A 53,488-nucleotide genomic window follows, 5' to 3' on the forward strand; every position below is an offset into this window, starting at 1 on the left:
GATCCCGCCACCAAAAGACCCCAGTCGGATGACTGGTGCCCTGAAAGCTCACTTTCGACTGTGGCATCGAACGACGGCCGCGAAGATGGGCAGAGGGCGTATCTTCCCGAACGATCCTGTCGTCGAGCGCGAGGAGTTGACGGCCTGATGAGCACCCCCGAGTGGCTCACCGACGACGAGCTGGACGAACTCGACGGACTCGCGACCGCCGCGACGCCAGGCCCGTGGTTCGTCCGCGCTCTCGACGACACCCACGCGATGAGCCTCGTTGCTGTGAGCACCGTGCCCGACACCGGCCTCGGCGAGCGGTGGCCGGATTTCGACCGCGGCGAGATCGTGGCCGCGGCGCGCGACGGCGTCCCGCGCCTCATCGCCGAGATCAAGCGCCTACGACGACAGCTGAAAACCGATCAAGAGGCGAACTGACCCACGCAAGGGATCCACAAAACGAAGTGAGGCCCCATCCATGATCGGATGGGGCCTCACCTGCTGTTAAGCTCCCCCAACTGGACTCGAACCAGTAACCCTGCGATTAACAGTCGCATGCTCTGCCAATTGAGCTATGGGGGAATGTTCTGTTGTGTCTTGCCTGCCAGGCTTGGTTCCTCCTGACAGTGGGTAACTCTACATGAGCCTCAAAAGGGGTTTTGCAGGCACCCCCCACATTGCGAGATCATGGGTCCTGACCAGGCACGATGCGAGAGGAGACGCCACATGAAGGGCATCTTGGTCGGTGCGGCCATCGGCTACGTGCTCGGCGCGAAGGCCGGACGGGAGCGTTACGACCAGATCGTGCGCCTCTGGCACCGCTTCATCGAGAACCCGACGGTACGCAAGACGGCCGCGCAGGCGAAGGACAAGGCGTTCGAAGCCGCAGTTCAGGCCAAGGACGTCGCCGTCGACGCTGCGGAGAAGGCCGCCGAGAAGGCGCCGTGGCGACACCAGGACGAGACCAACGGGAAGGTCACCACACCGCCTCGGCTGTGATCACCTTCACACCTGAGCGACCGCGAAGATCCTCCTGAACGGGAACCACGTGGTGCCGTCGGCTCGCTGCGGGTACGCCTCGCGCAGCCGCGGCGCCAGTTCCGCCCGGTACGCCTGCCAGTCCTCATCGGACAGTGCGGCGCGCACGGGACGCAAAGCCGTGCCAGTCACCCATTCGAGCACTGGATCGAGACCGGAGAGCCGCTGCACGTACGTCGTCTCCCAGACGTCCACAGTGGAGCAGTCACCGAGCAGGTCCGCATACCCCACGGGGTCCAGAACCGGTTTCTCCGCACGGAAAACGGGCGCCAACGCCTCCCCGCCCACCTCGCGGATCAGCCGGTGCGACGCATCCGCGTAGTTGCCGGGAACCTGGAACGCGAGCCAAGCGCCAGGCGACAGAACCGAAAGCCACTTAGACACGATCGTGGGATGTTCCGGAACCCACTGCAACACCGCGTTCGACACCACGACATCGGTGTCCGGCAACGGTTTCCACGTCGTCACGTCGTCCACCCGAGCGTCGACACCGGCCTCACGCGCCGCCGCGACCATCTCCGGCGAAGAGTCGAACGCCTCGACCACGGCGGACGGCCAACGCGACGACAGCGACACCGTCAGATTGCCGGGCCCACAGCCCACATCGACGACACGGCGCGGCGACGAAGCCTGTACGCGCCCAACGAGTTCATAGAACGGCCTCGCCCGGTGATCGGCGAAGGCCAGGTACTGCGCCGGATCCCACATACGACTAACAGTACACGCGTACTGCTAGCCCGCAAGCTTGGCGACGAACGGCCCCACGGCCTCGCGCACCGACGCCAGGTCCACCCCAGCATCGCCCCGCGCCTGCCACACCACGCCGTCCCGGCCGGGGATCTTGCGCTGCAGAATCCACACACCCGGCGATTCGACGCGCTCCCGCAGCCGGATCGACCCCTCGACGCGCTGGCTGATCGCGCGCAGCACCCGATCCGGCCGATCCACCGCGAACCGCAGCGCGGGCAGGTCCTCCAGCAGCACCACAGGTCCCTCGGACGACGCCTCGACGGCCTCCACGACCCGCAGCGAGCCCTCCCACTTCACCTTGCTGACCAGGTGCCACCCGATCCGCCGCGGCTCGCCCTCGCTCGGCACCCACAGGCCGAGCGACGTCACCACGAGGTGCCCGCCGGACGTCACCGGCGCGTGCGCGATCACGGTCTCGTCCTTCTCCAGCGCGCCCGTGAACCCGTCGGGCGCACCGTCGCCGAACAACCGCCTGAACAGGCCCACTACAGCACTCCAGCGCTCTGCTGCAGGAGCGCCTTGCGGTACTCCTCCAGCGCCACCAGGTCGCCCCACAGCGCCCTGTACTCGTCGGCGTCCTTGATCGGCGAGAGCCGCCGCAGGCGCGACTTCACGTCGTCGACCTGCTTGCCGACCTGCACCTCCTGCAGCCGCGCGATCACCATCGACACGTAGCGGAACTCGTCGTTCTGCTTGACCGCCAACGGTTCCACGGCGAGTTCGGTCAGCACCGACCGCACCGACGCGTGCGCGCACGTCTGCGAGATCGCGTCCAGGTACGCCGAGCCCGCGAGCCCGCACGACGCGCCGCCCGCGTCCCGGATCGCCCGGTGCAGCGCCACGTACGCGGGTTCGGTGAAGGCCTCGTCCGGCAGCGAGTCGTAGAGCGGGCCGGCGTACTCCGGCAGCCGCAGTGCGATCTTGAGCACCTCGCGTTCGAACACCAGCTTCGGGTCGCGCGGGTTCGGCCGGGCGGGCCCGTCCACCTCCACGCCCAACGCGATCTGGTTCGGATCGACGCGCTGAGCGGCGGCGACGGGCGCCTTGCCACCGGCGGTCTGCCGCACCCGGCGCACCACCATCGCCTCGTCGTCCCAGCCCACCCACCAGGCGAGCCGCGTCGCGTAACCGTCGCGCTTGGCGCGGTCCTTGATCTGCGCGACGAACGGCACCATCTTCTTCAACGCCTCGACGCGCCCGTCCACGGAGTCGAGGTCGTACGCCTTGAGCTGCGCCTTGATCGCGAACTCGATCAGCGGGATGCGCCGCGCCACCAGGTCGCGCACCGCCACGTCGCCCTTGTTCTGCCGCAACTCGCACGGGTCCATGCCGTCCGGCGCGACCGCGATGTAGGTCTGCGCGGAGAAGTGCTGCTCCCCGTCGAACGCCTTCAGCGCGGCCTTCTGGCCCGCCTCGTCGCCGTCGAAGGTGAAGATGACCTCGCCGTTCACGTCGTCGTCGATCAGCAGCCTGCGCAGCACGTTCATGTGGTCGGTGCCGAACGCCGTGCCGCACGACGCGACCGCCGTCGGCACGCCCGCGAGGTGCATCGCCATGACGTCGGTGTAGCCCTCGACGATCACGGCCTGCTTGCGCTTCGCGATCTCCCGCTTGGCCTGGTCGAGCCCGAACAACACCTGCGACTTCTTGTAGATCATCGACTCGCTGGTGTTGAGGTACTTCGCCTGGATCGGGTCGTCGTCGAAGATCCGCCGGGCACCGAACCCGACGACGTCGCCGCTGATCTCCTTGATCGGCCACAGCAGCCGCCGGTGGAACCGGTCGATCGGCCCCTGCTTGCCTTCCTTGACCAGCTGCGACTTGATCAGCTCCGACAGCTCGAAACCACGCCCGAGCAGGTACTTCGTCAGCTTGTCCCAGCCGCCGGGCGCGAAGCCGCAGCCGAACTGGCGTGCCGCGGCCTCGTCGAACCCGCGCTCGGCCAGGAACTCCCGCGCGGGCTGGGCCTCCGGCGTCTTGAGCTGCTCGGCGTAGAACTCCTGAGCCGCCTTGTGAGCTTCGATGAGCCTGCTGCGGGTGCCCCGGTCGCGCTGGATCGTCGCGCCGCCGCCCTCGTAGACGAGCTGGATGCCCGCGCGGTCCGCGAGCCGCTCGACGGCCTCGACGAACGAGAGGTGCTCGACCTTCATCACGAAGGCGATCACGTCACCGCCCTCGCCGCAGCCGAAGCAGTGGTACGTGCCGTGCGACGGGCGCACGTTGAAGGACGGCGACTTCTCGTCGTGGAACGGGCACAGCCCCTTGAGTGCGCCGCCGCCCGCCCGTTTCAGCGAAACGTGGTCACCCACGACCTCGTCGATGCGGCTGCGCTCACGCACCAACGCGATGTCGCTCTCCCTGATGCGTCCTGCCACGTCCCCGAGTCTAATCCCCTGGCAAACTGCCGACCGTGACCACCGCTGACGTCTTCGGACTCCACCGGACCCACCTGATCGGCGTCGCGTACCGGCTGACCGGCAGCATCGCCGACGCCGAGGACGCCGTGCAGGAGGCCTGGCCGCGGTTCGCGAAGGCCGAGGGCGTCAAGGACGCGCGGGGCTGGCTCACGACCGTCGTCAGCCGCATCTGCCTCGACCGGCTGCGCTCCGCCGCGGTGCGCCGCGAGACGTACGTGGGCTCGTGGCTGCCCGAGCCGTTGCTCACGACCGGCGAGCAGGACGACCCGCTGGCGAGCGTCGTGCGCTCCGACGGCGTGCGGATGGCGGCGCTCGTGGTGCTCGACCGGCTCACCCCGGACCAGCGGGTGGCGTTCGTGCTGCACGACGCGTTCTCGTTGCCGTTCAACGAGATCTCCGAGGTGCTGGGCGTCTCGGAGGCGTCCGCGCGCCAGCACGCGTCCCGGGCCCGCAAGGCCGTCGCGGACGCCGACCCGCCTCCCCGCGCGGCGCTGGCCGAGCAGCAGGAGGTGCTGGAGAAGTTCATGCGGGCCATGGCGAGCGGGAACATCGACGCCGTGCTGGAACTGCTGCACCCGGACGCGGTGATGATCGGCGACGGCGGCGGCAAGGTGCGCACGGCGGTCAACACCGTCACGGGCGCGGAGAAGGTCGCCCGCTTCTTCCTCGGCCTCATGCAGAAGTACGGCTTCCCGGAGGAGCACCGGCCGATGTTCGTCAACGGCGAACTCGGCTTCGTGATGCCGGCGTACGGCGAGGTGACCGCGCGCGTGACGACGTTCACGGTGCACGAGGGCAAGGTCGCGGCCGTCTACGACATCGCGAACCCGGACAAGCTCACCCACGTGGCGTTCTGAGCCGGAGCTTTTGGTCTGGACCGTAACTGGAGCCGGGAACGGCGTGCTGGCTAACGTCACACGCCGTCGGTCCAGCCCAAGCCCCCTGCCGCGGGTTGCAACCACCCGGAGTCCGTCATGCCCGAACAAGACATCCCCTCGCGCCGGTCGTTCCTCGCGACCACCGGCGCCGCCGCCGTGGTCGCCCTGACCGCCGCCGGCTCCACCACCGCCCGCAGTGCCCCGCTGCCGCTCACCCCGACCTGCGTCGATGACGACGACACCCCGTCGAACATCGAGGGTCCCTACTTCAAGCGGAACTCACCGCAGCGCACGAACCTGCGCACGCCCGGCGTCACCGGGATCGTGCTGAGCATCACCGGCTTCGTCTACACGATGAAGTGCCAGCCGATTCCCGGAGCACTGCTGGACTTCTGGCAGTCGGACGACCGGGGCGTCTACGACAACACCACGTTCAAGATGCGCGGCCACCAGTTCACCAACGCCTCCGGCGCGTACGTGCTGGAGACGATCGTGCCGAAGGACTACCCCGGCCGCACCCCGCACATCCACGTCAAGGCGCAGCCCCGCGGCGGCCGGATCCTGACCACACAACTGTTCTTCCCGGACAACCTCAGGGCGTACGGGATGAACATGCCCTACCTGAACCGGCGCGACGCCTACCTCGACCGCGAGTGCGAGGTCGAACTCGGCCCGCTCGTCGGCAACCGCTACACCGCGAAGTTCGACTTCGTCCTGGAAGCCTGAGCCACCAGGAAGAAGCTCACCACCGCATTCGCAGCAACTTCCCGACGTCGCGCAGCTTCGGCACCGCGCTGACGACCTTCATCTGGATCCTGCCGGACCTGGGCAACGCGTCCAGGTGCGGCAGGTCCACGCTGCGCCAGGAGTCCACTGTGGTCAGTCCCGCGCGCAACGCCTCGATCTCGCGCGGATCGTCGACGCCCCAGTGCAACGTCGCGCCCGCGTTCTTCACGGCGGGCACGAGCTTCTGCAGCTTGATCCCCCACGACCCGTAGACGTCGAACAGCAGCTCACCACTCGCGAACTTGGTCGTGATGCGGCTGATCAGCCCGTGTCCCTCCGCCTGCGTGAGGTACATCGCCAGGCCCTCGAACACCGCGACCACCGGCCGGTCGGCGGGCACCTCGGCGAGCCACGCGTCCTCCGTGACCGACGACGCCACCAGCCGGTAGTCGCCCTGCGGTTCGGGCAAGAGCTTGCGCCGCAACGCAACCACGTCCGGCATGTCCACGTCGACCCACCGCACGGTGTCCGGCCGTTCGAGGCGATGCGCGCGCGTGTCCAGGCCACAGGCCAGATGCAGCACCGTGCACGACGGGGTGCGCGCGAGGAACTCACGCGTCCAGTCGTCGAGCACCCGGCCGCGGATGGCGACCCCGACCGCGGACGTCGTGTTCATCCCGGTCCTGCTGAAGTCGTAGTCGATGCGGTCGACGGCGCGCTTGGCCTCGTCGTCGTGCAGCACGGACGCCGGCCGCACGCTGTCGAGGGCCCGCCCGTAGAGCGTGGCGAGCATGGTCTCCTGCGCACCCGTCAGGGTGATCTTCTCCACTCCCCTAGTTTGTCGGGACGCGGCACGCGTCACCACTGGTGAATCCCTGATCTTTGATGTCGAACGCGCTGTTGAACCGAGCGCGCTGGTTCTCCAGCGCGATCTGGTAGGTCAACGCGATGAGCTGCTTGCGGCCCATGAGCTTCTCCAGCTCGGCGACCTGCGCGTCCGTGACCGCGACCGGGGTGTCGGTCATGGCGTCGGCGTAGGCGAGCGCCTTGCGTTCGAGGTCGGTGAACAACGACGAGGTGGCGTACTCGTCGATGTGCTTCAACCGTTCGACGTCGAGACCGCCGTGCTTCATCAGCATGGCGCCGAAGTCGACGCACCACGAACAGCCGAGCTTCACCGCCGTCCGGTAGACGACCAGCTCGAACAACGGCCCGTGCACGGCCTTCTTGACCGCGAGCTCGTGCCGTCCGCTCGCCATCAGCAGTTTCGGGTGGTGCGCCATCACGGTGACGGGCTCCGGCACGGCCCCGAACTCGCGCCGCGCGAACCAGTACACGGCCTTGAGCAGCAGGCCCGCGTCCTTCTTGGCAACTCCCTTGATCCTCGTCATGCAGGGTGGACGGGGCAGCCCGGCAGAACGTGACACCTTTGGGTGACTGGGGCCCGAGCCGCTCTACTCATAGGGTCCCTGCATGAGCAACGACTTCGTGCTGGACATCGACCACGAGTCGGCCGGCCTGCTGGCGGGAACGCTGCTGGCAGGCGACTCGTGTGCGGTTCCGGTGCGGCACCAGAACGTCAAACTGCTGCTGTGCGCGCTGCCCGGCGAGGACGGCATGCGCCTCTTCCTGCGCCGCAACACACCCTAACGGTCGTACCGGGCGACGTACTCCATGAGCACGTCGCGCGACCGTTCGTTGTCGAGCGCGACGGCGTGCATGCGCTGGAAGATGGCCACGGCCCGTTCGACGGTCGCGGCGTCGCTGGCGAGCGTCCAGTTCGCGAGGTAGACCAGCGGCGGCTCGTGCTCGTACTGGATGAGCGCGTAGTCGAGCCCCACCGCCGCCGCCCCGCCCGCGCTGGCCGGCACGATCCTGATCGACGGCGCGTGGAACAGCAGGTGCAGGACCTGGTCCTCCATCAGCCGGTCGCCCCCGACGACGGTGTTCAGCGCGTACTCGTGGATGAAGAACACGCACTGCGGCAGCACGCCGTCGCGTTGCAGCTCCGGCGACGGGGTGAAGCCCAGCGCCCCCGCCAGCGCCCTCGCGTAGCACTCGGTCCGGAGCAGGACCGGAATGGTGACGCCGCTGAAGCAGGTGATCTGCGTGGCTCCCGCCGCGGCGAGCACGACGAGCTGTTCGCCGGCACCGTGCTGGGTCATGCCACGAACCGTAAGGCCATGATCATGATCTCGCCGCGCGAAACGCTCGCCCATCAGGGCGAACGGGGTCCGCCGATGGTTACGGAGAGGCGATCTGGGCGAGGAAGTAGATCTCGCCGGACCGCGCGTGCCGCACCGCCAGCAGGAACGGCCGGTCGACCGTCACCACCACCGGGTCCGTCGGGATCTCGAACGACACCGTGCGGAACGTGATGGCCGTGGCCGCCGCGCCTTCGAGGCCCTCCTCGTCCAGCCGCAGCACGGCCTCGTGCACCACGTCGTCGACGAACATCCGCTCGTCCGGCGAGAGGCCGGAGAAGTCGGCGTCGCGCTGGAACATGCGCTCGACCCCGAGCCTCCGCAACGAGTTCTTGAGGTTGAAGCGCGCGCGAACGTCCACTTTGGGCAGTGCGAGTTCCAGGCGAGTGAGGGTGCGGGCGTCCAGTGCGGACGGCGGCAGCGGCTGCTCCAGCGAGGTGTCCGGCAGCAGGACCACGGTCTCGACGCCGGAGTCGGCGGGCAGCACGATCGTCTGCCAGCCGTCCTGGTGCTGGTAGCGGAACTTCTCGGTGACCGTCATCGTCGGCACGTCCACGTCACCGCCGGGCGCGTGGAACGGCTTCGGCGCGGTCTCCCCGCCCGCGAACGGGTTCAGCCAGCCGACCTTGAGGTACAGGGCGTTCACGATGATCGCGGCGGCGTCCGGGGGCGGCGGGTCCGTCAGCAGTTCGGGGATGAGCCCGCGGGTGGTCTCGGCGACGTCGGTGTTGACGAGTTTGCGGACGGTCGCGGGGTCGGAGAACGCCGTGCGGCGCACCGAGGAGGCCAGCGAGAAGTCCGGGTTGATCGTCAGGTCGTCGTCGGCCCACAGCGTGTTCGCGACGGCCAGTTCGGGCACGTCGCGCGCGGCGGCCGGGTCGAAACCGCCGAGCATCCCGTCGAGTTCGGCTCTGGTCTCGCCGCGGGCGGCCTCGCGGGCCAGGGCCAGCGCCGAGGCCACGGAGAACGGCGACCAGCACGCGTTCGCGGTGTGGTCCGGGACGGCGACGCGGTGCAGGGCGAGGGCGAAGTCGTGGGCTGCCACGCCCCCGAACCTACGCCGATGCGCGGTGCCAGGCCACGGCTTGCGCGTCGGTGAGCAGCGCGACCTGGTCGACGACGACGCGAAGCCGTGCCTCGTAGGAGGAAGCGGCCGCGAACACCGGGCGGAACGCCGGGTCGAGCAGCGTCGGGCGTTCCATCAGGCGGGTGACGAGGTCGGCGATCAGGTCGCGCTGCTTGGCCTGCATGGCGAGGCGGGCGGGGTCGCTCATGACGTACCGGACGGCCATCGCCTTGAGCAGCGCCACCTCCGCGGCGACCTGGCTCGGGACCTCCAGCGACGCGGTGTACCTCGTCAGCGTGCCGCCGCCGTGCACGGCGCGGGTCGCGGTGACGGCGGCGGAGGCGAAGCGGCCGACCAGTTCGCTGGTGAGGTTCTTCAACGCCACCTGCGCGCCGAGCGAGCCGTCGTACTCGTGGTCGGTCCAGTAGCCGATCACCGGCAGTTTCAGCAGGTCCTCGGCGGTGGCCTCCAGCGTCGTCACGGACTCGTCGGAGAACGTCTTCGCGGCCAGCGAGGCGATGGCGGCGCGTTCGTCCGGACGGGCCAGCGCGCCGAGGCTGATGCGGTGGGCCAGCACGCCGTCCTCGACGTCGTGCACCGAGTACGCCACGTCGTCGGCCCAGTCCATCACCTGCGCCTCGATGCACTGCGCACGGTCCGGTGCACCCGCACGCATCCACTCGAACACCTCGACGTCGTCGTCGTACACGCCGAACTTCACCATGCCCGGCGTGCGCGTCCACGGGTACTTGGTCGATGCGTCGAGCACCGCGCGTGTGAGGTTCAGGCCGTGCGCGGTCTTGGGTTCGAGGCGGGCGAGGATGCGGAACGTCTGCGCGTTGCCCTCGAAACCGCCACACGGGCCCGCGAGTTCGTTGAGCGCCCTCTCGCCGTTGTGTCCGAACGGCGGGTGCCCGATGTCGTGCGCGAGCCCGGCCGTGTCGACGATGTCCGGGTCGCAGCCCAGTTCCTCGCCGATGCCGCGGCCGATCTGCGCGACCTCCAGCGAGTGCGTGAGACGCGTGCGCGGCACACCGGTGACCTCGGAACCCTCACCGGGGCCGACGACCTGCGTCTTGCCCGCGAGCCTGCGCAACGCGGCGGAGTGCAGCACGCGGGCCCGGTCACGGGAGAACGGCGTGCGCGCCTCGGTGCGGGAACCCGGCAGCGCGGCGCTCTTGGGTTCTTCGGGGAGCAGGCGCTCCGCGTCGTGGCCGGTGTATCCCATCACCCGATTTTAGGGAGGTTCAGCTCCTCGAACACGCCGGCGTGCGCCTTCATCAGGCGGTAGTAGAGCAGGGCTCCGGTCTCGCGCTTGATGTAGAACCACTGCGTCTCGCGGGTCTGCACGTTCGGACCGCTGCGCGTCGGCGACGTCCAGGCCGTCAGCCCGGCGTCCTCGGCCATGGTGCGGGCGCGCAGCGAGTGCCACGGGTCGCTGACGATCACCGCGGTCTTCAGGTCGCGTTCCTTCGCGACGGACGCGACGGCCCGCAACGACCCGAGCGTGTCCGCGCCCTCGCCGACCTGGAGCACCTTGTCCTCCGGCACCCCGCGCTTGACCAGCCACAGCTTGCCGACCTGGCCCTCGGTGAAGTTGTCACCGGGCTGACGGCCGCCGGTCGTCGCGATGTAGCCGACGACGCCCTCCTGGTAGAGGCCGAGCGCGTGTTCGAGGCGGGCCGCGAGCACGTCGGACGGGACGCCGTTGTACTGCGCGGCACCGAGCACGATCGCCATGTCGGCCTTCGTCCAGTCGTCCACGCGCGCGACCTGCCACACGCGGAACGCGGTGCCGCCGCCGACGAGCACGGCGACGGCCAGCGCCCCGAAGACGAGGCGCAACACGATCCGGCGAATTCTGGCGAGTGGCTTGAGAGGCGTGGTCCGCACACCATGCATGGTTCCAGACCCAGCGGGTGCGGCGTTGACGCCCCTGCGAGGATCATCGTCATGCCTGCTGAGCAGCCCACCATCCTCGCCACGTCGGGAGGTCTGCGCTCCGGGCGCAGGACCTACTTCGAGTTCAACAAGCTGATCCACCTCGCGCTGGACCTCGCCGGCGTGGACGGCCGCGCGCCCCGGTTGTGCTACGTCGGGACAGCCGGCGGCGACCAGCGGGCCATGAACGCGAACATGGCCGAGGCCGGCAGGGTCGCTGGCGTCGAGGTGTCGCCGCTGAACCTCTTCACGATGCCGCCGACCGACGACCTGGAGGACTACGTCCTGTCCCACGACGTCGTCTGGGTCGGCGGAGGCTCGGTCGCGAACCTCCTCGCCGTCTGGGACGTGCACGGCCTCGGCGCCGTCTTCCGCAAGGCGTGGGCGACCGGCGTCGTGCTCGGCGGGGTGTCGGCGGGGTCGATCTGCTGGCACTCCGGCGGCGCGACCGACTCGTTCGGCCCCGACCTCCGGATCGTCACCAACGGTCTGGGCTTCCTCCCCTACGGCAACGGCGTGCACTACGACTCCGAGGAGCAGCGCCGCCCGAAGATCCACGAGGCGGTGGCGGCCGGAACGCTGCCGACGACCTACTGCACCGACGACGGCGCGGGCCTGCTCTACCGCGGCACCGAACTCGCCGAAGCGGTGACGGAACGTCCGGGCGCCGGCGCATACGTGGTGGTCAGGGAGGATTCTTCAGCAACCGCACAGGAGGAAAAGCTCGACACCAGGGCGCTCTGACGCGGACCTTGGAGATGTGCGCTGGGCTCTGATCGTCCTCCTCGTCACGGCGGTGTTCGCCATCCCGGACGCCTCGCCGTGCCTCGCGCACGGCAAGCCGTCAGCTGATATATCGCGCGGTCCCGATGTATTGGATACGGGCGACGGCGCTGATATATCGGATACGGGATCCAATACATCAGATATCGGCCCGTCGGCAATATCCGATATATCAGCGGCTGATATATCGGATATTGCCGCAGCGGGCGGCGCGTCCGACGTCGGCCTCGCGGTGTTAGACCTTCAAACGAACGTGACGGTGTCCTCCCAAGGCGACAAGCCGTTCTACTCGGCGTCGCTGTCGAAGCTGATCCTCGCCGTCGACGCGCTGCAGCGGCCGTTGTCCGACGACGACGTCGCCCTCATCGACCGCGCGCTCAGCCTGAGCGACGACAACGCCATGGACGTGCTGTGGACGAGGTTCGACGGCATGGGCGCCATCGGCCGCGTCGCCACCGCAGCGGGACTTACAGGTACTCACGCTCCTGACGACCCCTCGCAGTGGGGAGAGGTCGTCATCACCGCGAACGACATGGTGCGGCTTTACCACTACATCCTGAACTCGCCGCAGGTGAATTCAGCACAGCGCGACGTGATCGTCGGCGCCCTGTCGAAGGCGCCCGCGACCGCCGCCGACGGCTTCGACCAGGCGTTCGGCCTGCTCGGCGTCACCGGCGTCTACGCCAAGCAGGGCTGGATGTACTACCTGCCCGCCGACGTCTACCTGCACAGCGCGGGCGTGCTCGACGGCCGCTACGCCGTCGCCGTCCTGACGACGAACCCGACCGGGTCGTGGACGACGGCCAGGGACTCGATCAACGCCGTCAGCACGGCCGTCCTCGCGAAGCTGGGTGTCAAGGGCTGAGCCGGTGCCGGCGTTCCTGGTCCGCGCGCCACGGCCGGTCCCAATCACCGCTGAACTCCCGCACCACGAGGATCGCGACCACGAGCAGCACGACGGCGCCGAACGTGATCGCCCCGAACAACACCCCGACCTCACCGGCCGTGGACGCGAACGCGTACACCGCGACCCCACCGGCTGACGGCACGACGAGGTAGTTGCCGACGTTGCGGCGCCGCGCGTCGTAGACGTTCTTCACGCCCGCAAGCCGCACTCCGAGCAACACGGGCGTGAGCGTCACAAGAAGCCCGACGACCAGCAGGACCCACCGATACGCGGGAGCCGCGAACGCCACCGCCACCGCGGCGAGCGCCAGCGCCGTCCCCACCACGACGAGTACGGTCGACAGCACCCTGACCCGCGCCACCGGCGCACCTTCACCGCTGTCGGGCACGAGCGGCCCGTGCTCGGCGACGACGATCTTGTGCACCGCAAGCGATCGACGCAGCACGAGCACCAGCGCCCCGGCCACCGGCACCGCGAGCGCCAGCACCGCCCCCACCGCGAAGGTGCCCGGCTTCCCGACGGGTTCGATGCCGAACCCGAACCAGTAGAAGGGGAAGAACGCCGCCAGCGCGACCCCTTCCAACACCACGAACACGTGCCTCGAGCGAGCAGCCGACTCCGCGTCGGTCAGCCGCAGCGCCACAACCCCACCGGCCGCCGCGCACAGACACACCAACCCGCCGCTCACCGCCGACGCCAGCAGCACCCGCGGGTTCGCCACGTCGATCACCACCGCGCACGCCGCCACCCAGACGACGAGCGCCACCCCCGTGGCGGCCTGCACGCCGCCACGCCCCCTGACCTGTTCCCCCGCCATATCCAGAACACGCGGCAACGGCCGCGGATGTTGCTCAGCTCAGCGGAACTCGCCGCCGAACAACGCTCATCGCGCCGCAACCCCCTCAAGCACGCTGTGAAGCCTGACTGCACACAGCACGATGCCGAGCATCGCCGCGAGGTACATCAGGTCGTACCCGATCCCGGCAACTGCGGACTCGGTCATCAGCACGTACGCGACGGGTTGCACCACAGCAAGACACGCCAGCGCAGCCAACACGAGTCCGAGCAAAACAACACGCCCCCAGTGCGCAGCGCGAAGGTCCTTCACCCGCAACAGAAGCACTCCGGCGACGACCGTGCCGCCGGCCGTGGCGACCCCAATTCCGACGAGCCAGCCGACCCCCGCCACCGGCACGCTCAACGCCACCGCGACGAGCCCCGCAGCGAGCAGTCCGCCGAGCACCGCCGTCCCGGTCCCCCACCTCGCCAGCCCGTCGACAGGCCCCTCCGACTCGGGCTCAGGCGCCGTCAGCAGGGGCACGAGCACGGTCAACACCACCGACACGAGCGCGATCACGCAGAACGCCACCGTGCCCGTGGTGATCGGCGTGTCCGGGTGTTCCACGTACTCGTCGCGCACCTCGACACCGGCCAGGTACGTGCCCATCACCGAGACCCCGACGGGAATCCCGAAGCCGCGACGGCCCGGCCGGAGCAGCATCACCCCGGTCAGCAGCGGCCCGAACGCCACCGCCGGCACGCCCCACCACACGGACCAGGTGGCGACCCCGGTCACGGGCAGGTCCAGCACGGCCAGGACCATCCCGGCCAGCATCGCGATCCCTGCGCCCACCAGCAGGGCGCCGATCTGTCTCAGTGGTAGTGCGCGCATGCCCTCATCACGCGCGAGCACGCCGTTCTGTTGCCTCAGCCGACCCGCAGAACCCGGCGTGCGGTGAAGAACGCGACCCCGCCCAACAGGACGAGCAACCCGAGCACCGCGAGGTAGACGGCCGACCCGGCGGTGAACGGCACCGGACGCTCATCGCCGGTCAAGGTCATCACCTCGCAGAACCAGGCGAACAGCGCGCAGAAGATCGCGCCCGCCCACCAGACCCCGAGCAACCGCCGGACGAGACCGGCCCCGTTCACGTCGACGTACCCGTCCCGCGCGCACGACCGGGCCGTCGCGAGGCTCAGACCGGACAGGATCCCCCAGAACGCGCCGATCCCCGCAACCGTCACGCCGATCACGTTGATCGGGTTGTGGGCGGTCGGCAGGTTCAGGCCGACCGCGACGAGCACGATCCCGAACACGAGCGCCACGCCGATGAGCGGCAGCCCCGTCAACGCGAGCCGCGTCCTGATCCAGGCGACGCGCTCGGCGGGCATCCGCACCCACTGCGGCGGCGGCCCCTGCCCCACGATCATCAATTGCCGATCTTCCAATCCGAGCCGTCGCCGTCGGTGACGCTGGCGTCGCCCATGTCGCCCGTGTTCGGCATCGTCCACTCGCGGCCGATGTCGTGGATCTTCTGCACGATCGAGTTCTGCTCGGTCTCGATCGTGTTGGTGTGGGCCTCCAACGCCATGATCGTGGCACCGATGATGCCGATCGCGACGGTGAGTCCGCCCGCGATCGCGCCGACGGCGGCAGGCGTTCCGACGACCGTGCAGGCGGCGGCGATCGCACCCACCGCGGCCACGACGAACGTCCCCAGCGCCACACCCATCGCGATCCAGAAGGCGTCGATCGAGTTAGCGAGACTGTTGAGGGACGCGCGCATCTGGTTCGCGACGTCCTTGACCGAGTTCAGCCCCTGCGACTGCGGCGGGACCGTCGCCGAGTAAGCCCGCGCGGCCTTGCCTTCCCACTCGACGTTCGTGCGCATCTTGTCGAGCGTGACCGTGCCGGCAACGTCGCCGAGCTTGTTGCCGACCTTCTCGACCCACTCCGTGCCGACCTGCCGGAGCCGATCCGAGTCTCCCGGCTGCTCGAAGAGCTGGTTCACCCGGTCCCAGAACTCGGCGATCTTCACGTTGACGATCCGAATGCCGTCCTCGACCCTTTCGATCACCCATTTCAACGGAGCGGGGACCCAGCTCAGCGTCGTGTTCACCACGTCGAAGAACCGGCGAATGGCGCGGTCCACGTCGTCGGCCTTGCCCTTGGCCTGCACCACCAGAGGATTGGTCACCTGATCTCCCCCGTCAGCCGGTTCATCGCGTGCAGGTTCGCGTCTTCCTCGCGCTCGTAGGTGTCCGCGGCGGCGCGCAGACTGTCGCCGAGGCCGTTGAACGCCGTCATCGCCTGGCGCAGCAGGTCTTCGAGCACGCCCCTGCCCTTCTCGTAGGTGCGGTCGAGACCACGGTCGACGGCCCACATCGACACGTCGTGGCCGGTCAGCGTCAGCCCGGAGATGGCGCCTTGCGGCTCCTCCACGTCGTCGGCGGCAGCCGACCAGAGCCCCGCGTCCGCACGCATCGCGTCGAGCGCGACTTTCAAGTCGCTCACGCCAGCCCCACTTTCCGCAGCAACCTTGCCGGATCACTCGCCAGTGCCTGGAGTTCCGCGATCGCCGGACCGGCCGGACGGGGTGCCGGTGTGGCTCGATCGTGCAACGCGCGCAGGACCTCGGCGAGCTCGCCCTCCATCTCAGGGTGGGGAGCGGCATGCGCCCATCTGTCGTCGATCTCGAAGCGCACGACCCGGCCGGACTGCGCGGTGCCGCGGACGTGTCCGCCGCGGCTTTCGGCCTGCACGGGAGCATTCACCGTCTGATCAAGGCCGGAGGTGAACGCGGCGAGTTCGGCGTTCACGGCGTCGAACAACCTCATCGCGTCATCGCGGGTGAACGGTGTCTCGTCGACGCTGGGGTCTGCGGGGCGCGGCTCGACGGCCGCCAGATCCCCTTGTGCTTCCGCCGATCGGGACAGCGCGCGCATGGTCGCGTTGTTCGCGGCATCGGGAACGGCGGCATCCAATGCGCGTTGGTCGATGCTGTCACGCCAGCGAGCGGCCAGACGGACTGCGCGCACCCGGCCGTCGAGTTCGACGACCACCGAGACCGCACCGCTCGCGTCGCTGCCGACACAAGCGTCGACATCGTCCGGCTCAGGCGCGGCGGACGGCGGTGTGGCGCGCCGCCCTGCCTCGTAGTCCCCGTCGTCGGCTTCCTCGAAGCCCCACCTGCGGTTGTCCTCGACCATGACCCCGCTCCCTGCGCGCTGTGACCAACCGACTTCACAACGTGGCAGCGAACGGGGCCGAACGGAGTAGCGGAACTAGCAGCCGACCAGGCGGGCGGCGAGGTACGACTCCAGCTGGTCCATCGCCACGCGCTCCTGCGACATCGTGTCGCGCTCCCGCACCGTCACGGCGAGGTCGGTGAGCGTGTCGAAGTCGACGGTCACGCAGAACGGCGTGCCGATCTCGTCCTGGCGGCGGTAGCGGCGGCCGATGGCACCGGCGTCGTCGAAGTCGACGTTCCAGTTGCGGCGCAGGGCCGTCGCGAGGTCGCGGGCCTTGGGCGACAGGTCGGCGTTGCGAGACAGGGGCAGCACCGCGACCTTGACCGGCGCGAGGCGGCGGTCGAGCTTCAGCACGACGCGCTTGTCCACGCCGCCCTTGGCGTTCGGCGCCTCGTCCTCGGTGTAGGCCTCGAGCAGGAACGCCATCATCGGGCGGCCGACGCCGGCTGCCGGTTCGATGACGAACGGCTTGAAGCGCGAGTTCGTCGCCTGGTCGAAGTACGACAGGTCGACACCCGAGTGGTTCGAGTGCGTCGTGAGGTCGAAGTCGGTGCGGTTCGCGATGCCCTCGAGCTCACCCCACTCCTGGCCGCCGAACTGGAAGCGGTACTCGACGTCGACGGTCCGCTTCGAGTAGTGCGACAGCTTCTCCTTCGGGTGCTCGTAGTGCCGCAGGTTCTCCTTGGAGATGCCCAGGTCGGTGTACCAGCGGGTGCGCTCGTCGATCCAGTACTGGTGCCACTCTTCGTCCGTACCCGGCTCGACGAAGAACTCCATCTCCATCTGCTCGAACTCGCGGGTGCGGAAGATGAAGTTGCCCGGCGTGATCTCGTTGCGGAACGACTTGCCGATCTGGCCGATGCCGAACGGCGGCTTCTTGCGCGACGTCGTCTGCACGTTCAGGAAGTTCGTGAAGATGCCCTGCGCGGTCTCGGGGCGCAGGTAGTGCAGGCCTTCCTCGGTCTCGATCGGACCGAGGTGCGTCTTCAGCAGGCCGTTGAACATCTTCGGCTCGGTGTAGGAGCCGCGCACGCCGCAGTTCGGGCACGGCACGTCGGAGACGTCGCCCTCGGCGACCTCCTTGCCGGTGCGCTCCGCGTACTCCTCGGACAGCGTGTCGGCGCGGAACCGCTTGTGGCACGACTCGCACTCGACGAGCGGGTCGACGAACGCCTCGACGTGACCGGAGGCGACCCACACGTCACGCGGCAGGATGACCGACGAGTCCAGACCCACGACGTCCTCGCGGCCGCGGACCATGAAGTTCCACCACTGGCGCTTGATGTTGTCCTTGAGCTCGACGCCGAGAGGTCCGTAGTCCCACGCCGAGCGGGTACCGCCGTAGATCTCCCCGCACGGGTAGACGAACCCCCTGCGCTTGCAGAGGCTGACAACGGTTTCGATGCGATCGGCGGGCAAGGGGAACTCCATCGGGGGAATGAGAATCGGGGGCTCAAGCCTAGCCCGTCACGTTGCGCCCCGAACGGGCGACCGGAGCCTTACCCTGCAGGAATGGAAGACCGGCTGCGAGAGCTGTGGGACTTCGCCGATCTGGACGGCACCGAGGCGAGGTTCCGCGCGTTCCTGGGCGACGTGGAGACGGACGACGAGCGCGCCGAGGTGTTGACCCAGCTGGCGCGGGTCGAGGGTCTGCGGGAGAACTTCGCCGCAGGTCACACGCTAGTCGACGAGGCGGAGGTGCTCGTCGCGCCCGACTCGACGGGACGCGTGCGGGCGTTGCTCGAACGCGGCCGGCTGCACCGCTCGGCGGGTGATCCCGAGGCCGCGCAACCGCTGTTCGTGGCGGCGTTCATCCTCGCGAAGACGCGCGGTGACCTGTCGCTCGCGGTGGACGCCGCGCACATGGCGTCGCTGGTGGACGACCCGGAGAAGTGGACGAAGCAGGGCCTCGAGATCGTCGTGTCGAACCCGGAGCTGGTGCGCTGGCTCGGCCCGCTGCACAACAACCTCGGCTGGTTCTACTTCGAGAACGGCCGCTTCGAGGAGGCGCTGGACGCCTTCGAGAAGACGCCCGAGGCGTACGCGGAGAGCGGCAAGGCCAAGACGCTGCACGCACTGGGCCGGCCGGAAGAGGCCGCGGCGGCCGCGCGCAGGGCCCTCGACCTCCTCCCCCACGACTCGCAGGAGGAGTGGGTCAAGGAGATGGAAGCTATCGCCGCGGGGTCGTAGGTCCGGCGGCCTCGCCGAGCCGCACCGTGAACGCGTCCTCGGCGAGCACGCTCGTGTGCTTCTCGACAGTGCCGTCCTCGCTGGTCAACGTGGGTTCGTACATCGCGGGCTCGTCGGTCAGCGCCTCGGACAGCAACGGGATGACGTGTTCGCGCACGGGGAACGGCGACATCGCGCGCCGATAAGCCACCACGGAGTCGAACTCGACGGTGAGCACCCAGCGGTCGTCCTCGTCCGTCGACCGCGCCAACGTCCCCCTGCGGCACCCCGGCTGAGCCGTGAGCAGCCGCAACGCCTCCTCGACGCGCGCGGTGAACGACTCTGGATCGGATACGCGGAAGCGGCACACGAGCAGCACGGTGCAAGGATGGCACGGTGACCTCCAAGCGCCCCCTCCTGCCCGGCGACGGCCCGCTGGCGCGCGTTCGCCCGGTAGTGGCGTTCGTGCTCGTCCTCGGTCTGTTCATCACCGGCGTCTGGGTCGGCGGCACGGTCGGCGCGGTGCTGCTCGGCGTCCTGATCGTGGCCGCGGGGACCCTCCTGGCGGCCACCTGGAAGGTGCTTTCCCCAGCTCAACGCACATTGCGCGTGGTGGTCCTGCTGGTACTGGTCATCATCACCGTAGAATTGGTTGTGAAAATCCCTACCAGGTGAGGTGCGCCGCCATGACCGCTCAGCTGCACGGCGAGCACTCCCCCGAACGCGAGGCCCCCGCGCCGGCGCCACCCCGCCCCGCGCACACCCTCGCCGAAGCGGGCGACCTGCTCCGAGCCCTGGCCGCTCCCGTCCGCATCGCCATCGTGCTGCAACTGCGGGAACACGACCGCTGCGTGCACGAACTGGTCGAGGCCCTGGGCGTCGCCCAGCCGTTGATCAGCCAGCACCTGCGCGTGCTCAAGTCGGCGGGCGTGGTGCACGGAGAGAGGCACGGCCGAGAGGTCGTCTACAGACTGGTGGACGAACACCTGGCGCACATCGTGGTGGACGCTGTGACGCACGTCGAGGAGAAGTTGTGACCGGACTGAGGTCCACCAAGCAGCGCACCGCGGTGTCGAACCTGCTCGACCAGCTCGACGACTTCCGCAGTGCCCAGGAGCTGCACGAGGAACTGCGCCGCCGCGGCGAGGGCATCGGCCTGACGACGGTCTACCGCACCCTGCAGTCCCTCGCGGACGCGGGCCAGGTCGACGTCCTGCGCACCGACTCGGGCGAGGCGATCTACCGCCGTTGCTCGGCCCACCACCACCATCACCTCGTGTGCCGCCACTGCGGCCGCACGGTGGAGGTGGAGGGCCCCGCCGTCGAGAAGTGGGCGGACCGGGTCGCTGCGGAGAACGGCTTCTCGCAGGTCAGCCACACCGTCGAGATCTTCGGGACGTGCGCGGACTGCACGGCCAAGGGCCTCAAGTAGCAGCAGAAAGTAGCCGCCGATATCCAATATATCGGCGGCTCACCGCTCAGGACTCGTAGGGCTCGACCGGCTCGGCCACCGCCGTGAACGACTCCACGGTGAAGCTCGGCACCCACGAGTTCTTCTCGTTCGCCGACTTCGGCACGACCTGCCCGGTCACCTCGACCCACTGCTCGTCCGGCAGCGCGGGCACGTCCCCGCCCAGCCGCACCTTCAACGGCCGTGCGTCGGCCGCGCAGCAGGAGATGGCGAGCCGCGCCACGTAGGTCTCGCCCTCGGCGCGCAGCAGGAACCCGGTCAGCTTCACCCGGCGGTTGTCGAGCGTGCCCGACTCGTCCCACGCCGTGCGCGTCACGAACTCCGTCATCGACAACGGGATGACGTCGCCGGACGGCAGTTCGCCGAGCAGGTTGCGGGAGCGCTGGGTCTGGTTGGTGTCGGCGGCCGAGTTCACGACGTCACCGCCCAGCGCGGGTGGCGAGATCAGGAACACCGCCAGCACCGGCAGCAGCATCAGCCACGTCGAGCGCGACGAGTGCGAGTGCTGGTGGTCGTGCTCGTCGGCCGCCTTGCCGCGGCGGACGTCCTGGATGATCGAGAACAGCGCCAGGCCGATCATGATCACGCCGGCCGCGATCAGCAACGGCAGCAGCGACTTCTGGACGTACCGCAGGTAGAGCCCGGAGAAGCTGATCTTCAGCAGGGCCCCGCCGAGCAGCACCAGCAGGATGTTCTGGGTCTCGCGCCTCACAGCAGCACCACTCCCGACACGACGGCGCACAGAATCGCCACCACGAAGGTGGCGGGTGCGAAGCGGAAGGCGAAGGACTTGCCAAAAGCACCGGCCTGCAACGCGATGAGCTTCACGTCGACGGCCGGGCCGACGACGAGGAACACCAGGCGCGGCAGCAACGGCAACGCGGAGAAAGCGACGGCGACGAAGGCGTCGGCCTCCGAGCACAGCGCGAGGATCACGGCGAGCAGCGCCATCACGATCACGCCGAGCACGATCTGACCGCCGAGCGTCTGCATCCACGCGACCGGCACGAACGTCTTGAACGCCGCCGCGAACAGCCCGCCCAGCACCAGGAACCCACCGGCGTCGACCAGGTCGTGCCGCGAACTCTCCGCGAACACGGCCCACTTCGACCGTCCGGTGTGGTCGGCCATGCGCGCCAGCGCACGTTCGGCGATCCACTCCATCTTGCCGAACCGCACCCACAGCCAGCCCATGACCATCGCCGTCAGCAACGAGCCGACGAAGCGCGCCACGACCATCATCGGGGCGTCGTTGAACGCCACCGCCGTCGACACCAGCACGATCGGGTTCACGGCGGGCGCGGCCAGCAGGAACGTCAACGCGACGGCAGGTGCGACGCCCTGCTGCATGAGCCTTTTGGCGACCGGCACCGAGGCGCACTCACACCCCGGCAGCGCGATGCCCGCGACACCCGCCACGGGCACGGCCAGCGAGGTCTTCGAAGGCAGCAGCCGACGCAACGCCGAGGCGGGCACGAACGCCGCGATGGCGCCCGAGATCAGCACGCCCAGCACGAGGAACGGCATGGCCTGCACGCAGATCGCCACGAACACGGTCGACGCCGTGCGCAGCTTCGGCACGTCGAGCAGGTCGACCAGCCGGGACTGGAAGAGCAGTGCGAGAACGAGGATCCCGCACAGCACCTCCAACGACGTGATCTTCAGCCGAGGCGGGCCGGAGCGCCGCTTCGACGAGCGGATCTCGCCGGTGATCGTCATTCCGAGTCCAGGTCCAGCAGCCGGCGGTACTGGCGCGCCATGCCCTCGCGGATCTCCTCGGGCGAGGGCGGCTCGGCGAACTCCGCCTCTTCCTCTTCGAGATCGTCGTCGTCGAAGTCGACGGGAGTGCCGTTGACGGTCTCCTCCTCGTCCTCCTCCTCTTCGAGGGCGGCTTCGCGCAGTTCCTCGATGGTGGCGGAGACGTCCTCGGCGGACAGCGCGGGCAGCATCGGCTTCACGATCGCCAGCACGCCGCCCTCCTCGTCGTCGAGCGCCACGGCCTCGGCCAGCGCGACGGCGTGGTCACGCTCGTACGGGCCGCAGATGAACGAGTCCCAGTCGTCGCCGCCCGACGGCTCGAACGTGACGGTCCAGGGGAACTCGTTGATGTCCGAGTCCTCTTCCGGCTCGTAAATGATCACGCCACCCATCGAAGGGTCCTTTCTCAAGAAAACCGGGAGAGGAGCTCGCCGCGCACCTGCGACGCGGTCGAGACGACGAGCATGAGCAGCGTGCTCAACGGCTCGGGCTTGAGGCCGTCCGCAGGGAACGCGTAGCGCAGCATCACGTCCGTGCCACCGCGTTCGGAGTGGATCACACCGAGCGTTCCGAACAGGCCCTGACCAGCGCGTTCGGCGACCCACGCGGCCGCGTCGCCGGGCAGGTCCCACGCGACCACGACGGTCAGCGACAGCACCGTCAGGCCCTCGGCCAGTTCCATGCCCTGCACCGCGCACGGCACGTCGCCGTGGCGGAAGCTCAGCGCGCCGTCGTCGTCCACCGACACGTCGTGGAACAGCTCCAACGCCTTGCGCGCGGCCTCCAGGGCCTCACCGCTCGCGTTCACGACGACACCACCTCCTCGCCGGGCTTGTCGACGGCGCCACCGAAGCGACGGTCGCGCCCGGCGAACTTCTCGCAGGCACGCCACAGGTCGCGGCGGTCGAAGTCGGGCCACAGGATGTCCTGGAACACCATCTCGGCGTACGCGGACTGCCACAGCAGGAAGTTCGAGATCCGCTGCTCACCGGACGGCCTGATGAACAGGTCGACGTCCGGCATCTCCGGCTTGTACATGTACTTCGCGAGCATCCGCTCGTCGACCTTGTCCGGGTTGATCTGCCCGGCGGCGACGAGGCGCGCGATCTCGCGGGCCGCGTCCCCGATCTCGGCGCGGCCGCCGTAGTTCACGCACATCACGAGGTTCAGCACGTCGTTCTCGGCCGTGCGGACCTCGGCCTCCTGGAGCTGCTTGATGACGCTGCCCCACAGCTTCGGCGAGCGGCCGGCCCAGTGGATGCGGACGCCCATCTCGTCGAGCTCGTCGGTGCGCCGCGCGATGACGTCGCGGTTGAAGTTCATCAGGAAGCGGACCTCTTCGGGGCTGCGCTTCCAGTTCTCCGTGGAGAACGCGTACAGCGAGAGCCACTTCACGCCGAGCTCGATGGAGCCCTTCGCGACGTCGAGCACGACCTGCTCGCCGCGCTTGTGACCCTCGACCCGCGACAGCCCGCGCTGGTTCGCCCAACGGCCGTTGCCGTCCATGACGATCGCGATGTGCTTGGGCACCAGGTCGAGGGGGATGTCCGGGGGCGTCGCACCGGACTCGTGCGGCTCCGGCGGGCGCGGGACGCGCTTCTCACGCTCAGAGCGGCGGCGACGCAGCATTAGTCCAGACATCCTTTCGAGCGAAAACCATTGTCGGTAGGCGCCAGACTAGCCGTCGGCGGGCTGTGCCTTGCGCTCGACCAACGGCAACGAGCGGAGCTGCCGTTCGAGGTGCCACTGCAGATGTGCCGCGACCAGGCCACTCGCGTCACGGCGCGCGATGTGCGGAATCTCGTCCACCACGTGCCACTGCCCGTGCAGCAACGCCGAGAGCAGCGCCAACGTGTCCTGCGAGGGCGAAGAGGCACCTGCCGGACGGCAATTCGGGCAACAAGAGCCACCCGCCTGGATGCTGAACGCCCGGTGCGGCCCGGGATCGCCGCACTTCGCGCATTCGTTCACCGCGGGCGCCCATCCGGCGAACGCCATCGCACGCATGAGGAACGCGTCCAACAACAACGACGGGTCACGGTCCGCGGCCGACAACGCCCTGAGGGCCCCCACGACGATCATGTAGAGGCGCAACACGGGTTCGCCCTCTTCAGCGGCGAGGCGGTCGGCGGTCTCGGCGATCGCGCACGCCGCCGTGTAGCGCTGGTAGTCGTTCACGATCCCCACGCCGAACGCGTCCAGCGTCTGCACCTGCGTGATGATGTCGAGCGTCCGGCCGGGGTAGAACTGCACGTCGACGTGGCAGAACGGCTCGAGCCGCGCGCCGAACTTGGACGACGTCTTGCGCACTCCCTTGGCCACCGCGCGGAGCTTGCCGTGCTTCTGGGTCAGGAAGGTGATGATCCGGTCCGCTTCACCGAGCTTCTGCACGCGAAGCACGATGCCGGTGTCGCGGTACAGGTTCGCCATCTAGAACCCCAGTCGGCGCAATTGCTTGGGGTCGCGCTGCCAGTCCTTGGCGATCTTGATGTGCAGGTCCAGGTACACCCTGCTGCCCAGCAGCCGCTCGATCTGCTTGCGGGCCGCCATGCCGACCTGCTTGAGCCGCTCGCCCCGGTGCCCGAGGATGATCGCCTTCTGCGACGGCCGCTCCACGAACACGAACGCGTGAATGTCGATCAGGTCGTCCCGGCCCTCGCGCGGCGCCATCTCCTCCACCACCACGGCGATGGAGTGCGGCAACTCGTCGCGCACGCCCTCCAGCGCGGCCTCGCGGATGAGCTCGGCGACCAGCGTCTGCTCGGGCTCGTCGGTCAGGTCGCCGTCCGGGAACAGCTGCGGCCCCTCGGGCAGCTTCTTGAGCAGCAGGTCGCTCAGCGCGCCGACCTGGAACCCGTTGACCGCGGAGACCGGGATGATCTCCGCGAACTCCATGACCTTCTGCAGCGAGAGCAGCTGTTCCATCACCTGCTGCTGCGAGACCAGGTCCGTCTTGGTGACGATGCCGATCACGGGCGTGCGCTTGGCGACCTTCTCGAGCTCGGCGGCGATGAACTTGTCACCGGGCCCGACCTTCTGGTCCGCGGGCACGCAGAAGCCGACGACGTCGACCTCGGACCACGTCTCGCGCACCAGGTCGTTGAGGCGCTGGCCGAGCAGCGTGCGGGGACGGTGCAGACCGGGCGTGTCGACGAGGACGAGCTGCCCGTCCTCGCGGTGCACGATGCCCCGGATCGTGTGGCGGGTGGTCTGCGGCTTGCTGGACGTGATGGCGACCTTCGTGCCCACCAGTGCGTTCGTCAGCGTCGACTTCCCTGCGTTCGGGCGGCCGACGAAGCACGCGAACCCGGAGCGGTAACCATCCATCCGTCCATTGTCCCTGGGAGCCGCAAACGGGTTCGGCCAGGTCCCCAAGACGTGGTCGTTCCGAGGCGACGACCTCAGAACTGCTTGCGCACCTCGCCCGCCGCGTTCGCCAGGTGCACCGGCCCGGACGGCGTGAGGTCGCGGAACGCCGCCAGCGACTCCCCGTCCACGCGCGAGTCCTCGGTCACGACCGCGGCGGCCTCCAGGCCCTCGGCGCCGCTCGACACGGCGGCCGCGATGGCGGCCTGCAGTGCCGTGAGCTTCAGCGACGGCAGCGAGACCGTGGACGCGTTGTACGTGCGGCCGTCGAGGTCGCGCACGGCCGCACCCTCGGCGGCGCCGTTACGCGCGCGCACCGACCGTGCGAGCGTCACGAGCTTGGCGTCCTCGGGGTCCAGGTCACTCATCTTCTTCGCTCTCCTTCTGCACGGGGCGCACGAGCACAGTGGTGACGCGGATGCGACCGCGTTCGTCCTTGCCGCCCTCCGCCCGCATGCGCAGGCCGGCGATCTCCGCCTCGGTGCCCGGCAGGGGGACGCGGCCGAGGCGTTGGGCGAGCAGGCCGCCGACGGTCTCGACCTCGTGGTCGTCGAGTTCGGTGCCGAACAGCGCGTCGAGGTCGTCGACCGGCAGGCGCGCGCTGACCCGCACCGCGCCGTCCTCCAGGTGCTCGACCGGCGGGCGGTCGTCGGTGTCGGACTCGTCGGTGATCTCGCCGACGATCTCCTCGAGGATGTCCTCGATCGTCAGCAGGCCCGCGGTGCCGCCGTACTCGTCGACGACGATCGCCATGTGGCGGCGTGACACCTGCATCTCGCGCAGCAGGTCGGCGATGGGTTTGCTGTCCGGGATGAAGCTCATCGGGCGCATCAGCTCGGAGACGCGCTTCGGGTCCTCGTCCTCGGCGAGCGTGGCCCGCATCATGTCCTTGAGGTTCACCACGCCGAGCACGTCGTCGACGCTCTCGCCGATCACCGGGACGCGGGTGTAGCCGGTGCGCAACGACAGCGCGAGCGCCTGCCGCAGCGACTTCGACTGCTCGATCCACACGATCTCGGTGCGCGGCACCATGATCTCGCGCGTGATCGTGTCGCCCAGCTCGAACACCGAGTGGATCATCTCGCGTTCGCCCTCGTCCACGACGCCGCGTTCCTGCGCCATGTCGACGAGCTCGCGCAGCTCGACCTCGGAGCTGAACGGACCCTCGCGGAAGCCCTTACCAGGCGTGATGGCGTTACCGATGAGGATCAGCAACTTGGACAACGGCCCGAGCACGCGCCCCAGCTGACGCACGGTGCCCGCCGCGAGCAGCGACACGGCGTACGGGTGCTGACGGCCGAGTGTGCGCGGTCCGACGCCGACGAGCACGTACGACACGACGAGCATGCTCAGGCACGAGTACAGGACGGCGAGCCAGTCCTGTTCCACGTAGTCCAGGAACACGGTCGTGACCAGCACCGCCGCCGACATCTCGCACGCGAGGCGCAGCAGCAGCAACAGGTTGACGTGCCGCGGCCGGTCGTTGAGGACCTGCAACAACTGCCCGGTGCCCCAACGACCCTGCCGTTGGAGAGCCTCCACTCGTGCGCGCGACACGGTGCCGAGAGCAGCATCCACACACGCGAACAGACCAGCGGCGAGCACGAGCAGAACGGCCAGCACGATCACACTGGCAGGGTTCGCGGTCATTGTCCGTTTTCTCTAGAGGACGTCAGGCTTCGTCGGTCTTCTCGTCCAGGCCGACCGCGCCGAGCACCTTGTCGTCGGTGCTGCGCTGGTGAGCGGCCCGTTCGGCCTCGTCCCGCGCGGTGCGGAAGTCGCCGAGGATGCGGTTCTGCAACGTGAACATCTCACGTTCCTCCGCGGGTTCGGCGTGGTCGTAGCCGAGCAGGTGCAGCACACCGTGCACGGTCAGCAGGTGCAGCTCGTCCAGCAGGCTGTGGCCCGCCTTCTTGGCCTGGTCCTTGGCGAACGCCGGGCACAGCACGATGTCCCCGAGCAGCGCCGGGCCGAGGCCCGCCGCGTCCGGACGGCGCGCGGAGTCCAGCTCGTCCATGGGGAAGGCCATGACGTCCGTCGGGCCGGGCAGGTCCATCCAGCGCTCGTGCAGGTCGGCCATGACGTCCAGCTCGACCAGCAGGACGGACAGCTCGGCCAGCGGGCTCACGCCCATGCGGTCCAGCGCGAAGCGGGCGGCGGAGACGATGGAACCCTCGTCGACTCCGACACCCGACTCGTTGGCGATCTCGATGCTCACGGCGCCTATCGTCCTCGCCGCTGGTTACCCCGTCGTGCACCGGGTCCGTGGTGCTGCGTGTTCTGGTCCAGGTTGTCCTGATGGACCTGCCACTTGTCGTACGCGTCGACGATGTCGCCGACCAGGCGGTGGCGGACCACGTCCTGGCTGGTCAGCTCCGAGAAGTGCACGTCCTCGACGCCTTCGAGGATGTCCCGCACGACCCGCAGGCCGCTGCGCTGGCCGCCGGGGAGGTCGACCTGCGTCGTGTCGCCCGTCACCACCATCTTGGAGCCGAAGCCCAGGCGGGTGAGGAACATCTTCATCTGCTCGGGCGTCGTGTTCTGCGCCTCGTCGAGGATGATGAACGCGTCGTTCAACGACCGGCCGCGCATGAACGCCAGCGGTGCGACCTCGATCGTGCCCGCCTGCGTGAGGCGCGGGATCGACTCCGGGTCGACCATGTCGTGCAGCGCGTCGTAGAGCGGGCGCAGGTACGGGTCGATCTTCTCGTACAACGTGCCCGGCAGGTACCCGAGCCGCTCGCCCGCCTCGACGGCCGGGCGGGTGAGGATGATGCGGTTGACCTGCTTGTTCTGCAACGCCTGCACGGCCTTGGCCATGGCGAGGTAGGTCTTGCCGGTGCCGGCGGGGCCGATGCCGAACACGATGGTGTTCTTGTCGATCGCGTCGACGTAGTGCTTCTGGTTCAGCGTCTTCGGCCTGATCGTGCGGCCGCGGCGGCTCACGATGTCGAGGCTCAGGACCTCGGCCGGCGACTCGACGTCGTTCGCGCTGAGCATCGCGATGATGCGGCGGACGCTGTTCTGGTCGATGGCCTGACCGCGGCTGGCGAGGGTGATGAGCTCGGAGAAGACGCGTTCGGCGAAGGCCACGTCGGCGGGGTCGCCGGACAAGGTGATCTCGTTCCCGCGCACGTGCACGTCGGCGTCGAGCAGTTCCTCCGCGAGCCGGAGGTTCTCGTCGCGCGACCCGAGCAGCGTGAGCACCGCACCTTCCGGCACGGCGAACCGGGACTGACCTTCCTTGTTGCTCTGCTGTGTTTCGTCGGCCACGTGGCCCCGGCCTGCTTCCTGTCGCTCGGATCTGGTGCCGTCGATGCTAGTCCGGCCGAAAATGAGTGGCTACCGGATTGCTCACGGTGTGTGCTCACGAATCGTGGAGATCCGCAGGCTCGTCGTCGACGACATACCCGAGTGCATGAAGCTGATCACGGACCGGGGTTGGAGCTGGACCCCGGAGCAGTGGCAGGTGATGCTCGCCCTCGGTCCCGGTTACGGCGCCTTCGACGCGTCCGGGCTGCTCGGCACGGCCCTGACGACCCCGTACCCGGAGATGCAGGCGATCAGCGGCGTCCTGGTCGCCTCGCGAGCGGGCCGCCAGGGAATCGGCACCAAACTGATGTCCAATATATTGGATATCAGTCCTTCCGCTCTGTACGCGACGACGATGGGTCAGCCCCTGTACGAACGACTCGGCTTTCACCCTGTCGGGCAGACGGTGGCGTACTTCGGGACGTTCGACGGCCAGGCACCCGGCGTGACGAGGAAGGCGACGCCCGCGGACGCCGCCGCGCTCGCCGATCTCGACCGCGAGGCCGGCGGCTACACCCGCCCCGCGTTCTGGGACCTGGTGCTCGACCCGTCGGGCCCGCACGAGGTGCTGATGTCCGACGACGGCGTCGTCGCGACCCGCCCGAACCCGACCGGCGTCACGATCGGCCCGCTGATCGCGCCGTCCGCGACGGCGGCGTGCGCGTTGGTCGCGGACATGGCGGCCGGACGGGGCGAGGTCCGGGTCGACACCGACGACGCCGACGTCGCCGCCTACCTGACCGGGCACGGCTTCGAGGAACGTCCCGGCGGCTGCGTTCTGATGGTGGCGGGCGCCGCGAACGTCCCGGGCGACCGGTCGCGCTACTTCGCACCGGCCTCGCACGCGCTCGGCTGATTCTTTTCTTTTGGGGGACCTGATGGTGGAACTGCGCAGACTGACCAACGACGACCTCGTCGCGTGCTCCGACCTGGCCGAGAGCCGGTCGTGGCCGCGCGAGGAGAGCAAGTGGGAGTTCCTGCTCGCGCACGGCGAGGGCTGGGGCCTGTTCGACGACGACGGCCTCGTCGGCACGACGATCGTGACGCGCTACCCGGAACTCGCGTCGATCAGCATGGTGCTCGTCGCCGAACGCGCCGCCCGCCAGGGCCACGCCCGCCGACTGGTGTCCCATGTATTGGATACCGGCGTGCCGGACACCGGCGTGTCGACGTTGTTCGCGACGAAGATGGGCCGCCCGCTCTACGAGCAACTGGGCTTCCACGCCGTCGGCTTCACCGACATCCACGCGGGCGAGTTCACCGGCCCGGCAGCTGATATATCGCACATCGCCACGGCCGACGACCTCGACGAGATCGTCGCGCTCGACACGAAGGTCACCGGCATCACCCGGCCGTACCTGTGGGAGTCGCTGCTCAGGATGGGCACGATCCGGATGTCCGACCACGGCGTCGCGGGCTCCTGGCAGGTCCGCGAGGCGCGGATGCTGATCGGCCCAATCATCGCGGACACGCCCGCCGACACGTGCGCACTCATCGCTGACTGCGCCGCCGGCAACCCGAGCGTGCGCGTCGACGTGCACGACCCGGAGGTGATCGCGTTCGTGCGCGAGCACGGCCTCGAGTCCTGGGGCGAGGCGACCTGGATGGTCAGGGGCGCCGACACCCTGCCGGGCGACCGCACCCGCTACCGCGCCCCGCTCCTGCAGGCACTGGGCTAAAGGCGCTGGCCACCCAGCAGGTGAAGGTGGGCGTGGAAGACCTCCTGGCCGCTGTCCGGTCCGGTGTTGAACAGCAGCCGGTAGCCGGACTCGGCCACGCCCTCCCCTTCGGCGACCTCCTTGGCTGCGGCGAAGAGGTCGCCGAGCTGCTCGCCGTCGAGGTCGACGGCGTTCGGCACGTGCTCGCGCGGGATCAGCAGCACGTGCACGGGCGCCTTGGGCTGGATGTCGCGGAACGCCAGCGTCGTCTTGGTCTCGTGCACGATCGTCGCGGGGATCTCACCGGCGACGATCCGGCAGAACAAACAGGACATGCCTCAAGCTAAACGAACAACGCGTCCAGCTGCTCGTCGACGGCCTCGACCATGTCGGCCGCGGTGAGCTCGTCGGGCCCCAGGCCGTGGTGGATGTTGAGCCCGTCGATGAGCACGATCAACCGGCGCGCCGCCTTCAGCGGCACCACCCCGTCCCGCAGCTCACCGGCGGACTGCGCCGCACTGAGCACGTGCTCGATCTCGCCGTACAGCCCGCGCGTGCCGATGCGTTCCAGCTCGTGCAACGACGGCTCCACCATCGCCCGCGGCAGGAACGACAGCAGCACGGCGGCCTCGACGCGCCGGTCCTCGTCGAGCGCCAGCATCTCGTGCGCGAACGCCCGCAACACCTCCCGGTTGCCCGAGCTGGTGTCGATCTTCTCCAGCCGAGAGATGAACCGCCGGTAGGCCAGCTCCATCGCGAACCCCAGCAGGGCGTCCTGCGTGGGGAAGTAGTGGCGCAACGACCCGCTCGACCACCCGGACTCGGCGGCGACCGCGCGCACCGACGCGTGGTCTATCCCGTCCCGCCGCACGATGCGCCACACGGCTTCGGCGAGTTCGCGGCGACGTTCCTCATGGTCGACAACCTTCGGCACCGGCCCTTTCTAGCAGCCGCCCGCAAGCCGGCCGACAGCCGCGCGGCACCTCTCCCACGACTCGGTGCCCGGCGTGATCATGTCCATGTGCCCGCCGCCTTCCACGACGACGAGCTCCGCCAGCGGCTCCACCGCGCAAAAGCCGATCGACTGCTCCACGGGCACGTCCTCGTCCCGATCCCCGTGCACGCACACCACGGGCTTCCCGATCGGCACCAACGCGGCCGGCGAAGCGTCGGCGAACTGCTCCTCGCTGCACAACTCCAACGCCCGAGGCGTGATGTGCCGCGTGAAGTCCAGAACCCCGGCCTGAGACACCGCCCCGCACACCCGAGCACTGCGCTTGGCGGCCCACACAGCAAGATGCCCACCGGCACTGTGCCCGAGCGTCACCACAGGCCCAAGATCAACGGCATCGATCGCCGCCAGCACGTCCGCCCCGGTCTCCGGCCACCCACCGCCGCCACCAACCCGCCGGTACTCGATGTTCCACACGCGGAACCCGTCAGCGACGAGCACCTCGGCCAACGGCCGCCCGAGTTCGAGCCCGTAACGCTGATGCCAAAAACCACCGTGAATGACGACAACAGCACCCTGAGCAACTCCGCCGGGTTCGTAAAGCTCACCGAACTGACTGCTGTGGTCACCGTAAGCAATTCGCTGCACACCCAGAAAGTACAGAAAAACCAACAGTTAAAACGTGTCAGACCCGCCGAGTACGTTGAAACGCAGGGGTTCCCAGCAAGGGGGTACCCCTGCGCAAGCACGCACAAGAGGTTGTGTAATCGTTCACAAGCGCCCCTGAAAACGTTCACAAGCCCAAAACAAGGCGCACCCAAGCGCCCACAGCGGAAACCAAGCACTCAAAGCGCGAGATCCTGGCGCCACCCAGCCCTGCGTAGACGAAGACGGGTCGAGCGCGAGAAGAAGCTCCAGCCGCAGCCACCACCACGCCCCGACACCCCCAGAGCCTCCCCGAGGCCTGGGCGGTCAGCACGATGTTTCGTCGGCCAACGCCAAACGAAGCGAGTGGGCGCCACATCACTGCCAGTGGTTTTCTGCACACGAACAGGGACCGCGCATCATTTCGTCACGGACACGGAGCACACCCCCGGGGACTCATGATGGGCCGCCCGATGCCGAAGGCGAGGAGGCCGGGGGTCCGGGGGCTTGCCCCCGGCGTGGGGTTTGGGGGCTCGGCCCCCAAAAGACACCCCCTTTTGGTGGGATGCGAAGGCGCGCCAGCGCCGAGCAGCCCCCACCAAACCAAAAGGGGCGCCTCGCGGTCCGAAGCCTGGGGGTCGCTTCGCCGCGAGGCGCCGACGCCGGACCGAGGGGGGAGGTGTCCGGCGAGTCTTTTGGTCAGAAGAGCGTAATCGTCTACTCCGTTTCCGGATAGACCAATCAGCCCCTCTGTGAACTAGGGTAACCCCATCGGCCTGGGATTCGCTACAACTTCCGTCAAGCCAATCCATCCGATGTTCACCTGCGCAGTGATCGGGGTCACCAGCGTGCAGTGCGGACCCCGATGGCACCAAGAGCAACGGCTGCGGCGGTAGATGCACGCAAAACGGTTGGGCCCAATCGGACCACATGAGCACCCGATGATCGCAACGCGTCGAGTTCTTCCGGCGTGATTCCACCCTCGGGACCCACTACGAGCAGCACGTCCCCCGAAGAAGGCAACGGCACGTCGGCAAGTCGTTCCTCCGCGCTTTCGTGCAACACGAGCGTCAACGCGGACGACGACACGCGATGAGAAAGCTGAGTGGTGCTCACGGGTTCGTCGACGAACGGCACCCGCGAGCGACGGGCCTGCTTGGCCGCCTCACGCACGGTGGATCGCCAGCGCCCCAACGCTTTCGCGCCGCGCGGCCCGTCTTCCCACTTGGTGATGCACCGGGAAGCACGCCAGGGCACCACTCCGTCGACACCGGCCTCGGTGGCGAGTTCGACCGCAAGCTCGCCACGGTCCCCCTTCACCAACGCCTGCGCCAAAACGACCCGCGGCGAAGCTTCCGGCTCAACCCAACTCTCAACCACCCGCAACGACAACGCGTCACGCTCAACAGCCACGACGGCACACCGCACCTGAGCGCCGGACCCGTCAGAAAGCACGAGCTCTTCACCCACGCGCAGGCGCTTGACTGTGGCGGCGTGCCGACCTTCCGGCCCGTCCAGCACGAACTCCTCGCCCGACGGCAACGCCGGGACGAGGAAGACCGGCAGCGTCACCGGTGGCCGCGCGAGGCACGCAGGCGGGAGAACAGCCCGCCGCCGCCCTTGCCGTTGTGCGACAACGAGGGTTCGCTCTCGCCGCGCAGGTCGGCGAGGTCGCGCAGCAGTGCGGACTGGGCGGCGTCGAGCTTGGTGGGCACGACGACCTCGAGGTGCACGTGCAGGTCGCCGCGGCCGTCGACGCGGCCGGTGGACCGCAGCTTCGGCATGCCGCGGCCCGTCATCACGAGCTGCGTGCCGGGCTGGGTGCCGGGATCGATCTGGAGTTCTTCCTCACCGTCCAGGGTCTTCAACGGCAACGTGGCGCCCAGCGCGGCCGTCGTCATCGGGATCTGCACGATGCAGTGCAGGTCGGCGCCGTCGCGTTCGAAGATCTCGTGCGGGTGCTCCTCGACCTCGACGTAGAGGTCACCGGCGGGACCGCCGCCGGGGCCGACCTCGCCCTGGCCCGCGAGCCGCACGCGCATGCCCTCGGCGACGCCGGCGGGGATGTTCACGGAGATCGTGCGGCGCGAGCGGGTGCGGCCGTCGCCGGCGCACTGCTGGCACGGGTCGGGGATGACCTCGCCGTAGCCGCGGCAGACCGGGCACGGGCGGGACGTCACGACCTGGCCCAGGAACGAGCGCTGCACGGACTGGACCTCGCCGCGGCCGTGGCACGTGTCGCACTGGACGGGCTTGGAGTTGTTCTGGGTGCCCGCGCCGTGGCAGCGGTCGCACAGGATCGCCGTGTCCACGGTCAGCTCACGGGTGGCGCCCGCCGCGCACTCCTCCAGCGTCATGTCGAGCCGGATCAACGCGTCGGAGCCGGGCTGCACGCGGCTGCGCGGACCCCGGCCACCACCGGACTGCGCGCCGAAGAAGGCGTCCATGATGTCGCCGAGGCCGAAGCCCGCGAACGGGTCGCCGCCCGCGCGGCCACCGCCGCCGGAGTCGAGCGGGTCACCTCCCAGGTCGACGACGCGCCGCTTCTCGGGGTTCGACAACACCTCGTAGGCGGCCGTCACCTCCTTGAAGCGGGCCTCCTCGTTGGGATTGACGTCCGGGTGCAGCTGCCTGGCGAGCTTGCGATAGGCGCGCTTGATCTCATCCTGTGTCGCGTTCTGCGAGACACCGAGGATGCCGTAGTAATCCCTGGCCACCTTGTTCGCTTTCATCTTCATCGACTAGCAAGTACGGGTTGGTCAACGACCGGTCAGGATCTCACCGACGTAGTTGGCGACCGCGCGGACGGCCGCCATGGTCCCCGGGTAGTCCATGCGGGTGGGCCCGACGACGCCGAGCCCGCCGAGCGGGTTGTCCCGGCTGCCGTAGCCGATCGACACCACGGACGTGCTGCGCATCTCCGCGGCCTCGTTCTCCTCGCCGATGCGCACCAGCACGCGGCCGGGGTCGCGGGAGGCGGCGAGCAGTTTGAGCACGACGACCTGCTCCTCCAACGCCTCGAGCACCTGGCGCAGCGAGCCCGGGAAGTCGGTGATGTTGCGCGTGAGGTTCGCGGTGCCGCCGAGCACCAGCCGTTCTTCGGGGTGCTCCACCAACGTCTCGATGAGCACAGTAGCGACTCGCAGCATCGGGTCGCGCAGGTTCGACGGAACCTCGTCCGGCAACTCGGCGACCTTCGCGCTCGCGTCCGCGAGTCGTTGGCCCGCCATCGCCTGGTTCAGCACCCCGCGCAACTGGGCCGTGTGCTCCTCGGAGATGACGTCCCCGAGTTCCACGATCCGCTGGTCGACGCGGCCGGTGTCGGTGATCAGCACCAGCATCAGCCGCGACGGCGTGATCGGCAGCACCTCGAGGTGCCGCACCGCCGCCCGCGACAGCGTGGGGACCTGGATCACCGCGACCTGCCGCGTCAGCTGGGCGAGCAACCGGACGCTGCGGCGCATCACGTCGTCGAGGTCCAGAGCACCGTCCAGGAAGCTGCGGATCGCCCGCTTCTCGGCCTGCGAGAGAGGCTTGATCTCGCTCAGCCGATCGACGAACAGCCGGTAGCCCTTGTCCGTCGGCACGCGCCCCGCGCTGGTGTGCGGCTGGGCGATGTACCCGTCGTCCTCCAGCGCGGCCATGTCGTTGCGCACGGTCGCGCTCGACACACCCAGGTTGTGCCGCTCGACCAGGGCTTTCGACCCGACGGGCTCCTGGTTGGACACGTAGTCGGCGACGATGGCGCGCAGCACCTCGAACCGACGCTCATCGGCGTTCACCGCTGTTCACCTCCGTGTCCATTGCTCCCGAGTTTACCCAGCCGATTTCCTGCCTGGTGCGCGCTCTGAAGTCGCGCTCGTGGCAGCCATGATCGCGGCATGGGCTGGCGTACCGCTCAAACCGCATGTTGACGCCTGCGGGCTACTACACGACGTCAGCTCTCTGAGTTGGGGCGCTCCTCGGCCTCCACAGCGTCACCGATCACCGTCATGGCCTCGATGCACAGACTGCCGTAAGACGTGATCCTCAACGACGAGTCCCATGAGAGGCCTGAGCCGCCGCTGCCGTTGGTGACGAGGCCCATGGTCGACAGGCGAGCAACGATCGAGTCGATGATCTCGTCGGTGTTCCGGACAGCCTCGGTCAGGACGTTTTCACGAGGCTTGCCACCTGAATCCCGTGTATGCCAACCCTGCCTACTTGACGCTCTGCTGTGCATGGTCCTGATCACCAAGGCATCGATGGGATCCAGGCCCGCAAGGGTCGAAACCACACGGCTGTATGTTGCCTTCCTGTCCTCATCGGTGGCCAGAAGGCCACGCACGAAGGCGTGTGACAGCGATCGGACCCACTCTTCGTCAGGGCTGGCAGCTGCAGCGCGCAGATAGTCCGTCGCCATGTTGAACGACTGCTCGTCGGCGAGGTACAGATGAGTCAGCTCGGATTCGCTCCACCCCGTCTGCGCGAGGACGAACCCGGTCGCCCGTTCGATGCGGTCGTGCCAACGCTGCGCAAGAAGCCGCAATCGGGCGAGCCCCTCCTCTGAAGCCGCCGGCGTCGCCGCAGCGAGAACGGCCGCCAGTTCGGGATGCTTCAGAACCGCCGCCGCGAGCAGCCCGACTCCAGCGCCCACAACCCCACCAGAAGCGCGCAACGGCGCGCTGTGGCCTCCAGGCTTGGCACGTTCTTCGTTCACGTCGTTCATGGTCCACCAACAAGCCCGAACCGTGTCGCGCTCGATCCGGGCTCCGGTTTTTGTCGGTGGTGCTCGCTAGGGTCCAAACGTGGGCAACGTGGTGTGGCTGCGGCCACCTGAGGGGGAACCGGGGAGACCGTGCCTGGTCCACGACGATGACCAGTGGTGGGAGGGAACCGTGGTGTGGGAGGAGGTCAGACGCGAGGACGGGCTGTGGTGGGGCACCGCGACCTACCTGAAGAACGGCGAGGAGGTCGTCGAGGTGTTCAGCCAGCACGACCTGCGCGCCCGCTGATCTACGGCAACAAGCGCCTGACCACGGCGTCGGCCAGCAGGCGGCCCCGGTCGGTCAGCACGCAGCGGTCGTCGAGCGGCTCCAGGAGTCCGTCGGCGATCGCCTGCTTGGCCGCGTCACGCCCTTCGGCGTCGAGCACGTCGAGCGGCAGGCCCTCGGCGAGGCGCAGTTCGAGCAGCACTCGTTCGACGCGCTGGTCCTCCAGAGACAACGTCTCGCGGCCGGCGGCGGGTGAGGTGCCCTCGGCCAGCAGGGATGAGTAGCGGGCCGGGTGCTTGACGTTCCAGAAGCGGACGCCGCCCACGTGGCTGTGCGCGCCGGGGCCGAAGCCCCACCAGTCGGCGCCCTTCCAGTACAGGACGTTGTGACGGCACTGGGCTTCGACCGAAGTCGCCCAGTTCGACACCTCGTACCAGGAGAAGCCGGCGCCGCTCAGCACGGAGTCGACCATCTCGTAGGACGACGCGAGCACGTCGTCGTCGGGCATCGGCAGGTCGCCTCGGCGGATGCGGCGGGCGAGGCCGGTGCCGTCCTCGACGATCAGCGCGTAGGCGGACACGTGGTCCACGCCCGCGGCCAGCACGGCGTCCAGCGATGCGGCCAGGTCCGAGGGGCGCTCCCCCGGCGTGCCGTAGATCAGATCGAGGTTCACGTGGTCGAACCCGGCCGTGCGTGCCTCACGAGCTGCTTCGCCCGGACGGCCTGGCGTGTGTTTGCGGTCCAGCACGGCGAGAACGTGGCGGGCGGCGGACTGCATGCCCAGCGACACGCGCGTGTAGCCCGCGGACCGGATCCCCTCGAAGAACTCGACCGACGTCGACTCGGGGTTCGACTCGGTCGTCACCTCGGCCCCCGGAGCCAGGCCGAACGACTGGCGCACGGCGTCCAGCACGTCGGAAAGACCTGAGGCGCCGAGCAAAGAAGGCGTACCGCCGCCGACGAACACGGTTTCGGCCAAAGGGGCGGTCCCCAGCACCGAGGCGGCGAGGTCGAGTTCGCGGCGCAGGCCTTCGAGCCACGACTCCGGTGAGGCGGAGGTGCCCAGTTCACCGGGCGTGTAGGTGTTGAAGTCGCAGTAGCCGCAGCGGGTCGCGCAGAACGGCACGTGCACGTAGATGCCGAAGGGGCGCGAACCGACGCCGGACAGCGCGGAAGCGGGAAGCGAACCGTCGGCGGGCGCGGGCTCGCCTTCGGGCAGAGCGGAGGGCATGCGACAAGTGTCCCCCACGCAGCCCGAACGGCGGTGTCCGACCAGGCGAAGTGTCTGTCGGTGACAGAACTATTACAGAGTGAAACCGGCAGAAGATGTCAACTTCTCCTCGTGGATCCCACCATGCGGTTGACGGTGGACCACGCTCTGGACGGCATGCACACTGAGGTCATGCATTCGACTGGAGTCCGCCTCGTGGCCCGCCGCCACGTCGACTTCCGTCGTGTCTCCAGCGCGATGTGCCGTCGTTCGGCATAACCCTGCGCTGATTTGTTCCCGTCAGCGCTTGGTGCGCTGACGACGCCCCCACCACAAGCACCTCCGGGCTCGCACGCGCACGAAGCGCCTCGAAACCCCGGAGGATGGCGATGGCCACGCCGCAGACGTCACCGCGTGCCAAGCAGCGTCGCGGCGAGGGGCAGTGGGCACTCGGGTACCGAGAGCCGCTGAACCCCAACGAGCGGAGCAAGAAGGACGACAACCCGCTCAACGTCCGCGCCCGCATCGAGAACATCTACGCCCACGGCGGCTTCGAGTCCATCGACCCGGCCGATCTGCGCGGGCGGTTCCGGTGGTACGGCCTCTACACCCAGCGCAAGCCCGGCATCGACGGCGGCCGCACGGCCACGCTCGAGCCGGAGGAGCTGGACGACGAGTTCTTCATGATGCGCGTCCGCAGCGACGGTGGTGCGCTCACCACCGAGCAGCTCACGGTCCTCGGCGAGATCTCGCAGACCTACGCCCGGGACACCGCGGACATCACCGACCGGCAGAACATCCAGTACCACTGGATCCGCGTCGAGGACGTCCCCACGATCTGGCAGAAGCTCGAAGCGGTGAACCTCACGACGATGGAGGCGTGTGGCGACAGCCCGCGCGTCATCCTCGGTTCGCCGGTCGCGGGCATCTCGCAGGACGAGGTCATCAACGGCCAGCCGGCCATCGACACGATCCTCGAGCGCTACATCGGCGACCCGCGCTTCTCGAACCTGCCGCGCAAGTTCAAGACCGCCATCTCCGGCCTGCAGGACGTCGCGCACGAGATCCACGACATCGCGTTCGTCGGCGTGAACCACCCCGAGCACGGGCCGGGCTTCGACCTCTGGGTCGGCGGCGGCCTGTCCACGAACCCCATGCTGGGCAAGCGTTTGGGCGCCTGGGTGCCGTTGGACGAGGTGCCGGACGTGTGGGAGGCGGTCATCTCCGTCTTCCGCGACTACGGCTACCGCCGCCTGCGCCACCGTGCGCGCATCAAGTTCCTCGTCGCCGACTGGGGCGTGGAGAAGTTCCGCCAGGTCGTCGAGGACGAGTACCTGGGCCGCAAGATGATCGACGGCCCGGCGCCGGAGCAGTTGGACCAGGCGCTCGACCACATCGGCGTGCACAAGCAGAAGGACGGCCTGTTCTACGTCGGCGCCGCGCCCGTCGCGGGCCGCGTGTCGGGCTCGATCCTGGTCGAGGTCGCCAAGTACGCGGAACGGGCCGGGTCGAACCGCGTCCGGTTCACGCCCCAGCAGAAGATCATCGTGCTGGACGTGCCCGAGGCCGAGATCCCCACGCTCAAGAGCGACCTCGCCAAGCTGGGGCTCCAGGTCGACCCGTCGCCGTGGCGGCGCGGCATCATGGCGTGCACTGGCATCGAGTTCTGCAAGCTCGCGATCGTCGAGACCAAGGCGCGCGCGCTCGACCTCGTCACGCAGCTCGAGGCGAACCTCAAGGACATCGTCGACGGCGTCACGGCGCCGATCACCGTGCACATCAACGGCTGCCCCAACTCCTGCGCCCGCATCCAGACCGCGGACATCGGGCTGAAGGGCCAGATCGTCACGGACGAGAGCGGCAACCAGGTCGAGGGCTTCCAGGTCCACCTCGGCGGCGGCCTCGGCCTCGACGCCGGGTTCGGCCGGAAGTTGCGCGGCCACAAGGTCACCGCGGCCGAACTGCCCGAGTACGTCGAGCGAGTCGTGCGGAACTTCGTGGCACAGCGGGAAACCGACGAGCGCTTCGCTCAGTGGGTCGCCCGCGCCGAGGAGGGGTCGCTGCGATGAGCGAACGCGCGACGCCGTTCTACTGCCCCTACTGCGGTGACGAGGACCTCCGCCCGCAGGAGGAACCCAGCTACGCGTGGCTGTGCACCGGGTGCCGCCGCGTCTTCAAGGTCTCGTTCGTCGGGCTCAACCTGCCGCAGGAGGTGAAGAAGTGAGCGATCTCAAGGAAGACCTCAAGATCGTCGCCGATGCGGCCGAGCAGGAGCTGCGCGACGCGAGCCCCGAAGAGGCGCTGGAGTGGGTCGCGCGGACGTTCGGCGACAACTACATCGTCGCCTCGAACATGCAGGACGCCGTGCTGATCGACCTCGCCGCCAAGGTGAAGCCGAACTTCGACGTGCTTTTCCTGGAGACGGGTTACCACTTCCCGGAGACCATCGGCGTGCGGGACGCCGTCGGGGTCGTCTATCCCGGGGTGCACGTCGTCAACGCCGCCGCCGAGCAGTCCGTCGCGGACCAGGAGGCGGAGTTCGGCCTGCTGTACCAGTCGGATCCGGCCACGTGCTGCAACCTGCGCAAGGTGATCCCGCTCCGTCGTGAGCTCGCGAAGTACGACGCGTGGGTCACCGGCGTGCGTCGCGTGGACGCGCCGACGCGGGCGAACACGCCGATCGTGCAGTGGGACGACCGCAACGGCCTGGTCAAGATCAACCCGATCGCGCCGTGGTCCGACGACGAGTTCAACGCCTACATCCACGAGAAGGGCATCCTCGAGAACCTGTTGGTGCAGGAGGGTTATCCCTCGATCGGCTGCCTGCCGTGCACCTCCAAGCCACTGCCCGGCCAGGACGCGCGCAGCGGCCGTTGGGCGGGGCAGTCGAAGACGGAATGCGGGTTGCACGGATGACACTGGCTCTGGACACCCTGGGACGCCTCGAATCCGAGGCGATCCACATCTTCCGCGAGGTCGCGGGCGAGTTCGACCGGCCGGTGATCCTATTCTCCGGCGGCAAGGACTCGACGCTGCTGCTGCACCTCGCGATCAAGGCTTTCTACCCGGCGCCGGTGCCGTTCCCGTTGCTGCACGTCGACACCGGGCACAACTTCGACGAGGTCATCGAGTTCCGCGACCGCGTCGTGGCCCAGCACGGCCTCCGGCTCGAAGTCGCGAAGGTCCAGGACTGGATCGACGACGGCCGCCTGGAGGAACGCCCGGACGGCACGCGCAACCCGTTGCAGACCGTGCCGCTGCTGGACTCCATCACGCAGCACAAGTTCGACGCGGTCTTCGGCGGCGGACGGCGGGACGAGGAACGCGCCCGCGCCAAGGAACGGATCTTCAGCCTGCGCACGGCGTTCGGCCAGTGGGACCCGAAGCGCCAGCGCCCAGAGCTGTGGAACCTCTACAACGGCCGGCACCGCGCCGGTGAGCACGTCCGCGTGTTCCCGCTCTCGAACTGGACCGAGCTCGACGTGTGGAACTACATCGAGCGCGAGGGCATCGAGCTGCCGGACATCTACTACTCGCACCAGCGCGACGTGTTCCTGCGCGACGGCATGTGGCTCGCCGAAGGCCCGTGGGGCACGGCGCGCGACGGCGAAACGCTGGAACGCAAGACGGTTCGCTACCGCACGGTCGGCGACGGCTCCTGCACGGGTGCCGTCGAGTCCGACGCCGCCGACATCCACGCGGTGATCGCCGAGGTCGCCGCGTCACGACTGACCGAGCGCGGCGCCACGCGGGCCGACGACCGGTTGTCCGAGGCCGCCATGGAAGACCGCAAGCGGGAGGGCTACTTCTAAATGAGCGACCTGTTGAGGCTGGCTACCGCAGGCAGCGTGGACGACGGCAAGTCCACGCTCGTCGGCAGGTTGCTCTACGACACCAAGTCCGTGCTCGCGGACACGCTCGACGCCGTGCACCGCGCGAGCGCCGACCGCGGTCTCGCGACGCCGGACCTGTCGTTGCTGGTCGACGGCCTGCGTTCGGAACGCGAGCAGGGCATCACGATCGACGTGGCGTACCGGTACTTCGCGACGCCCAAGCGGTCGTTCGTGCTCGCGGACACCCCGGGACACGTGCAGTACACCCGCAACACCGTGACGGGCGCGTCCACCGCGCAACTCGCGGTGCTGCTGGTCGACGCGCGCAAGGGTGTCATCGAGCAGACCCGCCGGCACGCTGCGGTGCTGGCGCTGCTGGGCGTGCCGCGGCTCGTGCTGGCGGTCAACAAGATCGACCTCGTGGACTTCGACGAGGTGACGTTCTCCCGCATCTCCAAGGAGTTCACCGCGCACGCCACGGCGCTGGGCTACACCGAGGACGCGGTCGTCCAGATCCCGGTGTCGGCGCTCGCGGGCGACAACGTCGTGGAGAAGTCCGCGAACACGCCCTGGTACGACGGCCCGACGTTGCTGGAGCACCTGGAGACCGTGCCGGTCGAGCCCGACCCGCACGACGCGCCGTTCCGGTTCCCGGTGCAGTACGTGATCCGCCCGCGCACGGCCGAGCACCTCGACTACCGCGGCTACGCGGGCCTGGTCGCGGCCGGCACGGTCAAGGCGGGCGACGAGATCGTGGTCCTGCCCTCTGGCCGCCGCTCGACCGTCACGAAGATCGACACGGCCGACGGCGAACTGGCGGAGGCGGCGGCCGGCCAGTCCGTGACGTTGCTGCTGGCGGACGACATCGACATCTCGCGCGGCGACCTGATCGCCTCCGCGGGCAACGCGCCGACCGTCACCGACGACTTCGAGGCCACGCTGTGCTGGCTCGCGGAGAAGTCGCTGCGGCCCGGCGCCAAGGTGCTCGTCAAGCACGGCACGCGCACCGTGCAGGCGATGGTCACCGAGCTGCGCGACCGCTTCGACGAGCAGAACCTGTCCAGTGTGGACAGCCCGCCGTCGTTGGAGCTCAACGAGATCGGCCGCGTGTCGCTGCGACTCGCGGAGGAAGTACCGCTGGACGACTACAGCTTCAGCCGGCGCACCGGGTCGTTCCTGGTGATCGACGCGAGCGATGGTTCCACGCTCGCCGCCGGACTGGTCGGGGCTCCGCTGCCGCTGCTTGAGGACGGCGTGGAGAGCTGTACCGGGGGTAGCACCGCTACCCCTGACAACCACGCCCTCGTGTCTCCCGGTCCCTGAAAGGCCTGAAACCCCGTGAACCTCAAGCCCGCCCTTGCCGTCGCTCTGATCGCTCTGACAGCCATCTCCGGGTGCAGCCGCGCCGGAAGCAGTGACACTCCCGCCGCCGAGTCCAAGGGCGCCGCCGCCGAAGTCCGCATCGGCTACTTCCCGAACATCACCCACGCCGCCGCGTTGATCGGCGTCGAGAAGGGCTTGTACGCCAAGGAACTCGGCAACACCAAGCTCACGACGCAGACGTTCAACGCGGGCCCCGACGAGGTCAACGCCCTGCTGGGCGAGTCGCTCGACATCGCCTACATCGGATCCGGCCCGGCGATCAACGCCTACGCGAAGTCCAAGGGCGAGGCCGTCAAGCTCATCGCCGGGGCGACGTCCGGTGGCGCGCAGCTCGTCGTCAAGCCCGAGATCAACTCGATCGAGGACCTCAAGGGCAAGGTCGTCGCGACGCCGCAGCTCGCGAACACGCAGGACGTGTCGTTGAAGAAGTACCTGGCGGAGAAGAACCTCACCGGCCAGGTGACCGTCCAGAACGTGGAGAACGCCGCGTCGCTCGACCTGTTCAAGAAGGGCGACATCCAGGCCGCGTGGGCGCCGCAGCCGTGGTCGGCGCGCATCGTCAACGAGGGTGGCGGCAAGGTGCTGCTCGACGAGAAGACGCTGTGGGAGGGCGGGGCGTTCCCGACCACCGTCGTGATCGTGCGGACGAAGTTCCTGCAGGAGCACCCGGAAACCGTCGAGGCCGTGCTGAAGGGCCACGTCGCCGCCATCGACTGGGCGAAGGCGAACAAGGACGAGGCCAAGCAGACCGCCAACGCTCACTTGGAAAAGCTCACGTCCAAGAAGCTCGGCGAGAAGATCCTCGACGCCGCGTGGGACAACATCGAGCTGACCACCGACGCGCAGGCCAAGCACTTCCCGCAGCTCGCGAAGGACGCCGTGACCGCCGGGGTGGCCAAGGAGGCCGCGAACGTCGCCGGGTACGCCGACTTCACGTTGCTGAACAAGGTCCTGCAGGCGCAGGGCAAGCCGCAGGTGCAGGCCGCGGGCCTGGACAAGAAGTAGCACTTCCGACGCGAGGGGAAGACACACCATGACCGCCACGCTCGAATCCGCTCTTCTGTCCACCGCGGACACCGCCGTCGAGTTGACGGGCATTCGCAAGGTCTTCGGCCACGGCAACTCGGCCGTGGTGGCGCTCGACGGGGTGGACCTCAAGGTCAAGCCCGGCGAGTTCGTGTGTCTTCTCGGCGCGTCCGGCTGCGGCAAGAGCACGCTGCTCAACATCGTCGCGGGCCTCGACGCCGCGACGTCCGGCGGGATGCAGATCAACACCTCCCGCCCGGCCGTGATGTTCCAGGAACCCGCTTTGATGCCGTGGCTCACCGCCGCCCGCAACGTCGAACTGGCGTTGCGGTTCGCCGGTGTCGGCCGCCTGGCGCGCAAGCGTCGTGCGTTGGAGCTGCTGGAACTGGTGCGGCTGGGCGACGTCGCGGACAAGCGTCCGCACGAGCTCTCCGGTGGTATGCGTCAGCGCGTGGCCTTGGCTCGCGCGCTGGCGTCCACCACCGTGTCCGCTGACGGTTCACCAGCGTTGTTGCTGATGGACGAGCCCTTCGCGGCGTTGGACGCCATCACGCGTGACGTGTTGCAGAGCGAGTTGCTGCGCGTGTGGGAGACCACGAACACCGCGATCATCTTCGTGACGCACGACGTGCGCGAGGCCGTGCGTCTCGGCCAGCGCGTTGTGCTGCTGTCCTCGCGCCCGGGCCGTGTGGTGCGCGAGTGGGATGTCACCGGCTCTTCCGACACGGTTCTCGACGAGATCAACACCCATCTGCGAGAGGTCATCAGTGGCCACGCCTCCTGACACGCTCGACAAGGTCGGCGCCGGCCTGGACGCTTTGGACGTGCCGGTCTCGGCGCACAAGCCTCCGCTCTGGCGCCGTTTCCTGAAGACGGGCGTGCCGCCGATCATCGCCTTCGCGCTGCTCCTCGGCGTATGGCAGGCGTTGTGGGCTTCGGCGCTGCTGCCCGAGTTCCAGCTGCCCGCGCCGGTGAACGTGTGGAACGAGCTCGTCCGCTCGATCTCGACCGGTGAGGCGTTCGGCATCCTGTGGACCTCGTTGCACCGCGCGGTGCTCGGGTTCCTCGCGGCCGTCCTGATCGCGACGCCGCTAGGGCTGCTGATCGCGAAGGTGCGGGTGGTGCGCGCGGCGATCGGGTCGTTGCTGACCGGTCTGCAGTCGCTGCCGTCCGTGGCGTGGGTGCCGGCCGCGATCCTGTGGTTCGGCGTGACGCCGTCGACGATCTACTTCGTGGTGCTGATGGGCTCCGTGCCGTCGATCGCGAACGGCCTGGTGGCGGGCATCGACCAGATTCCGCCGCTGCTGCCTCGCGTCGGGCGTGCCCTTGGGGCCGGTCGGTTCGCTTCTGCCCGGCACATCCTGCTGCCTGCTGCTCTGCCCGGATATCTGGCGGGGTTGAAGCAGGGCTGGGCGTTCTCGTGGCGGTCGTTGATGGCCGCGGAGATCATCGCGACCTCGCCGCAGCTCGGCGTCGGGCTCGGGCAGTACCTGCACAACGGGTCGTCGTTGAACGACATCAACATGGTGATCGCGGCGATCTTCCTGATTCTTCTGGTGGGCATTGGGATCGAGCTGCTGTTGTTCCGCCCGTTGGAGCGCACGGTACTGCGCGCTCGTGGCCTGACGGGGGCGTTGTGATTCCTCTTGTCGCCGTCGCGCACGGCAGCCGTGACCCTCGTTCGGCCGCGTCGATCCACGCCTTGCTGGACGTCGTGCGGTCGTTGCGGCCCGAGTTGGACGTGCGCGGGTGCTTCCTGGACCTGTGCGCGCCTCGGTTGAGCGATGTTCTTCGCGGGCCTTCCGTTGTGGTGCCTTTGTTGCTGGGCAGGGCTTATCACGCTCGTGTCGACGTTCCGGCCGCCGTTGCCGAGTCGCGGGTTCCTGCTGTCGTCACCGATGTTCTGGGTCCTGATCCTCGGTTGGAGTCGGCGGCTCTGCGGCGGTTGTCGGAGGCCGGGGTTTCCTTTGGTGACCCGTCTTTGGGTGTGGTGCTGGCCGGTGCCGGGTCTTCGCACGCGCCGGCCAACGAGGCGGTGGCTTTGGTTGCCCGGCGGTGGGCTCGGGAGTCCGGGTGGGCTGGGGTGGAGCCGGCTTTCGCTTCCATCGCTTCGCCCACCGTGCCGGAGGCCGTTGCCCGGTTGAAGGCTCGTGGGGCTGCTCGGATCGCCGTTGCGTCGTGGTTCCTGGCGCCGGGGCTGTTGCCGGACAAGGTGGCTTCGCTGGCTCCCGACGCCGTGGTGGCGCGGCCGTTGGGGGACGACGTCGAGGTGGCGCAGCTCGTGCTGGACCGCTACGACTCGGCGCTCGCCCGCCAGATCGTCGCCGCCTAGTTCTTCTGCGCGTTCAGGTAGCCGACCGTCGCCCAGCCGATGCCGAGCAGTGCTGTGCGGAGTTGAGCGTCAGCGAGGCGACGGTGAAGAGCCATCTGCTCCACGTGTTCGGGAAGCTCGGCGTGAGTGATCGGACGGCGGCGGTGACGGTGGCGCTGAGCAGGGGGTGGCTGCCGCCGCTTTCCTAGTGCCCCAAGCAATTCCTTGGATTGCCTGCAACTACCCGGCCGGGAATTGTCAGGGGCACCTGCGATCCTGTTTGGATGCATATGGTCGTCGACGAGTCGGAGCGCAGCGGCTACCTCATGGCAGCCGTCCTGATCACCCCGAGCACGTTGCACTCCACCCGCTCGATGATGCGCGGCCTCCTGCTCCCCGGCTCACGACGCGTGCACTTCAAGACCGAGAAACCCGCGCGCCGCAAGCTGATCGCCGACAAGCTGGCGTGCTGCGACCTGCTGGCCAACTTCTACGTCGGCAGGGGCAAGAGCGAGCGGGTCAGGTCGACGCTGCTCCCACTGCTGGTAGAGGACGCCATCGGATTGGGCGTGACTCGCCTGGTGCTTGACTCGCGGGACCCCGTCGCCAACGGTCGCGACAGGCTGGTCATCGGTACTCGCACCAAGGCTCACGACGCCGGGCTCGTCTACGAGCACATCCAGTCGTCATCGGAACCGGCGTTGTGGGTCAGCGACGCTCTCGCGTGGTGCCACGGAGCAGGCGGCGACTGGAAGCGTCGCATCGCTCCGATCACCGGGACCGTCGCGGACCTGGGAGACCTCTAGAAAGCGCGAAGCCCAGGCAGCGACCGTCCGGACGCGCACCTGGGCTCACTTCCTTCACCTAGCGGCGAAGGCTCTGCGGACAGCCTAGCACATTTGAGCCCAACCGCTTCGCCGCCCCGCCCACCGCGCTGAGCTGCGACACGGCCCCGGACCACCACTTTCCGCCGCCGCCACAAGATCGAATGACCGCTGCCGTTCGGGCGATGTGAAGTGTGAACTGTTGACGTGAAACCTACTCATGAGTAGTCAGGTGGTTACGCCGCGTGCTGGAAGAGTCCCTCGTCCACTCAACGGGGAGAGGCCATGAAGCTAGCCGGAATCGCAACCGCAGCAGCACTGGTACCGATGCTCATGTTCGCCACCAACGCGTCCGCAGCCCCGCAGACCATCACCTACAAGCTCCGCGCGAGTGCCGTCGGGCAGACGACGGACTTCACGCTCGACCAAGGCGTTGACGCTTCGGCGCCGGCGACGGTCGCGCCCAACGGGGCCGTCAAGGTCACCATCGATCCCGCGCCCAACAAGGTTCCGGCCGAGGCGGGCGGGCGGCAGGTCCGGGAGATCAAGGGCCTCGCCCTCAAGCTTCCCGTCCCCGCCAACTCCAAGTTCACGTCCGCCTCGTTGTCCGGTGGGGCCGGGCTCGGTGGCACGCCGACGATTGCCTTGCAGGGCAACGACGTCGTGCTCAACGTGCCCGGGCCGATCAAGGGCGGCGCGGACTTCGAGCTGCCCACGGTCACGATCAACCTGCAGGCCGGTGGGACCGGGACGATCACCACGAAGCTGGGTGGCACCAGCTACGACGCTCCCGGCCTCACCTTCACGGCCGTGGTCAGCGTCATCGGGTTCCCGGTCAACGCCGCCGCGAAGGGCTACCCGGACCCCAGTCCCGTCCTCACCACGACCACGATCGGCTGACCACTGATGCCCCACCCCCTGCCGGGCATCAGGACGTAGCCGCGACCAGTGCGGTCATCGTGGCGAGCGTCGTGCGCAGGTCTTCCAAGGAGACCTGCGCACTGACGCGGTTCGCCCACTCGTACTGCGCGTCCCGCAACCGTTCCACCGCGGCGAAACCCTCCTCCGTGGGGCGGAGCAGCTTCGCGCGGGCGTGTGCCGGGTTCGGTAGATACTCGGCCAAACCCTTGTCCACCAACAGGTCTGCGATCCGCTGCACGGACTGACGCGCCAGGCCCATCTCCCGCGCCACGCCCGACACGGACAACGGTTCCTTCAAGACCGCGCCGAGCACCTGCCACCACGCCGCGGTCAGGCCCACCGGCTTCGTCATCACCTCGGCCGCGTCGAGGAAAGCGCCGTACAGACGGAAAGTGCGCATCACGACGTCGGTCAGGACGTCGCCGGACTCACTCCTGGACACTCGCCACCAGCTTTCCGAACGCCTCGGCGGTGTCGTCGCGGTTCCACTCGTACCAGGCCTGCAAAGTGGCAGCAGAGAACGTCTCCAGCTCCGCCAGCACCTCGCGGGCGAACTCCAACGAGGAAGATCCGCCGGCCGTGATCACGCCCTGGTCGCGCACGACTCGTTCGTCGCGATACAACGAGGCACCGCCGTAAGAACCAAGCGCGCCAACGAAGTTCGACGTGTGCGCCACGTCGTCGAGCAGCCCGGCGCCGGCCAGAGCGACGGTCGCGCCGCAGATCGCGGCCACCGGCTTGCCCGCCGCACGGAACCGCCGCGCCAGCTCGCCGAACGCCGTCGCCACCGAGGCGTCCTCCCAGCCGTCGCCGCCCGGCAGCACGAGCATCGCCGCGTCCTCGACGGAAACGTCCGCCAGCGCCACGTCCGGCAGCATCCGCACCCCGCCGACCGTGCGGATCGGGTCGAGCGTCAGGCCGACCGTCCGGATCTCGTACCGGCCCGGCTGCTGCTGGAAGTGCTGGATGTTCACCTGCGCCGCGACGTGCCCGTACTCCCAGTCCGCGAGCTGGTCGGTCAGCGCGAGGTACACCGTCTGTGTCATGACAGCAGACTGTCATAGTTGACAGCATGCTGTCAATAAACCCGAGCAGCTAAGGTCAGCGACATGGCAGACGAGCTGGTCCACTACGAGGTGCAGCGTGGCATCGCGACGATCACGCTGGACTCCCCCCACAACCGCAACGCGCTGTCGTCACAGCTGCGCCGCGAACTCAGGGACCACCTGACGAATGCGGCGAAGGACGACGACGTGCGTGTGGTCGTGCTGACGCACACGGGGTCGGTGTTCTGCTCCGGCATGGACCTCAAGGAGGCCACCGGCGCGAGTGCGGGCGACCAGGGCGTCAACGAGTTCCCCGCGATCCTCGAGCAGCTCTGGACCAGCCCGAAGCCGGTCGTCGCCGCGCTCAACGGCCCGGCCCGCGCGGGTGGCGTCGGCATCGTGGCTGCGTGCGACATCGCCGTCGCGGACGTCAAGGCCACCTTCGCGTTCAGCGAGGTCCGGATCGGCGTCGTGCCCGCCGTCATCTCGGTGACGGTGCTGCCGCGACTGCTCCCCCGCCAGGCCCACGAGCTGTTCCTGACCGGCGAGACCTTCGACGCCCAGCGCGCCAAGGAGATCGGCCTGCTCAACGCCGCCACCGACGACGTCGCGGCAGAGGTCCGCCGCTACACCGACATGCTCGCGCTCGGCGCCCCGAACGCCCTCGCGGCCACGAAGAACATGCTCCAGCAGGAGAGGTCCACGAACCTCGGCGAGGTCTTCGCGGACATGCTCGCGTTGTCGGCCCAGCACTTCGGCGGACCGGAGGGCCAGGAGGGCATCACGGCGTTCAAGGAGAAGCGCAAGCCCTCCTGGGTCCCCGCCGACTAGAACCAACCGGTGCACTCGATCACGCCCTGAGACGACCCGCAGGCGCGCATGACCCGGCCGTCGTTCTTGAACGCCTCGGTGTACTTCGCGGAACCCGAGTCGATCCTGGTGTACCCGAGGAAGCCCTCGTGCGAGTTCGCCGAGGGCTCCTTGCGGTCGGTCCAGACCTCCTCGCCGGGGGTGCCGTGCGAGATGCGCCCCCACGCGCACTTCGACTTGTTCGACGCGCGCAGCTCGATCACGCGGCCGTTCATCATCGTCACGGGGTTGTCGCCGTCGATCGTCTCGAACGGCGTGAACGGCCCCTCCTGCGAGCAGTCGGGGTCACCGGCGAAAGACACCGCCGGGCACAGCATTCCGACAACGACGACAACGCCGAGCGCACAGCTCAGGCGACGGAATTGCGTTCCCATGGAATGGCACTGTCCACTCCGGACGGGAAATGCGCAGCGCACGTCACCTTTCCGTGCGAATCACCCGCACTTTTCGGTCACCTGAATCAGCGGTCAGCTTCGCTGCGTCACGCAGCACCTCCAGCACGGAGGAGTCCAGGTCCGAGGGCACGACCAGCACGTACTCACCCGCGGGCAACCACGAGAGGTCCGTCAGGCTGTCGTACAACGCGTCGAGGTTCTGCCCGAACCACGACGGGAAGTCCAACGCGGAAGCAATGGCCGAGATCGCCGCAGCCTTTTCCGAAACGAGAATGTGCCGTTTCATTTAGCTACGTCCACCACGACGAACGACGAATAGTGGTCGCCGGTGTAGAAGACCTCTTTCGACGACCCCGTCACGATCCGCCGCGCACCCCGGTCTGGGCTTCCCGGCGTCGGCACCGTGTACTCCTTGTAGTACCCGGAGTCCTTGGCCGGCAGCCGCTTCTCGCGGTTCTGGAACGTCACGCCGTCGTTGCGCGGGTATGGGAACGGCCCGTTCGCCTCGATCAGCTTCCACGTCTTCGCGGCCTCGACCGGCAGCTTCGACAGCGCCTGCACGTCGAGCCCGGACGCGGCGCCGGGCAGCCCCTGAGCAGCACTCGACGCCACCGGCTTCGAGGATTCGACAGGAGGCGCCGAGGACGTGGTGTCCTTGACGAACCACCCGATGACGACAAGGGCGATGAGCCCGACCAGTGCGACGGTCAGGCGACGACCAGGACTCACGCGGCGACCTTCTCCGATTCGGGCTCCGGCTCGGGCTCGGGTTCGGGCGAGCCGACGGACGCGGGGTTGTTCGCACCCCAGTCAGCGACCCGGTCGATCAGCCGCGCCACGCCCAAGCACAAAGGCAACACCACGATCATCACGACGGGGAACTGCACGGCGACGGGCAGCTGCACGACCCACAGCTCGACCCCGTCCCACCACTGCACCAACCAGTCCACCCACCCGAGAGTAGTCGCGTGACCCGTGTCACGGCATTTGGCCACGTTCAAGATGGGTATGTTGCGAACCATGTTCGCCGTTTACGCAGCAGAACCCAGTCCTGAGAACCCGCTGGCCTCGCTCCGCGTCGGCGAGCGCCCCGAGCCCGAGGTCCAGAACGGGTGGGTGCGCGTCGCGGTCAAGGCGGCCAGCCTCAACATGCACGACCTGTGGACGTTGCGCGGTGTCGGCATCAAGCCCGAGCAGTTCCCGATGATCCTCGGCTGCGACGGCGCGGGCGTCCTCGACGACGGCACCGAGGTGGTGCTGCACTCCGTCATCGGCGACCCGAACTGGTCCGGCGAGGAGACGCTCGACCCCAAGCGCACGCTGCTCACCGAGAAGCACCAGGGCACGTTCGCCGACTACGTGGTCGTCCCGGCCCGCAACGCGCTGCCGAAGCCCGCGGACCTCACGTTCGCCGAGGCCGCCTGCATGGGCACCGCGTGGCTGACGGCGTACCGGATGCTGTTCGTGAAGTCCGGCTTGCGCCCCGGCCAGACGATGCTGGTGCAGGGCGCGTCGGGCGGTGTGTCGACGGCGCTGATCCAGCTCGGACGGGCCGCAGGCTTCCGTGTGTGGGTCACGGGCCGCACCGAGGAGAAGCGCGCGCTCGCCAAGACGTTGGGCGCGCACGACACGTTCGAATCCGGCGCCCGGCTGCCGGAACGGGTCGACGCGGTGTTCGAGACCGTCGGCAAGGCCACCTGGTCGCACTCGATGAAGGCCCTCAAGCCCGGAGGCATCGTGGTGATCTCCGGCGCGACGTCCGGTGACGCGTCCGCCGCCGAACTCCAGCGCCTCTTCTTCCTCCAGTTGCGCGTGGTCGGCTCGACCATGGGCACCCGCGAGGAACTGGGCGACCTCATCCGGTTCTGCGCGCTGAACGACCTCAAGCCGCAGATCGGCGCCGAGCTGAAGTTCGAGGACGCCGAGCAGGGCCTCAAGGCGATGCTGGACGGCGAGACGGCGGGCAAGATCGTCTTCACGCGCCCGTAAATCGGCACAAAACGCCCTGCTGGTCAGCGGGTCGACGCGAACCGCGTGACAGTGTTCCCATGACTACGCAGGGCGTTTTCCGGCGCAAGCCCATAGAACAGATCGCTGAGGACAAGGGCGACGGGCTCACCAGAACGCTGGGCCTGTGGCAGCTCACGGCCATCGGCATCGGCGGCATCATCGGCGCGGGCATCTTCTCGCTCGCGGGCGCGGTGGCGAACAAGACGGCCGGACCGGCCGTGCTCGTCTCGTTCCTCGTGGCGGGCATCGCGAGCGCGGCGGCAGCGTTCTCGTACGCCGAGTTCGCGGGCCTGATCCCCAAAGCGGGCAGTGCCTACACCTACGGCTACGCGGTGCTGGGCGAGATCGTCGGCTGGTTCATCGGCTGGGACCTGTTGCTCGAGTACACGGCGATCGTGGCGGTGGTCGCGATCGGCATCTCCGGCTACTTCACCGAACTCCTGAGCCTGCTCAACATCCATCTACCGGAGTGGATGCTGGGCGCCCCGGGCACAGAAGCGCCCGGCGTCGCCGAAGGCACGTACAAGGTGAACCTGTTCGCCGTGCTGCTGTGTCTGCTCATCGCGTACGTGCTGAACATGGGCATGAAGAACGCCGCACGGTTCGAAACGACGTTGGTGTACCT

The 53,488-nt window shown here is 68.6% G+C and carries 71 protein-coding genes and 1 tRNA gene (1 of these 72 cut by a window edge); 29 read left to right on the plus strand and 43 right to left on the minus strand.

All coding sequences use genetic code 11. The annotated features are described in order from the left end of the window. Positions 1-147 precede the first annotated feature (147 nt). Positions 148-426 (plus strand): hypothetical protein, encoded by a 279-nt coding sequence (locus tag JNUCC0626_RS23805; protein ID WP_394612985.1) that lies wholly within the window; start codon positions 148-150, stop codon positions 424-426. A gap of 71 nt (positions 427-497) precedes the next feature. On the opposite strand, the gene JNUCC0626_RS23810 is transcribed toward JNUCC0626_RS23805, so the two are convergent. Further along, a tRNA-Asn gene (locus JNUCC0626_RS23810) sits at positions 498-570 on the minus strand. Positions 571-714: 144 nt separating this feature from the next. Here JNUCC0626_RS23810 and JNUCC0626_RS23815 point away from each other — a divergent pair. Then, positions 715-987 (plus strand): YtxH domain-containing protein, encoded by a 273-nt coding sequence (locus JNUCC0626_RS23815; protein WP_394612986.1) that lies wholly within the window; start codon positions 715-717, stop codon positions 985-987. A 6-nt stretch (positions 988-993) separates the two neighbouring features. Here JNUCC0626_RS23815 and JNUCC0626_RS23820 read toward each other — a convergent pair whose 3' ends face one another. The 3 genes from JNUCC0626_RS23820 to dnaG are packed head-to-tail and all read right to left on the minus strand — an operon-like array spanning position 994 to position 4,151. After that, entirely contained in the window at positions 994-1,734 is a 741-nt protein-coding gene (locus tag JNUCC0626_RS23820) for a trans-aconitate 2-methyltransferase (RefSeq protein WP_394612987.1), read from the minus strand. Positions 1,735-1,758: 24 nt separating this feature from the next. Beyond that, complete coding sequence (locus JNUCC0626_RS23825) at positions 1,759-2,262, minus strand: hypothetical protein (RefSeq protein ID WP_394612988.1); 504 nt, start codon at positions 2,260-2,262, stop codon at positions 1,759-1,761. Beyond that, positions 2,262-4,151 (minus strand): DNA primase, encoded by a 1,890-nt coding sequence (gene dnaG / locus JNUCC0626_RS23830; protein WP_394612989.1) that lies wholly within the window; start codon positions 4,149-4,151, stop codon positions 2,262-2,264. The genes JNUCC0626_RS23825 and dnaG overlap by 1 nt, the downstream gene beginning before the upstream one ends. Positions 4,152-4,177: 26 nt before the next feature. Between dnaG and JNUCC0626_RS23835 the strand changes: the two genes are divergently transcribed. Both JNUCC0626_RS23835 and JNUCC0626_RS23840 read left to right on the plus strand, forming a co-directional pair. Next, positions 4,178-5,050: a sigma-70 family RNA polymerase sigma factor gene (locus JNUCC0626_RS23835; RefSeq protein WP_394622084.1), complete on the plus strand. Its 873-nt coding sequence runs from the start codon at positions 4,178-4,180 to the stop codon at positions 5,048-5,050. 117 nt (positions 5,051-5,167) lie between these two features. Next, positions 5,168-5,797: a dioxygenase gene (locus JNUCC0626_RS23840; protein WP_394612990.1), complete on the plus strand. Its 630-nt coding sequence runs from the start codon at positions 5,168-5,170 to the stop codon at positions 5,795-5,797. Between the two features lie 16 nt (positions 5,798-5,813). Here the strand turns inward: JNUCC0626_RS23840 and JNUCC0626_RS23845 are convergent, their stop codons facing one another. Both JNUCC0626_RS23845 and JNUCC0626_RS23850 read right to left on the minus strand, forming a co-directional pair. Continuing rightward, positions 5,814-6,626, minus strand: coding sequence for a class I SAM-dependent methyltransferase (locus JNUCC0626_RS23845; RefSeq protein ID WP_394612991.1), 813 nt, complete (start codon positions 6,624-6,626; stop codon positions 5,814-5,816). A gap of 4 nt (positions 6,627-6,630) precedes the next feature. After that, a complete protein-coding gene (locus tag JNUCC0626_RS23850) occupies positions 6,631-7,188 on the minus strand; it encodes a carboxymuconolactone decarboxylase family protein (RefSeq protein ID WP_394612992.1) in 558 nt (185 codons plus the stop codon). Positions 7,189-7,270: 82 nt separating this feature from the next. On the opposite strand from JNUCC0626_RS23850, the gene JNUCC0626_RS23855 reads away from it, so the two are divergent. Continuing rightward, a complete protein-coding gene (locus JNUCC0626_RS23855; protein WP_157512840.1) occupies positions 7,271-7,447 on the plus strand; it encodes a hypothetical protein in 177 nt (58 codons plus the stop codon). Here JNUCC0626_RS23855 and JNUCC0626_RS23860 read toward each other — a convergent pair. The 4 genes from JNUCC0626_RS23860 to JNUCC0626_RS23875 form a co-directional block, all read right to left on the minus strand. Next, entirely contained in the window at positions 7,444-7,962 is a 519-nt protein-coding gene (locus JNUCC0626_RS23860) for a Scr1 family TA system antitoxin-like transcriptional regulator (RefSeq protein ID WP_394612993.1), read from the minus strand. The genes JNUCC0626_RS23855 and JNUCC0626_RS23860 overlap by 4 nt on opposite strands. A 79-nt stretch (positions 7,963-8,041) precedes the next feature. Then, positions 8,042-9,046: a serpin family protein gene (locus tag JNUCC0626_RS23865; RefSeq protein WP_394612994.1), complete on the minus strand. Its 1,005-nt coding sequence runs from the start codon at positions 9,044-9,046 to the stop codon at positions 8,042-8,044. 10 nt (positions 9,047-9,056) lie between these two features. Continuing rightward, positions 9,057-10,295 (minus strand): deoxyguanosinetriphosphate triphosphohydrolase, encoded by a 1,239-nt coding sequence (locus JNUCC0626_RS23870; RefSeq protein WP_394612995.1) that lies wholly within the window; start codon positions 10,293-10,295, stop codon positions 9,057-9,059. Continuing rightward, positions 10,295-10,960 carry a YdcF family protein gene (locus JNUCC0626_RS23875; RefSeq protein ID WP_394612996.1) on the minus strand — a complete coding sequence of 222 codons (666 nt, stop codon included), beginning with the start codon at positions 10,958-10,960 and terminating at the stop codon, positions 10,295-10,297. Before JNUCC0626_RS23875 ends, JNUCC0626_RS23870 begins: the two co-directional genes overlap by 1 nt. 60 nt (positions 10,961-11,020) lie before the next feature. Here JNUCC0626_RS23875 and JNUCC0626_RS23880 point away from each other — a divergent pair, with 60 nt between their 5' ends. Both JNUCC0626_RS23880 and JNUCC0626_RS23885 read left to right on the plus strand, forming a co-directional pair. Beyond that, a complete protein-coding gene (locus JNUCC0626_RS23880; RefSeq protein WP_394612997.1) occupies positions 11,021-11,752 on the plus strand; it encodes a Type 1 glutamine amidotransferase-like domain-containing protein in 732 nt (243 codons plus the stop codon). Between the two features lie 16 nt (positions 11,753-11,768). Beyond that, positions 11,769-12,656 carry a serine hydrolase gene (locus JNUCC0626_RS23885; RefSeq protein ID WP_394612998.1) on the plus strand — a complete coding sequence of 296 codons (888 nt, stop codon included), beginning with the start codon at positions 11,769-11,771 and terminating at the stop codon, positions 12,654-12,656. Here the strand turns inward: JNUCC0626_RS23885 and JNUCC0626_RS23890 are convergent. The 7 genes from JNUCC0626_RS23890 to JNUCC0626_RS23920 form a co-directional block, all read right to left on the minus strand. Then, entirely contained in the window at positions 12,646-13,515 is an 870-nt protein-coding gene (locus JNUCC0626_RS23890; protein ID WP_394612999.1) for a hypothetical protein, read from the minus strand. The two genes, JNUCC0626_RS23885 and JNUCC0626_RS23890, sit on opposite strands and share 11 nt — an antisense overlap. Positions 13,516-13,581: 66 nt before the next feature. Then, positions 13,582-14,370, minus strand: a complete 789-nt coding sequence (locus JNUCC0626_RS23895) for a hypothetical protein (protein ID WP_394613000.1) — start codon at positions 14,368-14,370, stop codon at positions 13,582-13,584. A gap of 35 nt (positions 14,371-14,405) precedes the next feature. Then, complete coding sequence (locus JNUCC0626_RS23900; RefSeq protein ID WP_394613001.1) at positions 14,406-14,909, minus strand: hypothetical protein; 504 nt, start codon at positions 14,907-14,909, stop codon at positions 14,406-14,408. Next, positions 14,909-15,676 (minus strand): hypothetical protein, encoded by a 768-nt coding sequence (locus JNUCC0626_RS23905; RefSeq protein ID WP_394613002.1) that lies wholly within the window; start codon positions 15,674-15,676, stop codon positions 14,909-14,911. The genes JNUCC0626_RS23900 and JNUCC0626_RS23905 overlap by 1 nt, the downstream gene beginning before the upstream one ends. Further along, a complete protein-coding gene (locus JNUCC0626_RS23910; protein ID WP_394613003.1) occupies positions 15,673-15,993 on the minus strand; it encodes a hypothetical protein in 321 nt (106 codons plus the stop codon). Before JNUCC0626_RS23910 ends, JNUCC0626_RS23905 begins: the two co-directional genes overlap by 4 nt. Next, complete coding sequence (locus tag JNUCC0626_RS23915; RefSeq protein ID WP_394613005.1) at positions 15,990-16,688, minus strand: hypothetical protein; 699 nt, start codon at positions 16,686-16,688, stop codon at positions 15,990-15,992. The genes JNUCC0626_RS23910 and JNUCC0626_RS23915 overlap by 4 nt, the downstream gene beginning before the upstream one ends. A gap of 75 nt (positions 16,689-16,763) precedes the next feature. Then, positions 16,764-18,149 carry a glycine--tRNA ligase gene (locus tag JNUCC0626_RS23920; protein WP_285645374.1) on the minus strand — a complete coding sequence of 462 codons (1,386 nt, stop codon included), beginning with the start codon at positions 18,147-18,149 and terminating at the stop codon, positions 16,764-16,766. A 93-nt stretch (positions 18,150-18,242) separates the two neighbouring features. Here JNUCC0626_RS23920 and JNUCC0626_RS23925 point away from each other — a divergent pair, with 93 nt between their 5' ends. Further along, entirely contained in the window at positions 18,243-18,920 is a 678-nt protein-coding gene (locus tag JNUCC0626_RS23925) for a tetratricopeptide repeat protein (RefSeq protein WP_394613006.1), read from the plus strand. On the opposite strand, the gene JNUCC0626_RS23930 is transcribed toward JNUCC0626_RS23925, so the two are convergent. Then, complete coding sequence (locus JNUCC0626_RS23930) at positions 18,901-19,278, minus strand: antibiotic biosynthesis monooxygenase family protein (RefSeq protein WP_394613007.1); 378 nt, start codon at positions 19,276-19,278, stop codon at positions 18,901-18,903. The genes JNUCC0626_RS23925 and JNUCC0626_RS23930 overlap by 20 nt on opposite strands. A gap of 17 nt (positions 19,279-19,295) precedes the next feature. Here JNUCC0626_RS23930 and JNUCC0626_RS23935 point away from each other — a divergent pair, with 17 nt between their 5' ends. Genes JNUCC0626_RS23935 through JNUCC0626_RS23945 form a run of 3 tightly spaced genes read left to right on the plus strand, consistent with a single transcriptional unit; the run spans position 19,296 to position 20,331 of the window. Next, complete coding sequence (locus tag JNUCC0626_RS23935) at positions 19,296-19,574, plus strand: hypothetical protein (RefSeq protein ID WP_394613008.1); 279 nt, start codon at positions 19,296-19,298, stop codon at positions 19,572-19,574. A gap of 11 nt (positions 19,575-19,585) precedes the next feature. Next, positions 19,586-19,936 carry an ArsR/SmtB family transcription factor gene (locus JNUCC0626_RS23940; RefSeq protein WP_285645276.1) on the plus strand — a complete coding sequence of 117 codons (351 nt, stop codon included), beginning with the start codon at positions 19,586-19,588 and terminating at the stop codon, positions 19,934-19,936. After that, positions 19,933-20,331, plus strand: a complete 399-nt coding sequence (locus JNUCC0626_RS23945; protein ID WP_394613009.1) for a Fur family transcriptional regulator — start codon at positions 19,933-19,935, stop codon at positions 20,329-20,331. The genes JNUCC0626_RS23940 and JNUCC0626_RS23945 overlap by 4 nt, the downstream gene beginning before the upstream one ends. A gap of 46 nt (positions 20,332-20,377) precedes the next feature. On the opposite strand, the gene JNUCC0626_RS23950 is transcribed toward JNUCC0626_RS23945, so the two are convergent. From JNUCC0626_RS23950 to JNUCC0626_RS24000, 11 genes are all read right to left on the minus strand, one after another. Further along, entirely contained in the window at positions 20,378-21,082 is a 705-nt protein-coding gene (locus JNUCC0626_RS23950) for a TIGR03943 family putative permease subunit (protein ID WP_394613010.1), read from the minus strand. Next, positions 21,079-22,089 (minus strand): permease, encoded by a 1,011-nt coding sequence (locus JNUCC0626_RS23955; protein WP_394613011.1) that lies wholly within the window; start codon positions 22,087-22,089, stop codon positions 21,079-21,081. The genes JNUCC0626_RS23950 and JNUCC0626_RS23955 overlap by 4 nt, the downstream gene beginning before the upstream one ends. Then, entirely contained in the window at positions 22,086-22,511 is a 426-nt protein-coding gene (locus JNUCC0626_RS23960; protein ID WP_394613012.1) for a hypothetical protein, read from the minus strand. The genes JNUCC0626_RS23955 and JNUCC0626_RS23960 overlap by 4 nt, the downstream gene beginning before the upstream one ends. Positions 22,512-22,534: 23 nt before the next feature. Beyond that, a complete protein-coding gene (locus tag JNUCC0626_RS23965) occupies positions 22,535-22,936 on the minus strand; it encodes a YbjN domain-containing protein (protein WP_394613013.1) in 402 nt (133 codons plus the stop codon). Beyond that, positions 22,933-23,757, minus strand: coding sequence for an isoprenyl transferase (locus JNUCC0626_RS23970; protein WP_394613014.1), 825 nt, complete (start codon positions 23,755-23,757; stop codon positions 22,933-22,935). The genes JNUCC0626_RS23965 and JNUCC0626_RS23970 overlap by 4 nt, the downstream gene beginning before the upstream one ends. A gap of 48 nt (positions 23,758-23,805) precedes the next feature. Further along, positions 23,806-24,558 (minus strand): DNA repair protein RecO, encoded by a 753-nt coding sequence (gene recO, locus JNUCC0626_RS23975; RefSeq protein ID WP_394613015.1) that lies wholly within the window; start codon positions 24,556-24,558, stop codon positions 23,806-23,808. Next, positions 24,559-25,455, minus strand: a complete 897-nt coding sequence (gene era, locus JNUCC0626_RS23980) for a GTPase Era (protein WP_394613016.1) — start codon at positions 25,453-25,455, stop codon at positions 24,559-24,561. It lies immediately after the preceding gene. 74 nt (positions 25,456-25,529) lie between these two features. Beyond that, positions 25,530-25,862: a cytidine deaminase gene (locus JNUCC0626_RS23985; protein WP_394613017.1), complete on the minus strand. Its 333-nt coding sequence runs from the start codon at positions 25,860-25,862 to the stop codon at positions 25,530-25,532. After that, positions 25,855-27,144 (minus strand): hemolysin family protein, encoded by a 1,290-nt coding sequence (locus JNUCC0626_RS23990; protein ID WP_394613018.1) that lies wholly within the window; start codon positions 27,142-27,144, stop codon positions 25,855-25,857. Before JNUCC0626_RS23990 ends, JNUCC0626_RS23985 begins: the two co-directional genes overlap by 8 nt. Positions 27,145-27,166: 22 nt before the next feature. Next, on the minus strand, positions 27,167-27,712 hold the full coding sequence (ybeY, locus tag JNUCC0626_RS23995) for an rRNA maturation RNase YbeY (protein WP_285645297.1): 546 nt from the start codon (positions 27,710-27,712) through the stop codon (positions 27,167-27,169). Positions 27,713-27,717: 5 nt separating this feature from the next. Next, a complete protein-coding gene (locus tag JNUCC0626_RS24000) occupies positions 27,718-28,767 on the minus strand; it encodes a PhoH family protein (protein WP_394613019.1) in 1,050 nt (349 codons plus the stop codon). Between the two features lie 103 nt (positions 28,768-28,870). Between JNUCC0626_RS24000 and JNUCC0626_RS24005 the strand changes: the two genes are divergently transcribed. Both JNUCC0626_RS24005 and JNUCC0626_RS24010 read left to right on the plus strand, forming a co-directional pair. Next, positions 28,871-29,662, plus strand: a complete 792-nt coding sequence (locus tag JNUCC0626_RS24005) for a GNAT family N-acetyltransferase (protein WP_394613020.1) — start codon at positions 28,871-28,873, stop codon at positions 29,660-29,662. 10 nt (positions 29,663-29,672) lie between these two features. Next, on the plus strand, positions 29,673-30,485 hold the full coding sequence (locus tag JNUCC0626_RS24010) for a GNAT family N-acetyltransferase (protein ID WP_394613021.1): 813 nt from the start codon (positions 29,673-29,675) through the stop codon (positions 30,483-30,485). Here the strand turns inward: JNUCC0626_RS24010 and JNUCC0626_RS24015 are convergent. The 7 genes from JNUCC0626_RS24015 to JNUCC0626_RS24045 all read right to left on the minus strand — a co-directional run bounded on the left by JNUCC0626_RS24015 (position 30,482) and on the right by JNUCC0626_RS24045 (position 36,769). Beyond that, positions 30,482-30,799, minus strand: a complete 318-nt coding sequence (locus JNUCC0626_RS24015) for a histidine triad nucleotide-binding protein (protein WP_394613022.1) — start codon at positions 30,797-30,799, stop codon at positions 30,482-30,484. The two genes, JNUCC0626_RS24010 and JNUCC0626_RS24015, sit on opposite strands and share 4 nt — an antisense overlap. A gap of 8 nt (positions 30,800-30,807) precedes the next feature. Continuing rightward, positions 30,808-31,398 carry a TetR/AcrR family transcriptional regulator gene (locus JNUCC0626_RS24020; protein ID WP_394613023.1) on the minus strand — a complete coding sequence of 197 codons (591 nt, stop codon included), beginning with the start codon at positions 31,396-31,398 and terminating at the stop codon, positions 30,808-30,810. 9 nt (positions 31,399-31,407) lie between these two features. Beyond that, complete coding sequence (locus tag JNUCC0626_RS24025; protein WP_394613024.1) at positions 31,408-32,064, minus strand: alpha/beta hydrolase; 657 nt, start codon at positions 32,062-32,064, stop codon at positions 31,408-31,410. An 837-nt stretch (positions 32,065-32,901) separates the two neighbouring features. Then, a complete protein-coding gene (locus JNUCC0626_RS24030; protein WP_394613025.1) occupies positions 32,902-33,633 on the minus strand; it encodes a 16S rRNA (uracil(1498)-N(3))-methyltransferase in 732 nt (243 codons plus the stop codon). Next, the gene (gene dnaJ / locus JNUCC0626_RS24035) at positions 33,630-34,778 is read right to left on the minus strand and encodes a molecular chaperone DnaJ (RefSeq protein ID WP_394622085.1); all 1,149 of its coding nucleotides are present in this window, start codon (positions 34,776-34,778) and stop codon (positions 33,630-33,632) included. Before dnaJ ends, JNUCC0626_RS24030 begins: the two co-directional genes overlap by 4 nt. Positions 34,779-34,820: 42 nt before the next feature. After that, entirely contained in the window at positions 34,821-35,843 is a 1,023-nt protein-coding gene (gene hrcA / locus JNUCC0626_RS24040) for a heat-inducible transcriptional repressor HrcA (RefSeq protein WP_394613026.1), read from the minus strand. Between the two features lie 155 nt (positions 35,844-35,998). Further along, positions 35,999-36,769, minus strand: a complete 771-nt coding sequence (locus tag JNUCC0626_RS24045) for a hypothetical protein (RefSeq protein ID WP_394613027.1) — start codon at positions 36,767-36,769, stop codon at positions 35,999-36,001. Positions 36,770-36,848: 79 nt separating this feature from the next. On the opposite strand from JNUCC0626_RS24045, the gene JNUCC0626_RS24050 reads away from it, so the two are divergent. Beyond that, on the plus strand, positions 36,849-37,055 hold the full coding sequence (locus JNUCC0626_RS24050) for a hypothetical protein (RefSeq protein ID WP_394613028.1): 207 nt from the start codon (positions 36,849-36,851) through the stop codon (positions 37,053-37,055). A 1-nt stretch (position 37,056) separates the two neighbouring features. On the opposite strand, the gene hemW is transcribed toward JNUCC0626_RS24050, so the two are convergent. Then, positions 37,057-38,265 (minus strand): radical SAM family heme chaperone HemW, encoded by a 1,209-nt coding sequence (gene hemW, locus JNUCC0626_RS24055; protein WP_394613029.1) that lies wholly within the window; start codon positions 38,263-38,265, stop codon positions 37,057-37,059. A 368-nt stretch (positions 38,266-38,633) separates the two neighbouring features. Here hemW and JNUCC0626_RS24060 point away from each other — a divergent pair, with 368 nt between their 5' ends. The 12 genes from JNUCC0626_RS24060 to JNUCC0626_RS24115 all read left to right on the plus strand — a co-directional run bounded on the left by JNUCC0626_RS24060 (position 38,634) and on the right by JNUCC0626_RS24115 (position 48,521). Then, complete coding sequence (locus JNUCC0626_RS24060) at positions 38,634-40,313, plus strand: nitrite/sulfite reductase (RefSeq protein WP_394613030.1); 1,680 nt, start codon at positions 38,634-38,636, stop codon at positions 40,311-40,313. Continuing rightward, on the plus strand, positions 40,310-40,468 hold the full coding sequence (locus tag JNUCC0626_RS24065) for a hypothetical protein (protein WP_030472080.1): 159 nt from the start codon (positions 40,310-40,312) through the stop codon (positions 40,466-40,468). Before JNUCC0626_RS24060 ends, JNUCC0626_RS24065 begins: the two co-directional genes overlap by 4 nt. Next, on the plus strand, positions 40,465-41,160 hold the full coding sequence (locus JNUCC0626_RS24070) for a phosphoadenylyl-sulfate reductase (RefSeq protein WP_394613031.1): 696 nt from the start codon (positions 40,465-40,467) through the stop codon (positions 41,158-41,160). Before JNUCC0626_RS24065 ends, JNUCC0626_RS24070 begins: the two co-directional genes overlap by 4 nt. After that, positions 41,157-42,056: a sulfate adenylyltransferase subunit CysD gene (cysD, locus tag JNUCC0626_RS24075; RefSeq protein ID WP_394613032.1), complete on the plus strand. Its 900-nt coding sequence runs from the start codon at positions 41,157-41,159 to the stop codon at positions 42,054-42,056. Before JNUCC0626_RS24070 ends, cysD begins: the two co-directional genes overlap by 4 nt. Further along, a complete protein-coding gene (locus JNUCC0626_RS24080; RefSeq protein WP_394613033.1) occupies positions 42,057-43,400 on the plus strand; it encodes a sulfate adenylyltransferase subunit 1 in 1,344 nt (447 codons plus the stop codon). Positions 43,401-43,415: 15 nt separating this feature from the next. Next, a complete protein-coding gene (locus JNUCC0626_RS24085; protein WP_394613034.1) occupies positions 43,416-44,465 on the plus strand; it encodes an ABC transporter substrate-binding protein in 1,050 nt (349 codons plus the stop codon). Between the two features lie 28 nt (positions 44,466-44,493). Then, complete coding sequence (locus JNUCC0626_RS24090) at positions 44,494-45,270, plus strand: ABC transporter ATP-binding protein (protein ID WP_394613035.1); 777 nt, start codon at positions 44,494-44,496, stop codon at positions 45,268-45,270. Beyond that, positions 45,254-46,126: an ABC transporter permease gene (locus JNUCC0626_RS24095; protein WP_394613036.1), complete on the plus strand. Its 873-nt coding sequence runs from the start codon at positions 45,254-45,256 to the stop codon at positions 46,124-46,126. The genes JNUCC0626_RS24090 and JNUCC0626_RS24095 overlap by 17 nt, the downstream gene beginning before the upstream one ends. Then, a complete protein-coding gene (locus JNUCC0626_RS24100; RefSeq protein WP_394613037.1) occupies positions 46,123-46,818 on the plus strand; it encodes a sirohydrochlorin chelatase in 696 nt (231 codons plus the stop codon). The genes JNUCC0626_RS24095 and JNUCC0626_RS24100 overlap by 4 nt, the downstream gene beginning before the upstream one ends. A gap of 83 nt (positions 46,819-46,901) precedes the next feature. Then, positions 46,902-47,006 carry a hypothetical protein gene (locus JNUCC0626_RS24105; protein WP_394613038.1) on the plus strand — a complete coding sequence of 35 codons (105 nt, stop codon included), beginning with the start codon at positions 46,902-46,904 and terminating at the stop codon, positions 47,004-47,006. Positions 47,007-47,081: 75 nt separating this feature from the next. Further along, positions 47,082-47,603 (plus strand): hypothetical protein, encoded by a 522-nt coding sequence (locus JNUCC0626_RS24110; protein WP_394613039.1) that lies wholly within the window; start codon positions 47,082-47,084, stop codon positions 47,601-47,603. A gap of 303 nt (positions 47,604-47,906) precedes the next feature. Beyond that, entirely contained in the window at positions 47,907-48,521 is a 615-nt protein-coding gene (locus JNUCC0626_RS24115; RefSeq protein ID WP_394613040.1) for a cyclase, read from the plus strand. Positions 48,522-48,549: 28 nt separating this feature from the next. Here the strand turns inward: JNUCC0626_RS24115 and JNUCC0626_RS24120 are convergent, their stop codons facing one another. Further along, positions 48,550-48,984, minus strand: a complete 435-nt coding sequence (locus JNUCC0626_RS24120) for a MarR family winged helix-turn-helix transcriptional regulator (protein WP_394613041.1) — start codon at positions 48,982-48,984, stop codon at positions 48,550-48,552. Beyond that, positions 48,971-49,588: a DJ-1/PfpI family protein gene (locus JNUCC0626_RS24125; RefSeq protein WP_394613042.1), complete on the minus strand. Its 618-nt coding sequence runs from the start codon at positions 49,586-49,588 to the stop codon at positions 48,971-48,973. The genes JNUCC0626_RS24120 and JNUCC0626_RS24125 overlap by 14 nt, the downstream gene beginning before the upstream one ends. Before the next feature lie 63 nt (positions 49,589-49,651). On the opposite strand from JNUCC0626_RS24125, the gene JNUCC0626_RS24130 reads away from it, so the two are divergent. Next, the gene (locus JNUCC0626_RS24130; protein WP_394613043.1) at positions 49,652-50,419 is read left to right on the plus strand and encodes an enoyl-CoA hydratase family protein; all 768 of its coding nucleotides are present in this window, start codon (positions 49,652-49,654) and stop codon (positions 50,417-50,419) included. On the opposite strand, the gene JNUCC0626_RS24135 is transcribed toward JNUCC0626_RS24130, so the two are convergent. From JNUCC0626_RS24135 to JNUCC0626_RS24150, 4 genes are read right to left on the minus strand one after another with little or no spacing between them, the layout of a single operon-like run. Then, positions 50,416-50,832: a hypothetical protein gene (locus JNUCC0626_RS24135; RefSeq protein ID WP_394613044.1), complete on the minus strand. Its 417-nt coding sequence runs from the start codon at positions 50,830-50,832 to the stop codon at positions 50,416-50,418. The genes JNUCC0626_RS24130 and JNUCC0626_RS24135 overlap by 4 nt on opposite strands. A 43-nt stretch (positions 50,833-50,875) precedes the next feature. Continuing rightward, on the minus strand, positions 50,876-51,139 hold the full coding sequence (locus JNUCC0626_RS24140; protein WP_394613045.1) for a barstar family protein: 264 nt from the start codon (positions 51,137-51,139) through the stop codon (positions 50,876-50,878). Beyond that, a complete protein-coding gene (locus tag JNUCC0626_RS24145; RefSeq protein ID WP_394613046.1) occupies positions 51,136-51,582 on the minus strand; it encodes a ribonuclease domain-containing protein in 447 nt (148 codons plus the stop codon). Before JNUCC0626_RS24145 ends, JNUCC0626_RS24140 begins: the two co-directional genes overlap by 4 nt. Continuing rightward, a complete protein-coding gene (locus JNUCC0626_RS24150; protein WP_394613047.1) occupies positions 51,579-51,803 on the minus strand; it encodes a hypothetical protein in 225 nt (74 codons plus the stop codon). Before JNUCC0626_RS24150 ends, JNUCC0626_RS24145 begins: the two co-directional genes overlap by 4 nt. Before the next feature lie 70 nt (positions 51,804-51,873). Between JNUCC0626_RS24150 and JNUCC0626_RS24155 the strand changes: the two genes are divergently transcribed. Together JNUCC0626_RS24155 and JNUCC0626_RS24160 are read left to right on the plus strand one after the other, a co-directional pair. Continuing rightward, entirely contained in the window at positions 51,874-52,842 is a 969-nt protein-coding gene (locus JNUCC0626_RS24155) for a zinc-binding dehydrogenase (RefSeq protein ID WP_394613048.1), read from the plus strand. Between the two features lie 59 nt (positions 52,843-52,901). Continuing rightward, positions 52,902-53,488: the start of an amino acid permease gene (locus tag JNUCC0626_RS24160; protein ID WP_394613049.1), read on the plus strand. Its footprint extends 832 nt past the window's final position; the window shows 587 of its 1,419 coding nt (coding positions 1-587); it begins with the start codon at positions 52,902-52,904; its stop codon lies off the right edge, out of view.

This window comes from Lentzea sp. JNUCC 0626 (genome assembly GCF_043632865.1).
GTDB lineage: Bacteria > Actinomycetota > Actinomycetes > Mycobacteriales > Pseudonocardiaceae > Lentzea.

Excerpts from the sequence above, each read along its gene's own strand:
- JNUCC0626_RS24130 (WP_394613043.1), top strand. The coding sequence starts at position 49,652 with ATGGCAGACGAGCTGGTCCACTACGAGGTGCAGCGTGGCATCGCGACG.
- JNUCC0626_RS24080 (WP_394613033.1), top strand. The coding sequence starts at position 42,057 with ATGAGCGACCTGTTGAGGCTGGCTACCGCAGGCAGCGTGGACGACGGC.
- JNUCC0626_RS23805 (WP_394612985.1), top strand. The coding sequence starts at position 148 with ATGAGCACCCCCGAGTGGCTCACCGACGACGAGCTGGACGAACTCGAC.
- JNUCC0626_RS23880 (WP_394612997.1), top strand. The coding sequence starts at position 11,021 with ATGCCTGCTGAGCAGCCCACCATCCTCGCCACGTCGGGAGGTCTGCGC.
- JNUCC0626_RS23985 (WP_394613017.1), bottom strand. The coding sequence starts at position 25,862 with ATGAGTGACCTGGACCCCGAGGACGCCAAGCTCGTGACGCTCGCACGG.
- JNUCC0626_RS24045 (WP_394613027.1), bottom strand. The coding sequence starts at position 36,769 with ATGAACGACGTGAACGAAGAACGTGCCAAGCCTGGAGGCCACAGCGCG.
- JNUCC0626_RS24155 (WP_394613048.1), top strand. The coding sequence starts at position 51,874 with ATGTTCGCCGTTTACGCAGCAGAACCCAGTCCTGAGAACCCGCTGGCC.
- JNUCC0626_RS24140 (WP_394613045.1), bottom strand. The coding sequence starts at position 51,139 with ATGAAACGGCACATTCTCGTTTCGGAAAAGGCTGCGGCGATCTCGGCC.
- JNUCC0626_RS23870 (WP_394612995.1), bottom strand. The coding sequence starts at position 10,295 with ATGGGATACACCGGCCACGACGCGGAGCGCCTGCTCCCCGAAGAACCC.
- JNUCC0626_RS23840 (WP_394612990.1), top strand. The coding sequence starts at position 5,168 with ATGCCCGAACAAGACATCCCCTCGCGCCGGTCGTTCCTCGCGACCACC.
- JNUCC0626_RS23820 (WP_394612987.1), bottom strand. The coding sequence starts at position 1,734 with ATGTGGGATCCGGCGCAGTACCTGGCCTTCGCCGATCACCGGGCGAGG.
- recO (WP_394613015.1), bottom strand. The coding sequence starts at position 24,558 with ATGGCGAACCTGTACCGCGACACCGGCATCGTGCTTCGCGTGCAGAAG.
- JNUCC0626_RS24110 (WP_394613039.1), top strand. The coding sequence starts at position 47,082 with ATGCATATGGTCGTCGACGAGTCGGAGCGCAGCGGCTACCTCATGGCA.
- JNUCC0626_RS24135 (WP_394613044.1), bottom strand. The coding sequence starts at position 50,832 with ATGGGAACGCAATTCCGTCGCCTGAGCTGTGCGCTCGGCGTTGTCGTC.
- JNUCC0626_RS23895 (WP_394613000.1), bottom strand. The coding sequence starts at position 14,370 with ATGCGCGCACTACCACTGAGACAGATCGGCGCCCTGCTGGTGGGCGCA.
- era (WP_394613016.1), bottom strand. The coding sequence starts at position 25,455 with ATGGATGGTTACCGCTCCGGGTTCGCGTGCTTCGTCGGCCGCCCGAAC.
- JNUCC0626_RS24065 (WP_030472080.1), top strand. The coding sequence starts at position 40,310 with ATGAGCGAACGCGCGACGCCGTTCTACTGCCCCTACTGCGGTGACGAG.
- JNUCC0626_RS24060 (WP_394613030.1), top strand. The coding sequence starts at position 38,634 with ATGGCCACGCCGCAGACGTCACCGCGTGCCAAGCAGCGTCGCGGCGAG.
- hemW (WP_394613029.1), bottom strand. The coding sequence starts at position 38,265 with ATGCCCTCCGCTCTGCCCGAAGGCGAGCCCGCGCCCGCCGACGGTTCG.
- JNUCC0626_RS23970 (WP_394613014.1), bottom strand. The coding sequence starts at position 23,757 with ATGCTGCGTCGCCGCCGCTCTGAGCGTGAGAAGCGCGTCCCGCGCCCG.
- JNUCC0626_RS23860 (WP_394612993.1), bottom strand. The coding sequence starts at position 7,962 with ATGACCCAGCACGGTGCCGGCGAACAGCTCGTCGTGCTCGCCGCGGCG.
- JNUCC0626_RS24090 (WP_394613035.1), top strand. The coding sequence starts at position 44,494 with ATGACCGCCACGCTCGAATCCGCTCTTCTGTCCACCGCGGACACCGCC.
- JNUCC0626_RS23915 (WP_394613005.1), bottom strand. The coding sequence starts at position 16,688 with ATGGTCGAGGACAACCGCAGGTGGGGCTTCGAGGAAGCCGACGACGGG.
- JNUCC0626_RS23815 (WP_394612986.1), top strand. The coding sequence starts at position 715 with ATGAAGGGCATCTTGGTCGGTGCGGCCATCGGCTACGTGCTCGGCGCG.
- cysD (WP_394613032.1), top strand. The coding sequence starts at position 41,157 with ATGACACTGGCTCTGGACACCCTGGGACGCCTCGAATCCGAGGCGATC.
- JNUCC0626_RS24015 (WP_394613022.1), bottom strand. The coding sequence starts at position 30,799 with ATGTCCTGTTTGTTCTGCCGGATCGTCGCCGGTGAGATCCCCGCGACG.
- JNUCC0626_RS23940 (WP_285645276.1), top strand. The coding sequence starts at position 19,586 with ATGACCGCTCAGCTGCACGGCGAGCACTCCCCCGAACGCGAGGCCCCC.
- JNUCC0626_RS23855 (WP_157512840.1), top strand. The coding sequence starts at position 7,271 with ATGAGCAACGACTTCGTGCTGGACATCGACCACGAGTCGGCCGGCCTG.
- JNUCC0626_RS23900 (WP_394613001.1), bottom strand. The coding sequence starts at position 14,909 with ATGATCGTGGGGCAGGGGCCGCCGCCGCAGTGGGTGCGGATGCCCGCC.
- JNUCC0626_RS24115 (WP_394613040.1), top strand. The coding sequence starts at position 47,907 with ATGAAGCTAGCCGGAATCGCAACCGCAGCAGCACTGGTACCGATGCTC.
- JNUCC0626_RS24125 (WP_394613042.1), bottom strand. The coding sequence starts at position 49,588 with ATGACACAGACGGTGTACCTCGCGCTGACCGACCAGCTCGCGGACTGG.
- JNUCC0626_RS23955 (WP_394613011.1), bottom strand. The coding sequence starts at position 22,089 with ATGACGATCACCGGCGAGATCCGCTCGTCGAAGCGGCGCTCCGGCCCG.
- JNUCC0626_RS23925 (WP_394613006.1), top strand. The coding sequence starts at position 18,243 with ATGGAAGACCGGCTGCGAGAGCTGTGGGACTTCGCCGATCTGGACGGC.
- JNUCC0626_RS23890 (WP_394612999.1), bottom strand. The coding sequence starts at position 13,515 with ATGGCGGGGGAACAGGTCAGGGGGCGTGGCGGCGTGCAGGCCGCCACG.
- JNUCC0626_RS23990 (WP_394613018.1), bottom strand. The coding sequence starts at position 27,144 with ATGACCGCGAACCCTGCCAGTGTGATCGTGCTGGCCGTTCTGCTCGTG.
- JNUCC0626_RS23850 (WP_394612992.1), bottom strand. The coding sequence starts at position 7,188 with ATGACGAGGATCAAGGGAGTTGCCAAGAAGGACGCGGGCCTGCTGCTC.